Source organism: Sedimenticola selenatireducens DSM 17993 (assembly GCF_000428045.1).
Lineage (GTDB): Bacteria > Pseudomonadota > Gammaproteobacteria > Chromatiales > Chromatiaceae > Sedimenticola > Sedimenticola selenatireducens.
The window spans coordinates 41,473-97,690 of the sequence record NZ_KE386615.1; the positions used below are offsets into that span (position 1 = coordinate 41,473).

Below are 56,218 nucleotides of genomic sequence, written 5' to 3' on the forward strand. Positions count from 1 at the left end.
GAGTTTCAATCCGCGCCCCCGCATGGGGGGCGACTCATGCCGGCCTGCCACAGCTCCAGCGGGCAGGCGTTTCAATCCGCGCCCCCGCATGGGGGGCGACCGCTCCAGTATAACTGGTTATTAGATAAGATAAAAAAACCGGATTACCGCGAACCTTACTCTCTCCATGCAATATCCTTGGGAAATATTCATGGGATTGTTCGGCGGAACCACCCGATTGTTTTGTTTTCAAGTTGTTAATGAGCTGCGCGAACCTGCCAAGGTTTATATGAGTACTTGGGGTTCGCGCACTAGGCTTCAGAGAATCAACGTACCTTGCGGGTCATAGCCTGGCTTGGCGCCGATATGTTCCAGTCGTCGTTTCCAGTTGGCACCGAGAAAATAGAATCTCAGGCTGTCCTCGGTTTTATCAATTTCATCAAGCAGCTCTTGTCGCATGACTGCCCACTGAGCCGGATCGACTAGGCACTCAAAGACGGAGTATTGCACTCGCTGTCCGTAGTCAAGACAGATTTTGGCAACACGTCTCAGCCTTCTGGCCCCACCCGGCGTGTCAGTACGTACATCATAGGTTACCAGTACCATCATCGGCTTAGACCTCTTCAGCGCCAGATGAAGGCGGGATATGCATCTAGGTCACCACGTATGTAACGCGCCATGAGTTGTGCCTGCAGGTGGGGCAAGAGACCCAGTTCTATCTCTTCTTCAAGAAACGGGTGACGCAGGGTATCCCGTTTGCGCTCTTGCCATGCTACCAGCACGGCTTTCCGGGTGGCGTCATCCATAGTGACAGCCCCGCTCTCGGTGGTGGTGAACCCATTGACGGCAACTTGCTTCCGGTTGATCAGACTGAGTACCAGGCGATCGGCCAGAAAGGGCCTGAGTTCTTCCATGAGATCCAGCGCGAGTCCGGGGCGTCCGGGCCGGTCCCGATGCAGAAATCCAACGCTTGGGTCCAACCCTACGCACTCCAAGGCAGCAACAACATCCTGCATGAGCAGTGTGTAGAGGAACGATAACAGCGCATTTACCGCATCCAGCGGGGGCCGCCGACTGCGGCCCGCGAAACGAAATGTTTCATTTTGATGGGTTATCAGGTAGTCGAAGACTTCAAAGTAGGCCTTGGCCGCTGCCCCCTCGCAACCACGTATGCTATCAACACCTTCATCACGGCCGAGCACGCCCCGTTGCAATGTGGCGAGGTGGTCCACGGCCGCCTTTATGCTTTGCGAACCATTGGCCTCGGGTCTGTCGCGTAACGCCCTTTGCAACACGGTCCGACTGTTGGCGATTTTCGCCGCCACCAGAATACGGACGATATGTGCTGTCTGATCCGGGTCATCCGCCCAGCGGTATTGCTGACGGCGCATCAGTACGTTGCCCGAAACCGGGCCATGAACTCGCGCCAGGAAACGTCCCCACTCTGTCAGGAAAGCGAGTGCGACGCCACGTTCAGCACAGAGTCCCATCAATGGAGCGCTGGCGGATATTTGCCCAAAGCAGACAATGGCACCCAGGGTATGGATGGGCAGTCGCAGACGGGTTTCCTTCTCGACGCGAACCAGCACATTCTCCCGTTCCCGGGCCAGCCAGGTGCCCTGGGTGGTAACGTATAAAGTGTTCAACAGCTGTTTCATGGTTCCAACATCCGTTTCAGGTAGTTGCTGGCTGTGGAGCTTGCAGAAAAGCAATGTTCCTTGAGGGAACAGCGATCACACTTTGGACCATAGTCGGCTGGGGGTGTACGCCGTTCAGACCATTGAGCATGCATCCGCATGGACAACTCCCTTGTCGTGTCGCGCAACGACTCATTAATCTCCACCGCTTCCCGTCTGCGGGGCTTGCCATAGAAAATGGCCCCTTCAGACACCTCGACGCCCAGCATCTCTTCAAGGCAGATCGCCTGGGCGCAGAGTTGAAGCCGATCCCAATCATCGGCCTTGGATCGCCCCCGCTTGTATTCCACTGGGAAGGGATGCCAGAGTCCGCTTCGTCCGGGTAGCTCCGTGCCTTGTGTATGACGATGAAACTCCACCACATCGGCGATACCGGTCAACCCCAAGGTATGGCTTACCAGCCTGAGACTGCGGGCGGTGTGGATATCACCACGCGTCTCGGTTTCGCCACTGTTGGCCCGTTCATGCAGTATCTGGCCTTCAGCGGTAAAGCGGTTCTCTTCCCAGATCTGCTCCAGATGGATCAGCGCAAACTGACGCGGACAATAGGCGAAGTGCTGCAAGGCCGAGAGCGGCAGAAGATCCTTTTCGTCTGACTCCATGAGCTCCCCGTTCCTCGGCAACGCCCGATTCAGGCCAGCATTTCCATCAAAACCGGATGCCAGATTTCCAGCTCGATATTGCCCATTTTTTCCCCCAGGCGCTGCCGGTCCACCGTGCGGATCTGGTCGAGCAGGATGCGGGCGCGTTTATTCTGGAATCGAATCTCGGGGCGACAACCTAACGGCTGTCCCTTGCTGGTGAGTGGTGCGATGATTACCCGGGGTAACACCTGGTTCATATCGTCGGGAGAGACCACCAGTGCGGGCCTGGTTTTTCTTATCTCGCTCCCCCGTGTCGGGTCCAGGTGCACCCAGTAGACCTCGCCGCGCTTTACCATTGCCAATCCTCGTTCTCATCCTCGGTTTCAATCAGGTCGGCCCAGACATCCTCGTCTGCTTCCGGACGATAGCCATCGAACCAGCCCGTGCGTGGGGCACGGACCGGTTCGATGACAATACGCTTGCCATCAAGACGCAGTTCAATGTCGTTATCGATCTCGCAAGCTGCGAGAAATGAGGCCGGGATCAGAACGCCACGGGAGTTGCCGATCTTTCGAAGGGTGCTTTTCATCGTCAGTGACTCTGCTGAATTAAGTAATAACAATGTTAGTACCTCGCCTTGTTTGGTGCAAGCCTGCTTTTGGTCAGAAACGACGCATCAGGGTGACACCATTTCCCAGATCCGTCTCTCCACCAGGCGAAACGATCTCGTCAACAGGAACACCATCGAACCGGACGCGATAGCCTGAAAAATTTCGCACCGGTTCACTGGGATCGACCCGATCAATGGTCACGCGATCAAACAAGGCATGGGCAGAGGTGTTGCCCAGCCGATCATTATGTTTGAACACCAGCAAGCCTCTGGCACTCATCTCCCCCCGGGCGGCTGATCGATCATGGTCAAACATCTGTTCCAGCGATTTCCAGAAGAGTTCCAGGTCATCGTCCGAAAAACCGGTCTGTTCAGCCAGTGGGGCGCTGATAAAGCCGTGGCTACAGTAGAGGCCATAGGGGATGGTGAATTTGCGGCCCATGGTGCGTTCTTTCTCAAGATCCTTTTCGTTTGTTACAGCCATGCGAGTCAGGGCATGCTCGGACGATATGACCGGATCAATCGATCTTCCAAAGGTCAACTGCACTGGACCACGCACCTGACCACAATTGATCTCCGTAGTCATCACCGCGCCAAAAGTACGTATATCGAAAAAATTGCTCAGCATGAATCCGGTTACCTTCTTGGCATCCTCCACTTTTTTCGGAAGCTTCTTCGATTCGGGCTTAAGATCAAATTGCTTGTAGGCTTCCTCATGCTTGCGGTTCAGGACTGCCTTCTCACGCACATAGATCTTATAGCCCTCGGCATTTTCTCCTTTAGCCAGTTCAACAAAGTTACGCACCTTGCGTTTCAGACAGACATCGGTAACCAGTCCGTGGCCGGTCTCGGCATCGACACGCGGCAGGTTGCCGGCATCCGGATCGCCATTGGGGTTGCCATCTTTTACATCAAACAGATAGATAAAGTCGTAGCGGTTTTGCATGGGCATTACTCCTGAACCTCGTTTGTGATTTCCTGATCATTGCTGGTTATTTTTGTTTCACCGTTCCCGTTGAACAACGCCTTTCGCTGGTGGTAATAGCCAATAGCGAAATTGGCCTGCGCCTCCAGATTGAGGTGTGGCGGCATGGTGTCCATGCCATCTACAATCTCCTGCACCAGCTTTTCCCGCTTGACTTTCTCTCCCGGGTGTAGCTTCGCCAGATGGTGTTGATAAGTGCGCAGCAGGCGCGGGAATACCATGGACGGGGTGGCGGAAGCGGCGCTGTAAAAGCGCTCCCGGATGGTGGCATTAATGCCGGGCTGCGCCCGCTCCTGGGTCTTTTCGAGCGCAGCGAACAGCCGACCCAACCGATAGGCTGGATCAGTTCTTTCTGTATCGAGACTCACGGGAATTCCTCCTTGTTGATTTGGCTTTCTGGTCAGCCACGCCTTGAGCATTGCGGCACGGCAGTAGTTGATGGTGTGGTCGGTACGGATGCGGCGAACCACCGCGCTGGCCAGTGCATCGGGGTAAGGTGTGCCCTGGAGGATGGCGCGCATCAGGGCGCCACCAAGCAGTGGTTGGATATCTTTGGGCTCGCGGGCAGTTTCGCGCAGCAGCATCCATGCGGGTGGAAATACCGGGTCGGGTCGCTTACTGCCCTCTTCGAACTGCCGCACTATATGCAGGGCGTCATAATGCGCCTTCAGGCTATCAAACAACCCAAGAAGTGAATCGGCATGCCAGAGGCGCACGGATAACCGGGCGGCATTGGGTGCGAGACCGAGGAGATAGATCGGCGTTGTCGGATCGTCGCCCAGTGAGGCCAATTCACCACCGCCGTTTCGTAGCGCCTTGAGGAGTACCTTTGTCTGTTGTAGCGCTGCTTCATCCTGTGTTGCATCAGCTTGCAGACCACCACTGAACAGGTCACCCAACAGCGCCTCGGTGACAGTAGGCTGGTCAGTCCAGAAAACGACGGTGGAATCACCAACCGTAATGCGATGCTGGTTACTGCGTGGCCCGCTGAGAACACCATTCAGTGCGGTGCAATAACGGAACGCGACGGCCTCGGAAACCGGCGCGTTGCGGCTTTGTTCCTTGCCGTAAGAGGTAAAGGCATCGCAATTGTAGGATACCAACAGCGCACCGGAGGATTGTGCTCCACCAACCCCTTTGATCTTGGGCTCATGGATCTTGGCGGGTACGGATTGTTCACCTGTAACCAGGCACATACTCCTTATACGGTCCGCTCCATCATCCGTCGCTTGCTGCTTATCCCACCAGTCACGGATAACTTGGTTCTCATGCACATAGCGAGTTTCACCAATGATCTGAAATATGCCAAAACCACTGATCAGCTCGTTGAGCAACTCGAACTCCTGGCACCGGTCCGGTTGCCACTGTTCGAGAAAACGGCAGACACTATTGAAGTCCGGGTCATCGATCATTCCCTCTTTCGCCAGATGCTGCTCACGCAAGGCCACAAATGACTTGGCTGTTCGCTCTTTGCGCTTTAGATATTCATCATCTGATTCTTTCGGCCCACGCGGGGTTACGTGGCCCAGCAGATAAGCGCTGTTGTCCCACAGAAAACAGGGGTTAAGTCCCGATCCGGTGGGCTTCGACTGACCGGGAACCAACAACTGCACCGGCTGCGGTTTCCTGCCACTGTTATCACGCAGGTCATGGATAGCGTGCAGCCGCCCATCGGGATGAATAACCACCGCAAAAGCGATCTTCTGCGTGCTATAACCGGGCGCCGCTATGCCATAAGCCGGGTCGTCGGCAAGCCTGTTGTAGAGGGTGTTCAGGGCCTGAAGGATCATGCCAGTGCCCCTCCCGTCTGATTCAGGCACCCGGCCACATCAATCACCCCGTCGACCATACGTGCCCGGAAGAAACGCGGCGTCATGTTGTCGGTAAAGTCGATATCGTGAAGCATGAAGCCAAGTTCGCGGACCCCGTGCAGCTCCTCGGGGCAGACCGGCCAATCACCTTCAACGGGGTGGAAATCAGCGGCAAATTCACGGGTGCCGAGATAGGGCCTGTGGAAGCATTGCCCCTTCTTCACCCGACGATTAAAAGTGTCCAGGTGCTTTGCTGCCGGGTCGGAGGTGATCGAGCCATCGCGTTCCCTGGAGTCTATAACCTCAAAATGGGCCTCGATACCGTAACGGACGTTGGTCAACAACAACGTAGCGCGTTGCTGGCGATCCTGATCTGCGTAAAGGGCGAGTACCTTGCCACCACCATTCATAGCGCTCTTGATATTTCCGACCGGGATCTTGCTTGCGACTTCGTTACGGCGAACATTGGTGAAGCGGATCGGGTTAAATACGTGAATCTTGTCGATGATCCAGCGAATCTGCGGTTTCCAGTAGATCGCCTCCAGGATGCCGCGTGCCCCGGATGGGGTCATTACATCGTAGGAGACCCGTTCGGCCTTCATCTCGGGGCGGGTCCAGCAGGCGTAGTCACCGCTGACGAGTAGCTTCACACCTTGTGCCATGTTATTGAGTTCTCCCTTGGTTATACACCGCAAAGGGTGTCTGTCCCGTACAGTTGGTTATCCAGTTGCAAACCCAGCTCTTCGCTGTAATGCAGTTCCACGGTCTTGAGCACCGCGAAACGGTCATAGAGCAGTTCCAGGTGGCCGGCCTGTCGAGCCGTGTCCCAGGCGTGCTTGCCAACACTCACGGTATGGCGCTGCAATTTTCTTGTGAGCTTTATCGGTGCCGGGTTACCCGACTGCTCAAAGCTGCGCAACTGCTCGACCAGCCGACGGCCCTTGTCATCCCAGGGGACGATTACCGGCAATTGCGCGTCCTTGATAAAGCGGAATTTTTCTGCCGCTGTAGCGAAGTTGAAGTAGAGCGGCAGTTCACGGTCACTCGGGGCAAATTTGAATTGATCGCAGATCCCTTCTTTGTCCCAATCCTGCTGGTGCTGCCAGTAGTGGAGCCGAAAATAGTGCTCGATCGCATCCAGTCCCAACAGGTCCTCGTATCTTGATAGCGCCACTACCTGTGAGGCCGCATCGGCGCTGGTACGCTGGAACCCGTAGAGTTTGGCATGTGCCTCCTCTGCTGGGCGGAAAATCCATGTGATTGCCTGTTCACGCCTGCCCTCGCGGTTGCAACGACCGGCAGCCTGGGCAATGGAGTCGAGCCCGGCCAGGGCTCGCCAGACCACGGGAAAATCGACATCGACACCGGCCTCGATAAGTTGGGTGGCGACCACGCGACAGGGTTGCCCGTCCTTCAGCTTCTGACGGATCTCATCCAGTTTACGGCTGCGGTGCTCCGGCGTCATGGCGGCGCTGAGATGGTAGCAGCCCTCGGTACCGGTCTTACCTTTTAGCTCGGCATACAGATTGGCGGCATGGCGGCGGGTGTTGACAATGACGAGCCCCTGCGCCTGCTCGGCCATACGCTCAGACAAGGCAATGCAATCGAGAACGCCGGCATCACGCACCTCGACACGTTTGAGACGTCGGTAGAGCGCCGGGGCGTCGTTGATGATCGGAATCGCCTTGGAGAGGCCGATCTTGAACTCGTCATGATATTCAATTGCCGGTTGGGTTGCAGTGCAGAGCACCACGGTGCAGCCAAACTGTTCCGTTAAGACTCGCAGCGCTTTGAGGCAGGGTTCGAGCAACGTCACCGGCAGGGTCTGCGCCTCGTCCAGGATAATGACCGAATTTGCAATTCGATGGAGTTTGCGACAGCGCGAGGTACGGTTGGCGAACAGTGATTCGAATAGTTGCACATTGGTGGTGACCACCAGCGGCGCGTCCCAGTTCTCGGAGGCAAGGCGGGAACGAGTGGTTTCCTCTTCGGGGTCAAAGTTGGAGTGGTGTTCCAGGATCAGTCCATCCAGGTCCTCGCTGTAATCTTTCAAAACATCACGGAATTCCTGGGCATTCTGCTCGATGATGCTGGTGAAGGGTATTGCGTAAATCACCCTGTTGAGCCCGTTGACTGCACAGTGGCGTAGCGCGAAGGCGAGAGATGCGAGGGTCTTGCCGCCGCCGGTCGGCACGGTGAGCGAATAGAGGCCGGGTTCACCCTCTGCCCTGATACGGCAAGCTGCCAGTACCTCTGCGCGTGCGCTGGCCACCGGGCCTCGCTCGCCCCCAAAACGCTCGTTCATGTACTGTGTAAGGTGCTGAGAGAGGGCAGCGAAATCGACATCACGAGATGGTCTTTCCAACGCCTGTTCCGGGTTCATGAAAGACTCGGTTGCGAGAAAGTCCGCATCGACCAGGCAGGAGAAGAGCATGCGTACGGCGAAGGCCACGGCAAAGGGATCCTGCGGTAACTGGCGCATGCCAAATCCGCATGATGGTAACAGATCGTCAAGGACATTTTTCCGCCATTCAGGCACTTCCTTTTTCAGCCGTTTCTTCATCGAGGCACCACTTTCGTGGAGGGCATCCAAAAGTCCGGCATGGTGGCCTGCGATGGGGTAGGCCAACATCGCACCCAATCCGGGAGAGAGGGTGTTCATCGCGTGTTGTGCCCCAGCCGACGCGTGATCGACCTTACCCTGCACCTCTCCCGAATGGGAATCGCCACCCACACTTCGTAAGTACGTCTGAAAGGCGTCCGAGAATTTGCCCAGGTCATGCCATCTGGCGACCAGGGTGCCCGATTGCCGCCACGCGTCGCTATCTGCCGCCATGTGTCGGAAGGCAGTGCCGACAAACCCTCGAATACGGGTTTCGACGGCCTCCAGATGACCTTCCGGTCCCAGCAGTGGCTCCCATTGGGAAAAGTCGTCGGGTGTCCGGGGGTTACTGTGTGCGTAATAGTCCATGCCACTTTCCTGTGCCTGCTTCTCCGGCATGTTACTGGGGCAGGGGCTCAAACCATGAGCCTCATGTGGAAAAGAAGGACAATCCTACGCCGTAATTGTCATCGGATGCAAATCGACCACGGGTTGTCCGCCTGAATTCGTTCAGGACTTCGACAGCTCTCGTTAACGGGTCCCTCCACGATGGGCTTGCCGTAGAGACAGCTGTTCAAAACAGGCAGTTGGGGTCGCAGTGGCATGGGAATGTCACCCTTTCTTACAGTGCGGTGGTGCTGGAAATACCCTTACCTAAGCACGGCTTTGGTAATTCCGGGGAGGCCAATTGGTGAAAACCACTATCTCTTGGCAGCGGATCAGCGGATATACTGCGGCCATGTCCTCACGATTGCTGGGTGTTTTGCATTCCAGCGGGCGAGGGGTGACGGATAACTAGAAAAGTGTGACAGCGGTTAAGGAGGAGGTGTGACGATGCGACCTGTGCAACGGTTCGGTCTGGGCCTGGTGCTCTCCCTGGTAATGCTGGTGGTCCAGGGTGGTGTACCGCGCGATCCCGGCAATTTCTTCGATCAGACGCTGGGTGATTTCCGCGAGGAGCTGGAGACGGCCCGACAGAGCGGCAAGAAGGCCGTCCTGATCATGTTCGAGATGGATGAGTGTCCCTTCTGCCACCGCATGAAGCAGACAGTGCTGAATCAACCGGAGATCCAGGATTACTTCAAACAGCACTTTCTGGTGTTGAGCGTCGACATCGAGGGTGACGTGGAAATCACCGACTTCAAGGGCGATGTCACCACCGAGAAGGATTTCGCCTTCAAGGGCAACCGGGTGCGGGCAACCCCGGTGTTCGCTTTTTTTGATCTTAATGGCGACCCGATCAAGGGAGCCCGCTACACCGGTGCCACCAAGGGGCCGGAGGAGTTCCGCTGGTTTGGCGAATACGTGGTGGATGAGGTGTTCCGGGAGATGAGTTTCACCCGCTACAAGCGTGCTCGATTGCAAACCCAATGAACGGCGGAAATCGATAATGAAGAGACGGATACGCAGCCGGCTGTGGCCGCTGGCGTTGTTGCTGGCGCCGGTGCTGAATGCCGAGGAGGCGCGGCTGCCGGAGCCATTGACTCTGGAGTACGCCCTGGCGCTGGCTGATGAGGCGCATCCTGCGCTGGCACTGCAGCAGGCGAGGGTGGATGAGAGTCTTGCGCTGCAAGAGTTGAGCGAGTCTGAGGATGGCTGGAATGTCGGTCTTACTGGTTCATTACGCGCGGTACATCCCTCCCATCGTGCCCTCGAGAGTAGTAGTAACGACAGCAGCCTGCGCCTGAAAATGCGTAAGCGGCTGTACGACTTTGGCCACAGCGAAGCGACCCGGGAGGCATCTGATGCCGCGCTGGCTGGCAGCCGCTGGTCCTATCTGGAGGTACGCCAGCAGCGTCGCCTGGAGATCATGCGTGACTATTTCGACGTGTTGCTGTCGGACCTGGAGTACAACCGCGATAACGAAGCAATGACCATGGGTTATCTGCACTGGGACAAGGCCCGGCAGCGCAATGAGCAGGGACAGCTTTCCGATATCGAGGTGCTGGAGCTGGAGAGTATTTTCCAGCAGCGGCGCACCGAATGGCAGCGCAGCAGGAACCGGCAGCGCGCCAGCCGACTGAAGCTGGCCATCAGCCTGAACCATCCGCAACAACTCTCCGGTACCCTGGTCCGTCCACCCCTGCAGCTGGAACGCGAGCTGCCCGAGGTGGCTACCCTGACCGAAGAGGTGCTGAACAACAACCCGCGTCTGCGCGCCCTGCGCCGTCAGGTGGCCGCGGCCCAGGCCGGCGTGCGTGCGGCGAAAACCGATCATGGGCCGACCATACATGGTGAGCTGGAGGCAGCAGCCTATAACCGGGTCACCAGCACCCGTGACCCGCTGGCCGCAGCCCTGGTGATCGAGGTGCCGCTGTTCAGCAGCGGGTATGATGCCGCGCTGGCCGGGCAGATTGCCCGCCTGCATCAACGGCAGGCGTTGCTGGCCAGCGGCGAGCTGGAGCTGCGCCAGGCGGTACTCGATCTGTGGCTGGAGATCCAGGTGCTGCAGAACCGGCAGAAGGAGCTGGCGGTCCTGGGCGCTTACCGCGATCTCTACATCGACCGCAGCCGGGCCCTGTACGAGTTGGAGGTGAAATCGGACCTGGGTGATGCACAGGCGCAGATATCCGACTACCAGTTGCAGCAGGCGCAGGCCGATTACGCGCTGGCCATGGCCTGGGCCAATCTTGATGCCCTGCGCGGTCAGCTGATCAAACCCGAGGCAATGATCGAAGAGGAAAAACCACAATGAAGCGGATACTGCTAGTGCTGGTGATGTTGTCGTTTCACTCCGCTGCGGTAGCGGAAACCCTGCGCGCCAGCCTGGACTGGAGCCAGCGGGTCACCCTGGGGCTGAGCGTTTCGGGGGTGATCGCCCGTGTCGCCGTGCAACCCGGTCAACGGGTCGAGAAAGGCCAGCTTCTGGTGGCGCTGGATGACCAGCACCTGCGTGCACGCATTGCCCGTGCCGAGGCCGAATTGGAGGAGGCGCGGCAGAGCCGGGAGGAGGGCGTGCGGGAGCTGCAACGGGCCACCGAACTGTATGACCGCACGGTGCTGTCGGACCATGACCTGCAACTGGCCCAGATCGGCGAGGCGCGGGCCAGGGCTGCCTGGCACAGGGCGCAGGCCGATCTGGCCGAGGCGCGCGTGCTGTTGCAGCAGAGCCGTATCCCGGCACCCTTTGCCGGGTTGGTGGTCGCGGTGACCGCTCAGCCAGGGCAGGCGGTGATAAGTGGGTTGCGCGCCGAGCCCCTGGTCGAGCTGGCACAGGACAGTCCGCTGCTGGCCCGGGCTGCGGTCAGCGCCGAACAGGCGGCTCGTTTGACACAAGACAGCGTTGTTCAGGTTGAAATCGGTGGTCGGCAGCTGGATGCCAGGTTACGCCATATCGGACTGGAGCCACTGAAGGTTGACCAGGCTGGGCCGCTGTATGAACTGCAGGTGCTGTTTGATCGCCCCGATGCCTTCAGCGCCAGGGCTGGCCTGCCGGCACTGATCCATGTGTCGGAATAACGCTATCGATTGACACACTTTTTCCGGGTAATTGGCGTCCGTTTCCCCGTCTATTATCAATCTGTGTATCCCACATCTGCATTGCCGGCCTCGCCGTGCAATGCAATGTCTAGTGTGTGGCATTCAAGGAGCGATTATGAACAGGCATCACCTCTCACTGCTGCTGTTACTGTTGTTGATCACCACCCCCGTGCTTGCGGAGATGGCACGCACGCCCTCGCCGGAGGACGCTTCGGTCTATATCATTTCACCGGCTGACGGTGACACGGTACCGAGTACATTCACCGTGCATTTCGGCCTGAAAGGGATGGGCGTCGCACCTGCGGGCATCGACAAGGAGAACACCGGTCATCATCACCTGCTGGTGGACGGCAAGGCGATGCCAATGATGGACCAGCCGCTGGGTACGGATATCAAGCACTTTGGCGGTGGACAGACCCAGACGGAACTGACCCTCACCCCCGGCCAGCACACGCTGCAACTGATCCTCGGGGACAAGGCGCATGTCCCGCATGATCCGCCAGTGGCGTCGGAAGTGATCACCATCACCGTGCAGTAGCACCGCCATCGGCCGGTTGGCCGCACTGGATGCAGAACCGGTTGCCGGCAACCAGTTCGGTGCCGCAGTGGATGCAGAATCTGAGCCGAGCGCCCTGTGGTAGCGGTGTGTCCGGTGAAATGTTCTTGTTGAGAGCCTCAATCAGCAGATCAACGCCATTATGAAAAAAGGGCTCGCCGGGTATGGGGATGGCGTTGAGATAGGCCAGCAGCTGCAGGCTCTCCGGCAACTCGTCCGCATCGGGCATGGTGCTGTTTTTTACCAGTACCGGGATGATCGGGATCGCTTTGTTCAGGGCGGTTTCGATCTCCATCCGAAGCGGATCCGTGGCCAGTTCCAGGCGGCGTTCGCCCTTGGGATTTTTTGCGTTCAGCCACTGGTTGCCGATAATCGCCACCAGCACGTGGCAGTGGTCGATGGTGTTGCTGATATGTTCGCGGAAATCGACCCCGGCCGGTATGGAGTCGACATCCCGAAAGATGGTCTCCTTGCCAAACTCACTGATCAGACGGTCACAGATTCTGCCGGTGATTTCCCGACTGTCTTCGCGCCGATAGGAGACGAAAATACTACCTGAGCACTTTTTCCGTGCCACACCGGCTGGCGGAGGGGTGACGGGCGCCGCCGCCCGTGGGGGTGGCGATGGCGGTTGGTCCGCGGTTGCTTCCACATAGAGATACTGGCCAGGCTTGATCACTGAGTTGATGGATTTTTCAATTCCTTTCAGACTGAAAATCTCTTTCAGATTTTCCGGTGAGCGGTCCCCACAAACCAGTTCAAGGGTCTGATTCGGCGCCAGGTGGATCTGCAGCGGCTGACATTTATAGAGGTCCAGCTTGATGCCGATAAGATGGGGACCGGCAGGCACCTTGAACTGTTTGGTCTGGCCCGACTTGATCTTGCCGACCGGCTGGTTGTCCAGGGTGATGGTGAACTGCCGGAGCTGGTTGGAGCTGGTTTTGTTACGACGCAGGGTGATGAAGGCTGGCGGATTGTTCATCGGTTTACCTTTCCCGCCCGGTTACATTTCACCGCTGATGATGAGATAGAAAACCATGACCGCGATACTGCCGTAAAGCCAGAGCTTGCCCACATCCTTTTTGGCCTCCGATTCACCCTGCACCAGGTAGATGATGCCCATGATCAGTCCGATGAACGGAATGAACAGGGTAGCGAACAGTATCCCGTATTTCATACCATCCGAGACGGTCGCCGGGTCTGCGCCGATCTCGATAACCGGGTCGGTCTGGTGGCTGCCGGTGGTGCCTGATGCGCTTGCCAGCGGATGCCGGCAGTTGCCGCAGAATCGGGCATTGTCTGGGTTTTCTGTTCCACACTCCGGACAAAACATGCCGCTCCCTCCCTGTTTTTGATGCCGTGATTCACAAGGCCAGTCCGCCTGAATGGGGATTTCACCACTTGATCGGGCCATTGCGGATCACAACTGAAATTGTAGACCACTGATCTCGCAACGGCAGATCGAATCGGATTGTGGGCAATTCAGGCTCTCCGGGCCTGACAAGGGTGACGCATGGTGCGGAAAGCGGTCGACTATACTCAGCCTATGACCGTGCACAGGTACCGGTTTGGGGTCGGGGCTGTTTCCCGGCAAAGGGAGATTGCAGCATCGTGGAAAAGCGTAAGGAGATCAGTTCAGCACTGATTGGCAAGGCGCAGGCGGTACTGCGTGGTCGGGCCATGGCGGTCGATGATGTGGACCGGTTGTCCAGGGAGCTGATTGAGGTCGATCTCCACTACTGGGCCCGGCGCCTGTTGCTCAAGGTGCTGGCGCGTAGCGATATCCAGCGCGCCCAGCGTATTCGCCTGGTGCAGGGACTGGCCCTGGCGACCTATAAGGATTGCACGCTGTTGCAGCTGACGGCATTTGACCAGGCGCTGGAGCTGCTGGCGTCGGAGTTTGATCTTGAGACAACGCGGGACCAGGAGACTCTCGGCCTGGTCGGCGCGCTGTACAAAAGACGCTGGCGTATTGATAACCGGCGCCAGTGGCTGGAACAGTCGCTGCACTATTATCGGCGGGGATTTGAGTGCGGGGTTGCCGGGGACGCCGGTTACACGGCCATCAATGCCGCCTATATCCAGGATGTGCTGGCCTGGCTGGAGAGCCGCTCCTACCCGGTGAACAACGCCATCGAGAGCGCGCAGGCACGACGCAGCGATGCCTTGATGATGCGACGCAGTGTTATCGAAGCACTCGACCCACGCCTGCCGCCCGCCGACCAGACCGGCAGCCAGGACTACTGGCTGCTGGCAACCCTGGCGGAGGCCTGCCTGGGCGTGGGGGAGACCGGGCGTGCCGACAGCCTGCTGACGCGGGCGGCACAACTGGACGGGGTGCCGGACTGGTGGCGCAAAAGCACGGTTGAGCAGCTTGTTCATCTGGTGCAAGTGCAATCCCCGCTAGAGGATTCGGAAAAGATTCACAGCTCCGACTCGTGGCGGGCTATCGTCTCACTGATGGGCGAATCGGCCAGCCGGGCAATGCAGACCCTCGCCTCGGGCAAGGTCGGACTGGCCCTCTCCGGTGGCGGTTTCCGTGCCTCGTTTTATCATCTGGGGGTGTTGGCCAGACTGGCCGAGCTGGACATGCTGCGTCATCTGGAGGTGCTCTCCTGTGTCTCCGGCGGCTCCATTGTGGGTGCCCACTATTATCTGGAGCTGCGCCGCCTGATGCAGTTCACCCGGCGCCCGGCCGAGCCGACAGAATCTGGCCTGCGGGATGACGAAATCAGCCAGCAGGATTATCTCGACCTGGTGGACAAGCTGATTAACGATTTTCTCGACGGGGTGCAGAAGAATCTGCGTATGCGCGTGCTGGCCAATCCCTGGGCCAATCTCAAGATGCTGTTTCTGCCCACCTACTCACGCACCGAATACCTGGGCGAGCTGTATGAAAAACACCTCTATAGCCGGGTTGATGACGCCGGGCAGCAGCGACGCTCCCTGGATGAGTTGTTCATTCAACCGCCGGACGAGGCTGACGACTTTCGCCCCGGCAATGTCAACTGGCGGCGCTGTCACAAGATTCCCCAGCTGGTACTCAATGCCACCACCCTGAATACCGGTCACTTGTGGCAGTTCACCGTCAGCTGGATGGGTGAGTCACCCAATATTGTCAACCGTGAATTCGACAAGAACCCGCGTCTGCGCCGGCTCTATTATCAGGAGGCGCCGGAACCGCGCTATCGGCATTTCCGGCTTGGCCATGCGGTGGCGGCCTCCTCCTGTGTGCCCGGCCTGTTTGAGCCGATTGAACTGCCGCGGTTGTATGAACAGAACAATATCCGGCTGGTTGACGGCGGGGTTTATGACAACCTGGGTGTGGCCGCGCTGACTGAGCAGGACTGCGCCGTGATGATCGTCAGCGATGCCAGTGGTCAGTTGAACCCCAACGACGATCCGGCCGGCGGTATTCTGGGTCCGGTATTGCGCAGTATGTCGGTAATGATGGGGCGCATACGCGGCAGTGAATACGAAGACCTGCACGCACGAAAATCCAGTGTGCAGTTGAAGGGCATGACCTATGTGCACCTGACCCAGGGCCTGGACGGGAAAGAGGTCGACTGGAAGGGGAGCGGGGTGCCTGCCGAACCGGCGACGGCGGCACCGGTCACCGGTTACGGCGTACGCAGGGACGTGCAACAGCGCCTGGCCATGATGCGCACCGACCTGGATTCGTTTACCGATGTGGAGGCCTTTGCACTGATGAACAGTGGTTACCACGCCATGTCGCGTGCGGCCGGCTCACTGAAATCATTCCCGTTGATACGGGATGTGACCCGCCCCTGGTCCTTCCGTCAACTGGATGGGGCGATGCAGTCCACCGCCACGACCGGGAACGGTCTCAGCGCGGCGGCCCTGGACCGCCACCTCGGTGTCTCGCATATGAAGTTTTTCAAGGTGTGGCACCTCCATGGTGCGCTGGCGGCGCTGGCGGTTACGCTGGCCGTGCTGCTGCTCGGCGGAGTTGGCTACTGGGTCATCAGCGGGCTGCTCAACAATCCCCAGATGAGCCTGATGGAGACCGCGTCGGTACAGGCCCTGCTGGGTTGGCTGCACCGCTCGTTGACCCTGGGCAACCTGGCCGGTGGCGTGATGATGTTGCTGGCCGGCTACCTGGTATTGGCCCTGTTTGGCCAGCGTTTCGGCAAGCGCATTATGCAGTTTTTCAAGTTGCGCTCGATTCTGCGCAGGGCGGCCATCGGCGTGGGAATCGGCCTGATCGGATGGATTATCCCCACACTGCATCTGCTGCTGTTCGATCGCCTGTTCCTGCGCCTGGGACGACTGCGCTCACCCGACCGCCGGGCAGGCGTCATGACATCAGCAGACGGAACTCCCTGAACCAGCGGGCCAACCGTTCGTGGTAGTGGTGGGCGGCGTATTTCGGACCATTGTAGAATCGCGCGACCCGGTGAAAATCGGCCTCGGCGGGGTTTTGCTTTTGGATCTCTGTGCGGCGCGGCTTCAGGAAACGCGCCACATAGGCCACCTGCTCATCGACCGGGGCGGTAAACAGCGTGCGCGCATCCGGCGCGCCAACCGCGCGGTAATTGCACCCCATGATCTGGCCCAGCCCTAGGCTCATCGACTGCATGCGCAGCTCCTCCAGATCGCTGTCGGGATGGAGAGAGTTGAGGCGCGACAGATAGTGCTGTTCGAAGCGTGGACGGATAATCCCCGCTGTCTCCTGGCGGATAATGGACAGCACCCACTCGGGCCGGATGTCGATCCCCTCCTGTTGTTGGGCCCGTGAAGCGGCCACGGCGGCATCGCCATAGCGATCCAGAATCGCGCGGCAATCGAGGAAGCGGTTTTCATGCAGGGCGTTGAGGTGGAAGATCGCCAGGTCGATGTCGCCTGACATCACCTGATTGTGTTCACAGCGCTGGTAGGCCGCCAGCAGCATTGCCTGCAGTGTCGCCTGGTCCAGGGTGGTCTCAGGGATAGTATCGATCAGACGACCGGCGCTGTTCCATTGACAGGGATAACAGAGCGCTGCGCGGGATATTTTTCCACCGAGCTGGTAGTCGTATTTGAACTGGGCGACCCCCCGGTTGGTCCCGCGGCCGAAGTCGCCGTCGATCAGAAAGGCGCCGCTGGCGGCGGTGGAGTAACCGAGAAAAATCATCAGCCGTTGCAACGCCTTGATGGCGGATTCGCCGGCCGATTTCCGGGTCAACCGAATGTCGGAGGCGAGTAGCCTTTTCAGTGCGCTGCGCCAGATGCCGTCCTCGTCGGCAGGGTGCGTAAGAATCTGCTGAATACGCGGATCGTTGACGAGCGAGACGATGTCCATTTTGATGCCCCCATCCTCTGCCTGACTGTTAAGATGATAGCAGTGTGCGGCCGCCGAACCAGGGGTAGGTCTGCTCAGCCGAAAGCGTAACCCGACGGGTCGGGTGCGCCACCGTTTCACAACCTCGCAACATCTTCGTCGGATGACGCTGCGCTAATCCGACCTGTGTCGCGAATAACGTAGGTTGGGTTTCCGGCTAACCCGACAGGCGGAACCGGTTATTCGCTGTTATCCGGCTCGTACATGGCGTGAAACCGCTCCGCTGCCATGCAGTAGCCATCGGTTTCGTCCGGCTGGTTGAACACCAGATAATCACCTGCGGCGAAGTGCGACTCGCCTTCGCGGGTTTTCAGCGTGCCCGCATGCTCGGTCCGACGCGCCCACACCGGTGTCGACTTGATAAAACGACCGGGGGAGACCTGTCGGTAAGTGCGGGCAAACACATCGGCGGCGACGGTGTAGATGTCACCCGCGTTGTCGACCAGCCAGTCACCGGGCTGGCCATGTTGATTGCCCCCCCATTTGCGATAACGGAGGCCCTCGGTGTCCAGCGCCAGTTTGATAGCGGTAACCGCCTGGTCAGGACGTTTGCGGAAGCGGCGAAGGGTGGCCATAGGCTGAATTTAGCACGCCTTGCAGAATCTGCCGAATGGGGGGAGTCTATGGCGTTGAAGCGTGCCATTCTGCGCCTGGAATGGAGCCCGGCAAATAATCTTCCGAGGTGTCCCGTGTCCTACCGATTCCATCTGACGACTGTCCCATTGATCCTTCTCCTGGCCACACCGGCCGCTGCCGAACCGGATCCCAGAATCCTGGTTGAGTTACCGGCTCCCATGCAGGCGCATATGCTGCAGAATATGCGCGGCCATCTGGAGGTGCTCGATCGATTGTTACTGCTGCTCGCGGAAGGGCGGCTGGATGCGGCCGCTGACCTGGCCGAATCGGAACTGGGCATGAGCTCCCTGGAAAAGCATGGCGCCAGCCATATGGCCCCGTTCTATCCTCAGGGGATGCAGCAGGCCGGTACCCGGATGCACCGTTCCGCCAGCCGTTTTTCCCGCATCGCCCAGGAGGGTGATGTGCTGGCGGCTTACAAATCACTGCGCGAGATCACCGCGGCCTGTACCGCCTGCCATGCGGGCTACCGGGTGCGTTGAGCACGCTGCCGGATGGTGACCCGTTTGAAGCTAACGCTGCCCCACATTGAAGCAATGCCTTTTGATTCTTTCGCTGCGCTGCACAAATCGAGTGCGGCCTGTCTGCGTTCACGGCCAAGCTGGAATACTAACTGTTTGTAATATAAAAATTATTTTGATTTGGCACAGGCCGTGCTGAGTGAAAGTGAGTCGACCATGTCTGCGTGGTTTTTTACTTGATACATCACTCTGCAATGAAGGTAAATTCAACATGAAACTGAAAAAACTAGCTATCGCCGGCGCGCTGCTGGCGGGTACATACAATGGGCTGGCGCTGGCTGAGGGGCCGATCAGCGCCAATGTGGCGTTAACCTCCGACTACGTCTGGCGTGGTACTTCCCAGACCGATAACGGGCCGGCCATTCAGGGCGGCTTTGACTATGCCCACGCCAGCGGTTTCTATATCGGGGTGTGGGGGTCCAATGTCGATTTCAAAAGCGATGCCAATGTGGAGCTGGATCTGTACGGTGGCTACAGTACCGAATTTTCCAGTGGCCTCGGGTTGGATGTGGGCGTGATTCATTATGACTATCCCAGCGAGTCGGATCTCAATTTTGAAGAGGTCTATGTGGGCCTGAGTTACGACTTCATTAGCGCCAAGGTCTCCCATGATCCGGACAATGACAACACCTACTGGGAGGCGGGTGCAGAGTTTGCCTTGCCGCAGGGTTTCGGTCTGGGGCTGCATATCGGCTATAACGATCCCGATGCCGGTGAGGAGGTGACGGACTGGAAATTGGGTGTCACCAAATCTGCTCTTGGTGTCGATTTTGAACTGGCCTATACAGATACCGACAGTAGCAGTAACTCACTGGCGGATGGCCGTGGCATTCTGACCATTTCAAAAAGCTTCTGAATACATCCTGCCGGGGCGGCTTTTGTCCGCCCCGCATTGCCCATCGGATCGGAATTGCGTGGCAGCCTCGCTTTTGGGGGCGGCCTGTCATCATAGTGATATATCTCCAGGGCATGCAGTTTGGGGCTGTGTCATGGATAGACAGGCTGTGTGCGGTTGACATAAATCAAAGCGAACGCACAGGAATGTCAGTTCATAATCAAGTTATTTCTCCCCGGGCCGCTCTATGTCAGTACATGAATAAACAGCGCCGATGTCGTACCCATGAATTTTCACCAGTGTGCAGAGAATAATAACGTATGAAGATTAATCATCCGGTAACCGATGTGGAAAAGCAGTTCAACATCGATGCAAACATACTTTCCACCACAGATCTGAAGGGGGCCATTACCTATATCAACCCCGACTTTGTCGACATCAGTGGCTTTGCGGAAAATGAGTTGCTGAACAAGAACCACAACGTCGTCCGCCATCCGGATATGCCGCCTGCCGCGTTTCAGAATCTCTGGGATACGGTTAAATCCGGAAAAGCCTGGATGGGCCTGGTGAAGAACCGCTGCAAGAACGGTGATTACTACTGGGTCGATGCCCTGGTCACGCCTATCGAGCTCAACGGACAGGCATTTGAGTACCAGTCTGTTCGCTATAAACCGGAAAAAGCGTGTGTCACACGGGCAAGCCACTTATACAAAAGGCTGCAGGAAGGGAAAAACTATAAACCGAGTCTGCGTGCCCGGCTGGGCGTGCGCAATCTGCTGATTCTGTCAAACCTGGTGGCGCTGCTGCCGGCAGCACTGACCAGCCTGACGGAGTCGCTGCAGGCCTACAGTGTGGTGGGATGGCTGCTGAGTGCCGGACTGATCGTCATCGCCAATACCCTGGTGATGTTGCCGCTGGCAGCCCTGGTCAAGCGCGCCAGGTCCATATTCGATAATCCGTTGATGTGCAAAATTTATACTGATCGGGATGATGAATTCGGTCAGATACAGGTGGCGATGCGCATGCGCCGTTCCAAACTTAATGCCGTTATCGGCCGGCTTTCAGATACCACCCGAATCTTGCGCGAGACTGCGGATGTCACATCGGAGGCGGCCAATCGCACCAGCCAGGGTGTAAGCACCCAGCAGTGCGAGATTACCCAGGTGGCCACGGCGATGACGGAGATGTCAGCCACGGTTCAGGAGGTGGCGAGAAACGCGGCCATGACCGCTGAGCACACTGCCGCCAGTCAGCGGGAGAGTCAGGCCGGACAGGGGGTCGTGGAAGAGGCGATTAGTGCCATCCATCATCTCAGTGAAGAGATCCAGCAATCCTCGGGGGTGATCCAGCAGCTTTCCGGCTACAGCGAAAATATCGGCAGTATTCTTGCCGTGATCAAGGGCATTGCCGAGCAGACCAACCTGCTGGCGCTCAATGCCGCCATTGAGGCGGCGCGTGCCGGTGAACAGGGGCGCGGATTTGCCGTGGTGGCCGATGAAGTGAGGACCCTGGCCAGTCGCACCCAGGAGTCGACCCAGGAGATTGAGAAGATGATTGACCATCTGCAGGGTGGCGCCAGGGAGGCGGTGCAGGTCATGGACCGGAGCCAGGCGAGTGCCGGTAACTGCGTCGATATTGCCGCGCGCGCGGGTGAGGCGTTGCGAACCTTGACGAAAACCATCAATACCATCAGCGACATGAACTTCCAGATAGCCACGGCTTCCGAAGAGCAGAGCGCGGTGGCGGATGATATTCAGAAAAGCATTGTCAATATCAGCCAGGTTTCCGAAGAGACATCACTGGGTGCCAGGCAGAGTGCCGCCGCCACGGAACAGATAGTTCAATCCATTATCCGGCTGGATGGACTGGTGGATCAATTCATGGACAAGCGTGGCTGATTCACCGGGCCCGGCGTGCCATCCCGTGAGTGATTTCCGCTATGCTTAGCCCCATAGCCGCACCAATGGAGGGCAGATGAAACCGCGAATCAGCATGATCACCCTGGGTGTCGGGGATCTGGAAAAGTCGGTCCGATTTTATGAGGATGGACTGGGCTTTCCGCGCATGGAATCGCCGCCCACGGTGGCATTTTTTACCCTGAATGGCAGCTGGCTGGGACTCTACGGCCGTGAAGCCCTGGCGGAGGATGCCCAGGTTTCGGCGCAGGGCAGCGGCTTTAACAGCTTCACCCTGGCGCACAATGTGGAGAGTGAGGCGGAAGTGGATGCGTTGCTGGCGCAGGCGGTCTCCGCCGGCGCGACCCTGGTGAAACCGGGGCAAAAGGTTTTCTGGGGTGGCTATTCGGGTTACTTTAAGGACCCCGATGGTCATCTCTGGGAGATTGCCCACAATCCGTTCTGCTGGATCGGGCCCAGGGATTGACCGGTTTTCAGGCGGATGAAAGGCCGCCACCCCTCCAGAAACAGGTAAGTCTATGCATGAAAATGAGCCCGCGGTGGCCGGTGTTTTCCCGGATATGCTCTGGTTTGAGGACTTCACGGTCGGCCAGGTGTTTGAATATGGTGACTGGGAGATGCGCCGTGAGGAGATGATCGCCTTTGCCAAACTGTATGATCCGGAGCCGTTTCACCTGGACGAGGCGGCCGCCGTTGCCCAGGGCTGGGGCGGACTGATCGCCTCAGGCCCGCAGGTGGCGGCCATCTGGCGTCGCCTCAGCAAGGAGGCGTTTCCCAACGCCAGCACGGTGATCTCTCCCGGCTGGGACAACATCCGCTGGCTGAAACCGGTGTTTGCCGGCGACCGGCTGTCGGCCCGGACTGAAATCGCCGAGATGCGTGAACTGGGCAGCCGTCCCGGCGAGGGCATGATCAAACTTCAGAACGAGATGCGGCGCCAGGGGGATGAGGTGGTGTCGACCCTCAATTCCACCTGGTTTGTCAGGCGAAATCCCGAGTAGGGAGCTCAGGATCGATTCTTGGGTAGCGATCGCTCCGCCGCGAAAACTGCTGGCGCCTATACTTTTCCTTACGGTAACAATTTCTATACTGGGCGCTGTGCAGTTGGGTAGGGTGGATACGTGAGAGTGCATCCACCAGAAAAGTAAACCGGCGGGCCTGTCATCTGGGAGTGGCTATGAAAAAACGGACTATGGTAGTTCTCGGGCTGTGCCTGCTGGTGCTGGCGGGTTGCGCGTCTGTCCAAGAGCGGCGTGATCGGCGTATTGCGGAAAACCGGGAGCTGTTCGACTCGTTCCCGGAAGAGATCCAAGCCCAGGTGAGGCAGGGCAGCGTCGAGGTCGGATTTACCAAGGAAATGGTGCGCCTCGCCTGGGGGCCGCCGGACCATGTCTTTACCCGCGTGACCAAGGAGCGGCGTGCCACGATTTGGGGCTATACCCGGACCAGATACTATCCCTACCGGGACCGTATGAGCATTCCGGTCTATTTTATCGACGGCAACGGCCGGCGGCGCATCCGGTATCACAGTGTCTGGATCAACTCGGAGACCCAGGAAGAGTACACGGTGGCACGGGTGGAGTTTGTCAGGGGTGAGGTCATCGGTGTCGAGCAACTGCTTACCGATGGCGCGGCGGACGCACTCTAACCGGCGGGTTACAGGCCATGTTGCAACTTCAGCCGTAGCTGGAGTTTCTTAGCCTGCTTGAACGCCTCCTTGAGCATCAGCCGGTGCAGTTCGTTCAGGGTATCGGGATCGATGCGATTGGTATCGTCCGGGTCCTCCGCCAGCAGTTGCTGGCGGAAGCGGAAGCGCTGGATCAGATAGAAAGATTCCACCTCGCCAGCCACCTGTTCGGCTGACAGATTGAGGGGTTCCGCCACAGCCCGCAGGCGGTCGCCTGTGCTGGTTGCCCAGACCCCGTACATCAGGCTCCAGATCCGCGCCGCGTCGACAAACGGCCGCGCCCCGAACCGTTTCAGGTCGATGCTGTGGGGGTGCTCCACGCCACCGTCATAGACAAAACCGCCGGTCCAGCCCAGCGGTGGGGCACAGGTCAGGGCCTCCTCCGCCAGGGCGCGCAGGAAGCGGGGGTGTTCCGGAGGTTGCGGCAGCAGCCAGTTGCGCAGCTCGTCCACCAGTTCATAGCGCCCGTACAACGGCCGGAAATCGAAAAAGATGGTGCTGTTCAACAGTGCCTTCGGGTCGGGCGTGCGCATCCAGGCGCTGAAGCGTGACTGCCACTCTTCCAGACTCAGGCACCAGGCCGGATTACCCGCCATGATGCCGCCCCGGCAGAGGGTGAAGCCACAGGCATCCAGACCCTTGTTGACGGTACGGGCAAAGGGCAGAAACGCCTCCCGCAGTTCTACGGCGGCGTCGGCGTCATCCGCCTGGAACACCAGACCGTTGTCCTGGTCGGTGGCGAAGGTCTGCTCCAGCCGTCCCTCGGAACCCATCACCATCCAGCACCAGGGTACGGCGGGCAGGTCGAACTCATCCTCGATCAGTTCGATTACCCGCATCACTACCAGATCATTCAGGGCGGACATCCAGTGGCAGATGGCCTCGGCACTCATGCCGCCGGTGAACAGTTCACTGCCTCGTTGACGGATGGCGCTGGCGGCCTGCGCCATTTGCCCCACGTCCATGGCGGCGGTGACCGATTCGGCCAGCAGATCGGCCCCGCCGCCGCGCAGGCCAAACAGGTCGGCACGGGAGATCACGTTGTAGAGGCGGCCGCCGGGCTCCAGCAACACGATATGCCGGATGCCCCGTTTCGCCATCAATACGGTGGCCCGGTGTGCCGGGGCGTCGGCCGGCAGGCTCAGGGGTGCGGCCGTCATCATGCCGGCGACCGGTTCATCCAGGCCGCCACCATCCAGGGTAATGGCATACACCAAGTCATTCAGGGTGACGATGCCGAGCGGCAGTTGCTCCTGGTCATCCACCACCACCAGGGTGTCGGCCTGTCGCTGGTTCATGCCGGCCAGGGCTTCCCGTACCGTGGCGGAGGGGGGCAGGGTCAGCGGTGGGTGCGGGGCCAGTTGGCGCAGTGGACCTTCGACAAAGCCGGGTCCGGATGCCTGGCTGTAGGCGCCGCTCATTCCGAGACTTGCTTCTTTGTCATTATCCATAGCGGGAAGGCCTCATTATTTTGCCTGTGGTTCCAGTAACGCCTTTACCCGGCTGACCAGCTCCCGGGTCGAGAAGGGTTTGGTGATGTAGGCATCGGCACCCAGCGCCAATCCCTTCTCTTTCTCTGCGTCACGCCCCTTGGCGGTCAGCATGACGATGCGGACATCCGCCAGTGCCGGGTCCTGCCTGACCGCTTCACATACCTGAAAACCGTTTAGTTTCGGCATCATGATGTCAAGCAACACCAGGTCCGGCGGGCTGTTTTGGATCTGTCGTAGCCCCTCTTCGCCGTCATGGGCTACCGATACCTTGTAGCCTTCCCTCCGTAATAGGTAATCAACAGAGATGGCGATGTTTTTTTCATCATCCACGATCAGTATATGTTGGCTCATCATTTGGTCCTGTGTCGCCTGCTGGCAGCCCATTGCCGCTTTTTGGCATAGTGAAATAGAAGATAGCACCCTTTCCTGAGCGGCTTTCGACCCACAGGCGGCCGCCGAAGTGTTCGATGATCTGGCGACTGATCGGCAGACCCAATCCGGTGCCCGTGGGATTGGTCAGGCCATCGTCGTCACCACGATGGAATTTATCAAATATGATCTCCTGGTGCCCCGGTGTGATGTCGGGTCCGTTATCCGCCACACTGACCTGATAGTGCTCCTTACTACTCTCCAGGGTGACAGAGACCTTGCCGCTACCGGCGGGAACAAATTTGACTGCGTTGGAGAGCAGGTTGAGCATCACTTGCAACAGTCGGTCACGATCTGCCCAGACCTGGAAATCGCCCTTCGGGATGTTTATTTCAATCACTGCGCCCTTGTCGCGGAATAGCTGTTCAGTGGCCGCGATAGAGTGCTGAATCAATTCTGCGAGATCCACCTCACCCGGGGTCCATTCGCCACACCCGGCTTCGATCTTTGCCAGGTCCAATACCTGATTGACCAACCGGGTCAGACGCTCGGTTTCACTGACGATGATACCGAGAAAACGCTTCCGGTCATCCAGTTGAATGTCGGGGTCATCAAACAGCATCTCTGAAAACGCCCGGATAGAGGTCAGCGGGGTACGCAGTTCGTGACTGACCGAGGACATGAAGTCATCTTTCATCTGGTCCAGTTCCTGTAGCCGGGTATTGGCTTCGCGCAGTTCGGCGGTGGCGGTTTCAAGCTCCCGGGACTTTCTCTCGAGCTCCTTGCTGTAGGCGCGGATACGCGAGGCCTCATCCAGAATACCCATCACCTCGTCGAGGCCCAGGGGCTCCTCCTGTGCGACCGAGGCGACCATGACCCGGGCAGAGGCGCTACCGATGGCGCCGGTGAGCAGGGTTTCGGCGAAATGCACCGTCTCGGCATCCGCCGGCTGTCCCGGTTCAAGGGATTTGCCCCGGTTACGGGAGAATTCGGCAAACGCCGTATCCACGTTGTGGGGCCCCAGGAAGCGACTGGCCAGCCGCTTTAATTCCGCGATATCGGCATTGCCGCGCCACAGGCCGATGGCCGGTTGATCATATTTCATGGCATCCACAAACAGGCTGGCCTGGGCGGTCTCCTCGGCATTTGGTGGTTTCACCAGGGAGACCGTCAGGTAGGCGCCGATATTCGCAGTGAGGCTCCAGAACAGGCAGTGGCTGATCTCGTTCATTCCCTCCAGGCCAAACAGGGCCTGGGGTTTCAGCAGTTCGATACCGAACGGACCGTATTCAAGAAATGCCGAGGGCAGCCAGCCGGACTTGGCAAAGGACGGTATCAGCAGGGTATAGAGCCAGATACTGAAACCGGCGCCCAAGCCGGCCAGGGCGCCCGCCTGGGTGCCGCCTCGCCAGTATAGGCCGCCGAGCATGGTGGGGGCGAACTGGGCCACCGCGGCAAAGCTGATCAGGCCGATGGAGACCAGTGCATAGGCCTCCCCGGCGACATGGAAATAGGTGTAACCGAGCAGCAGGATGCCGAAGATTGCCCCGCGTCGAACGCGCAGTAAAACCTTGGTGAGATCCGCGGGCGCCTTTCGGGTACGCCAGTAACGCAACAGTGCCGGCATCACCAGGTCGTTGCAGACCATGGTGGAGAGTGCAATGGTCTCCACGATCACCATGCCGGTGGCCGCCGACAGCCCGCCCAGATAAGAGAACATGGCGAGCCACTCCTGGCCGTGGGCGATCGGCAGGGTCAGCACGAAGGTGTCGGCATCAACACCGCCGCCAGGAAACGCCAGCTTACCTGCCAGGGCGATGGGCAGAACAAAGAAATTGATCAGTAACAGATAGAGCGGAAACAGCCAGACAGCACGTGACAAATGTTGCTCACTGCTGTTTTCAACCACCGCAACCTGGAATTGTCGTGGCAGCAGTATCACCGCCATGGCGGCGAGAAATGAGAACGAGAGCCAGTTCTGGTCGGAAACGGTTGAAGACCTCAGCATGGGCTGTAGCAGGCCTGCTCCCTGCGCCTGCCGCATAATATCGGCAAACCCGTGGTAAACACCATAAGTGACGAAGATGCCGACCGCGGTCAGGGCGACAAGTTTGACAATCGCCTCAAAGGCGATGGCCGCCACCATCCCTTCGTGCCGTTCACTGGCATCGAGGTGGCGGGTACCGAACAGGATGGTGAACAGTGCCAGTGTCAGGGCCACGTAAAGTGCGGTGTCCTGCCATATAGGCAAGGCCTCTGCATGTGCCGGCATGGTGATATCGGGATAGTGCATCAGGATGGTGAAACTGTTGGAAATTGCCTTCAGCTGTAGCGCGATATAGGGCACCACGCCGACCACGGCGATCACCGTAACCAGTCCCCCCAGCAGGTGGCTTTTGCCGTGGCGCGATGAGATAAAGTCGGCAATTGAGGTGATGCGCTGGGACTTGCTTACCCGAATCATCTTCAGCAGCAGAAATACCCAGAACGCCGCCCCCAGGGTGGGCCCCAGGTAGATCGGCAGGAAGCCAATGCCGCTCTGCACGGCACGACCGACACTGCCGTAGTAGGTCCAGGCGGTGCAGTAAACCGCCAGCGACAGGGCGTATACCGTGGGGTGGGCGATCACCGAGCGGCCCTGATCGGCGCGCCGGTCGGCCCAGTAGGCGATGGCAAACAGCAGACCGAGATAGACAAACGAAATGAGAATGACCAGCGGGCCGCCGAGCATCATTTCTGACTGCCGATAATCAGGGACATGGCGATGATCAGCAGGGCCCAGACGGTGAACAGGTAGAGATAAATGAGGGGGATACCGAACCAGAACTCCGGCCGGTCGAACAGGGATACGATGGGTGAAAACAGCAGCAGCATGCCGGCCAGAAACACCGCCAGCAGTCGTTGACTGGTCAGAATCGCCCGCCGCATCCGAGCCCCCTCGTTAGTGACTTTTATTCACTTGAGTATAGGATAAAGAAACGGACTGGAGTTGCAATACAGGCGGACCGAATTGATCAAGCCGCCGTGCCAGCTTTGTAGGTTGGGGTGAGCGGAGCGAACCCCAACATCATGGCGTACACGCATGAATTTCCGTTGGGGTTCGCTCCGCTCACCCCAACCTACGTGCTGATGAGGTCGCCGTACCGGGGAATGCGGATTGATTGTCGGATTACGCTGCTGCTAATTCGACCTACGGTCTAGCGGTTTCGGGTGCGGTGAACGTGGATTGATTGTCGGATTACGCTGGTACTAACCCGACCTACGGCCGTAACCATGGTAGGTCGATGAGATGGCCTCCTCCCCCCCGTACCGGCGTCGATGCGCCATGATGGAAGAGAACCAACCATCAAAGGTGGAGGAGAAGGCCATGAAACAGCTTATGACAATCGGTTTGGATTTGGCAAAGCATACCTTTTTCATGATAGCACTGAATAGTGCAGGTCAGCGGCAATGGCGTAAGAAGCTCCGTCGCAAGCAGCTGCTGAGCCACTTTGTCCAGCACCCCCCATGCCGTGTGGCGATGGAGGCCTGCGCCGGCGCCCACTACTGGGCCAGAGGGTTACAGCAACTCGGTCACACGGTGGTGCTACTACCCCCGCAGCACGTGAAGGCCTACCTGCGCGGGCAGAAGAACGATTACAACGATGCTGAAGCCATCGCGGAGGCGTGTCTGCAGGGACGGATTCGACCAGTGCCCCCCAAAACGCTGGAGGAACAGGACCGGCAGAGTTTCCACCGGATACGCCGGCAGCTGATCATTGAGCAGACCCGGCTGATCAATCAGGCGCGGGGCCTGTTGAGCGAGTACGGGGTGGTGCTCCCGCCAGGACGCGAGCACTTCGCCCGCGCGGTGACAGGGGTGCTGGAAGATGCGCAAAATGGCCTGACTGCCCGGATACGCGAGTTGATGGCCCGCGGCATGGCCCGTTATCGCGCCCTGCGCGAGGAGTTGGCTTGGTATGACGGGCAGCTCAAGCAGCAGGTGAAGGAGGATGAGGTGTGTCAGCGGCTGATGAGTATTCCGGGATTCGGGCCGGTGGTGAGTAGCGTATTTCGCAACTGGCTGGGGGATGGCCGGCAGTTTCGTCGGGGCCGTGACGTATCGGCCGCCCTGGGGATTGTCCCGCGCCAATACAGTACGGGGGGTAAGCCGCTGTTGCTGGGGATCACCAAAAAGGGGGACAAAATGTTGCGATCATTATTGATTCATGGGGCACGCTCAGTGGTCATGCATGCCGACAAGAAGACGGATGCCTTGAGCCGCTGGATACAGCGTCTGGTGCAACGGCGCGGTTTCAACAAGGCCGTGGTNGCCCTGGCCAACAAGCAGGCACGCATTGGCTGGGTAGTGGTCACGCGTGGCGAAGTTTATCAGACACGGCCTGCATGAGGCGGACGCAGTAGCGGGGATGCCTCCCCGGATAGGGATATCGCGTAGCAGGCACCTTTCCACGGGTTGCGAGGGCGATTTGGAGTCGATGACACAACAGGTCAAACCGGCGTACTGAAAACCTGGCTAACGCGACGGCATCGCATGCCGATAGGTCGATAAGGACGGTACGCACGTATGCTCATCAAGGCCAGAGGCGCCAAGGCCTCATCAACAGGCCGGATATACGGCAGCTAACCTGTCCCTGCCATCAACGAGAAAAAGCCTTGCAAAGGGGGAGGAGACCATATACGGGCTAGCCGACAAAACTGGCTAGCGCGCCCCGATCAGTTCGATCGGATAGCCGTCCGGGTCCTCCACAAAGGCAATGATGGTGCTGCCGGCATTCATCGGCCCGGCATCGCGCAGGATTTTGCCGCCCTGGGCCTTGATCTGCTTGGTGGCCTGATAGACATCATCCACTTCGATGGCGATATGCCCATAACCGTTGCCCAGGTCATAGCTGTCGACGCCCCAGTTATAGGTCAATTCGATCACGCTCTGTTCCGACTCGTCGGCGTAACCGAGGAAGGCGAGGGTGAATTCGCCCTCCGGATAATCCTGCTGACGCAGTAACCGCATCCCCAGGATCTGGGTATAGAAGTCGATCGACTGCTGCAGATCGCCGGTACGCAGCATGGTGTGGAGTATTCTCATCGGTCTCACCTCTGGGTTGTAGTGGTTGGTTTGATTATCGCGCCCGATCCTGCCGGGGCAAGGGATTTTCCAGCTCTTCCCGCAATCGGATCGGGGTGTGGTTTTCCGGGCTGGCGCCGCTGACGTCGGCATAGAAGTCGCGAATCCGCTCCATGTCAGCCGGGATATTACCCGTCGGCATAAAGCAGAGACCGACACGGGCGGTCTTGCTGGAAAAATCCAGGGAACCGCACAGTAGCGGTACACCCGCCGCCCGGGCAATACGGTAGAAACCGGATTTCCAGTATTCGCGCCGGCCTCGGGTGCCGTCCGGGGTGATGGCCAACACCATACGGTCGGCCGCCTGGAGCTGTTGCGCCAGTTGCTCGGCGACGCCGGCCGGGTTGGAGCGATCCACGCCGACCCCACCCAGCCAGCGCATGATGCCGCCATGGGGCCATTGGAACAGCGTATGCTTGCCGACCCAGGTGATCCGTACCCGTAGCAGATAGGTGACGGCGATGCCGACAGGAAAATCCCAGTTGCTGGTATGGGGTGCCCCGATCAGCAGGAATTTTCCACCCGGGGGAATTTCGCCTTCCACCTTCCATCCCAGCAGGGTCAGCACCAGCCGTCCGATCCAGTAGCTGATCAGGCTGGTGGGCTGGCAATCATGGGTGATACGGGAACTGCGCACGGGCTACTCTACAGGATCCTGGAAATGTCCAGTTGGTCGGCGTTTATCCAGGGACCCGGACATAGGGGTGGGGGCTGATGCACGGGTCACTCGTCGATAGAGCCCAGATCAAACCGGACCCCCTGACTGGTGACTCCGAGATGGCTGTGGCCATCCTGCCTGAACAGTTCGCCAATATCCACCAGTGTCATGTAGACGTTGCGGCTGATCAGTGCGTCCAGGTTGTCGCGGAAATGAATATAGGGGCGCGGTTCGCCGTTTGTGGGGTCAAACTCCACCCGGATCGGGTGCTCCGCATCGGCCACCACCTGTTCGCCCAGGTTGGTGGTGAACAGCAGGCTGGGCTGTGGCTCTGTGATCTGCTCCACCTGCACTGCCACGAAGGGGGCGTCATCCACCCGAATACGCATCTTCTCGGCCGGGGTGAGCAGATAGTATTCACCGTCCGCTTCGCGCCGCAACACCGAGGCGAACAGTTTTACCAGCTGCTCGCGCCGGAGTGGACTGCCCTCGTGATACCAGATTCCATCGCTGGCGATGCGGATATCGATATCGCCGCACAGGGACGGATTCCACGGTTGTCGGGCGGCGCTGTTGGCTTCCCGGGTTTTGATCTGATCAAGGATGTCGTCGAGTCTGGGCATGGTTGTCTGTGGTTGCCGATATCGAATGGATTATCTCAAAGAATAGCCGAGACCGGGAGCCGGAACTGATCCCATCAACAGCGGTCGGAGTCTGGCCACCTCCATATCAAGGGAAAAGTTCACAGGACTTGCCGGTTTGTCTCCGGCCCTGATGGAACCCCAGTGATACCGCTCAAAGTTTGCGGCACAGCAGGGTGGCATTATCGGGACAGAGGTGTGTGAACTCGCGGGTGCGGCGAATGCTGTCCGGTGCCGCATCCCGGGCGATGGCAAAAAAGCCCAATCGCTTGAAATACTCAGCGGCGTCGGTGGTCAGCAGATAGAGTGCCATGGCGCCCTGCGCGGCCGCGGCTTGCTGGATATGACTTACCAGTTGCGCCGCCAGTCCCCGGCCCCGGTATTCGGGTCGCACCATCAGGGAGCGCAGCAAGGCATCGGTTGCGTGCAGCTCGACCCCGGCCACGCCAGCCGTCTTGCCATCCATTTCGATCAGGTAGAAGCGGGCCAGCGGGTTGTCACCGATATCCTCAATCGGCAACCCGGCGGGTTGCAGCAGTTGCCTGACGATATTGAGATCGGGTGCGGGTATGATGTGCATCGGTTGTACCTGTTTCTTTTGTCATGAGTGTAGATGGCCCGTTCCCGGGTCGGAAGGCCTGTTTGCAACGGGCGCCGCTCCTGCCGATATTTGCGCCCTGAACGGCCCTTATGGTTTGGCCAAATTGTTTTATATCTTGAGATTTTGTTATGCCGCAATGGTTGAATCTATGGCGACGGGAAGCCGTTCCCACCCTGTTGCTGGCTGCTCCCCTCGTGGTGGCGCAGTTGCTGCAGGTGGGGATGGGCTTTATCGACACAGTAATGGCGGGGCGGATCAATGCATCGGTGCTGGCGGCGGTCGGTCTGGGCTCTTCGCTCTGGGGGCTGATGCTGCTCGCCTGTATTGGCTCGACGCTGGCTATTTCGCCCCTGGTGGCGCATCTGAACGGAGCCGGCAATGACCGGGCGATTGCCGCCGAGTTCCAACAGGGACTCTGGGTAGCGGTCCTGGTCGGGGTGGTTGCGGTGCCCCTGACCTATGGCATGGCGGCAGTCCTGCCGCTGCTGGCGATCGATCCCGAGATCGCTCCCCTGGCCGGTGACTATCTCCGGGTCAGTGCCTGGGGCATGCCGGGACTCTGTCTCTATCTGGCTCCCCGCTATCTGAATGAGGGGTTGAGCAACACCACGCCGGTGATGCTGATCCAGTTCCTGCTGCTGCCGCTGAATATTCTGGGCAACTACCTGTTCATGTTCGGCGCTTTCGGCTTCCCGGCCATGGGCGCCGCCGGGGCCGCGCTGTCGACTGCCATCGGCCTCTGGTTGGGGGCGGTGATGATGTTCCTCTATCTTGTCCGCAGCCGGCGCGTGCGGCACCTGTCGCTGTTTGTGGCATTCTCCGGTCCGCGCCTGAAAGAGATCTGGCGCATACTCAAGCTGGGTTTGCCGATCGCCGTCTCCATCATCATGGAAGTGGGTATGTTCAGCGCCGTGGCGATCCTTATGGGCAGCCTGGGCAAGGTGGAGATGGCGGCTCATCAGATCGCCCTCAACTATGCCGCCATGATGTTCATGCTGCCGCTCAGCATTTCCCAGGCCATCACCATCCGGGTTGGTCATGCCGCCGGTGCCGGGGATCTCCCGCTGGCGATTATCCGTGGCCGGCTGGGCGTGGTCATGGCGGGCGGCATCATGGCGCTGTCGGCCACCCTGCTGCTGCTGTTTCCGCAACTGATCGTGGCCCTCTACACCAGCGACGTCGCCGTGGCCGAGATGGCCATGACCCTGCTGTTCGCGGCGGCCCTGTTCCAGTTTTCCGATGGACTGCAGGTCTCCGCCTCCGGTGCACTGCGCGGACTGAAAGACACCGCCGTGCCCATGTTCATCACCATGTTCGCCTACTGGGTGATCGGCTTCCCCGCCGCCTGGATCATCGGTATTGAGTGGGGTGTCGGTCCGCAGGGTCTGTGGGGAGGGCTGGCGGTGGGCCTGACCACCGCCGCGTTATTGCTGAACCTGCGCTTTTATCTGTTGGGTAGGAAGAAGTGTTACAGCGCTGCCGCACAGCGCTAGTTGTCTGCAAACAGCCAGGCCCGACAGACTCCTAGGAGTTTGTCGGGCTTGACCGATCGTAGCGAGGGAAAGCCGATTTGAGACAGATTTTTTGATCTTTCGAGGCGAATAGTGGACCTATTCAACGAGGAAGATCGGAAAATATGGCCAAATCCGGCTTTTCCGCAGTAGATCAGTGTTAAGTCCGGCAGACTCCTAGAGGCTCTTGCCGTCAAACACCTTGCTCTCCAGGCTAAAGGGATCGACTCCGTCGATACATCCCAGGTTGACCCGGAAATGGCCGGGCATGCGCAGGGTTTCGTTGAACGGGTAGATACCGCACTGTTTGCAGAAGTAGTGCTTGGCCACGCCGCTGCCGAACTTGTAGAGGGTCAGCGCACCCGGCTTGGCGTCTATCTGCAGATCCCTGGCCGGGATGGTGAAGTCGGACATCAGTGCCCCTTTGCGGATGCAGATGGAGCAGTTGCAGTGCAGGCCGCCGGTGATCTCGTCGTGCTCGAAGGAAAAACGGATATCACCACAGTGACAGCTGCCGTTATAGGTGGTCATTCACGGGCTCCCCTGGATTATGTTTGTTCTGGTGGAATCGGACGCTAATTGTATTGGATCAATCATCTGTTTTAGTGCATGTGCTAGGATTCACTACGGGAGTGCCGGTTTCGGCACTGACTGAAGTATAGCCGGCAAGTCGTGATGGTCCACTGAGTGATCAACCAGGTCGTGTTGGGCGGGCCTCGACTGAACGGCTTTTGGAGTATGGCACGATGTCAGAGTCTGTTTTGGAGAAGCGCGATCAGATTATCGCGGCACTGGATTATCCCCGGCTGCTGATGGAGCGGGAGATCAAGCGGCGGGCCTGTCCCGAGCACTATCGGTTCAATGAGCAGGTGGCGGAGTGTAACGAGTGCCTCTATATCCTCGAGTGTCAAAGTTACAGCAAGCAGCTGGCGGCGCCGACGCTCAAGCGGGCATCATCCAGCGAACTGCTGCGGATGCTGCGGTTTGGTTTTGAGTATGTCAGTTATCAGTTGAACCGCCAGGATCATGATACAGCGCAGTGTGAATGTGACCAGTGCGTCTGGATCAGGTCGGTAGCACCGCTGCTTGATGCAGCCGCCGCTTGAACACAGCACTGATCGGCTGACCGCACAGTGTCAACGGGGTTGGTGTTTGACTGCCTGACCCCGCCCGCAGTCTCCTCTGGTCCTCCCCGTGTTGGTACCGATGCCCCGCTGTCATTGCCGATTGAACAGCCGTCTCGACCAGTGCTCCGGCTGGCCGCTTTCCAGACGGTTGGCGGCATGCCGTTTCCAGCCCGTCGAGAGAGTCTTGTGTTCGGCCAGCAGTTCCAGGTCCTCGCGGCAGAAAGGCCGGTTGTAAAGGATGTCCAGGCAGGTGTGCACCGACAGATTGGAGCTGGAAAGTTCATGCAGTTTCAGGCTGTCATCGGGATCGACCAGGCCTTGCTGCAGTACCCGAAACAGCCAGCCGGTGCGTCCCGAGGTCTGCATGATGAGCGACATCTGGGGATAACCGAAACGGATATTCAGCTTGTGACAGGGTGAACGGGGCTGGCTGACCTGCAGCACCGCCTCTCCCAGGGTAAAGATATCGCCGATATTGATCTGTTCTTCGTTCAGACCGGTGTCGGAGAGATTCTCGCCAAAGGCTCCGGCAACGAGCGGAGTGGCCGCAGGTGGCAGTTCCATGGCCTGCCAGAACTCGTCCCAGTAGGCGTAGTGTTCCCTGGGATAGTAGTGCAGGGCACGTTCCAGTCCGCCGTGATGGCGCTGGTCCTGTTGCTGGTCGCCCGCCAGACCCTCCAGGCCACAGTGCAATGGACCGTTGATTGGCTGTTTGTCAATGGCGCTCTCGGTGCTGCTGTCCAGCGGCGCCGTGGTTCCGATGAATATCAATGTGCTCATAACGCCTGTAACCGTGGGTTTATGGTAATCGAATGTACACCAGCCATAGCGTCGTAACCGGCGACGGATCAGGGGCAGTCTCGGCGGCTGTTACAGGACCCGCCTGGATTTCCAGTACGCGGATTGCCAATACGGGCTGTCCAGCGGCGAGATCATGACGCCACTGCTTTTCGAGGCATGTAGAAAGCGGTTTTGTTCCAGGTAGATTCCGACATGCCGTGTCTTGCCGTCGATCCTGAAAAATACCAGATCTCCGGTCGCCAGCTCCGACTGCTGGACCGGCTGGCCCACAGTCGCCTGCTGCCCGGTCGTGCGCGGCAGCGCCACGCCCAGCCGGGACCGGTAGGTGAGCTGGACGAAGCCGGAACAGTCGATGCCCTGACGGCTCTGGCCACCGATGCGATAAGGCGTTCCCCGCCACTCCTGATGTTGTCTGTAAAGCCGGTCCAGAAGCGTCTGATCAACGTCCGCGGCGCTGCTGGGTGAGGTTATCGGTGACGCGGGATCATGCCTGGTGACGGGCGCCACACCGCTGCAGGCTGTTAGCAGCATCAGCAGGGGAATCAAGGTCAATCGGCGCATCGGCTGTCCGTCGTTGTCTGTCTCCGCCGAACAGGTCTCCTGCCGCCGGGCTTGTCACTGTATCTTGAAATAATAGCAGTGATTGCCGTTGATCTGGCTCCGTTGTCGTCAGCGCTTACCAACTTGGGTCGCTGCAACAGGCAGTGGATCAATCAGCTGCGGCAGCATCATCTTCCGTGGCGACCGCTTTATCCACCCGCCCCTTGATCGCCCAGGCCCGTGCACGGAGTTTGATGGAGCCGTCACTGGTGGTGGGAAGACGCGCTTTCAACAGGTCACGCAGGGCCGCTTGATCCGCTTTCGGCTGTGACAACAGATAGGTTGGGGCGGTGCCCTGTCCGGCCAGGAAGGGCGCCCAAAACTGCTCAAAGTCCGGAAACTCCTGGGTAATTTCAAATGAGGTAACGGTAATGTCGGTAAGCCCGGCATCGCTGAACAGCTGCCGCAGTGCCGGCTTGTTGCAGTCGGCAAAGCGCTTGCCTTCATGCATCACATCGGCCATCAGATTGAGCTCGACCGCCGCCTCCCAGAAATGGTGCAGCATCTCCATGCTGCCGGCATAGTCCCAGACATAAGCGGCCACCGTGCCGCCGGTGCGGGTGACCCGTACCATCTCCTGCAGCGCCTCATCAGGGGCTGGCGGAATGTTCAGCAGCAGGCCGGAGACGGTGATATCCACCGCATTGTCATCCACCGGCAGCGCCATGGCGTTGCCGACCCGCAGCTGTATGCCCTGTCGCAGGCGCATCTGTGCACTCTTGATGAAGCTTTCCGACTGGTCCACGGCATACAGTGCAGCCGGTTTGTAATGGTTGAGGATAATGTCGCTCAACGGGCCGGTACCGCAGCCCACGTCCAGCCAGCGCAGTTCCGGTTCCGGGTCCAGCCATTCGAGGAACGGTTTGGCGACCATCCGGCTCCAGCGACCCATGTACAGCTCATAGGCATCGCCCGATTCCCAGGTTACTTTCATATCAGCCAGCTCCAGATTGATTCGATATTTGTTTCAAGTTTGTACCAATCCGTGGATTAATAAAAGGCATGAAATGATTGTGCGATGGCCGGACCGGAATGCGGATCATGCCGAATCGCCCTCCATGGTTGCCAGCTCTTTGGCGGTGGTGGAGATGCCCAGATCATGCAGTATGCTGAACAGGGCGGGTACCACCAGCAGTACCAGCAGAGTAGTGGTCATCAGTCCGAAGACGATACTGGTGGCCAGTGGCACCAGTACCTGGGCCTGCATGCTCTTTTCCAGCAGCAGCGGTATCAGCCCGGCAATGGTGGTGATGGAGGTGAGCAGTACCGCCCGGAAGCGGTCGCGGCTGGCCATCTTGGCCGCCTCCACGATATGGTGTCCCTCCCGCACCCGCAGCTTGAGAAACTCCACCAGCAGGATCGAGTCGTTGACCACGATGCCGGCCAGTGAGGTAAAACCGATAACACCGGGCATGGTGAAGCTGAGTCCCATCAACAGATGACCCCAGATCACGCCGATCAGCGCCAGTGGAATGATCGACATCACCACCAGGGGCTCCACGTAGCTGCGAAACTGGAAGCTGAGCAGGATGAAAATGCCCACCAGGCCGATTGCGAAGCTGCGCAGCATGGAGCCGCCGGTCTTGGCGGTGTCCTTGGATTCCCCTTCGATCAGGGCTTCAACCCCTGGATAACGATTGAGCAGATCGGGTATGAAGTTGGCCAGCGTGTGGTTGATGATCTCCCTGGCGTTGGTAACCCGGGTGTCGAGATCGCCGCTGACAGTAACGGTACGGGCCCCGTCGACCCGCAGAATGCGTGAAAAACCACGCGACGTCTCGATCTTTGCCACTGCGTTCAGGGGGACCGGATCGCCCGACGCGGTGACAATGTGAAATCCTTCCATATCGGTCAGGTTGGCGCGGTCATCTCCGGCCAGCCGCACGTCAATCTCGTAGGCCTCGGGGCCGACCTGGATCTCACTGGCAGTGGTGCCGTAGAAGGCGGCCCGCAGCTGGGTGGCGATGGTGGAGGCGTCCAGCCCCAGTGCCAGGGCCCCGTCCCGCAGGCGCAGTTGCAGTTCCGGTTTGCCGGGGCGCAGGTTGTCCGACAGGTCGAAAGTACCCCGATAGCTGGCGAGCCACCCCTGCAACTCCAGTGAAGCCTGCTTGAGCTGGTCGAGGTCGGGGCCGGTGAGGCGGATCTCCAGTGGAATACCGCCCGGACCGATGGTCGGCTCCTTGAAGTTCATCGCCACCAGGTCCGGGATCTCACCGGTGCGTTCACGCCACAGGTTGATATAGTCGTCCAGATGGCCGTTGCGCGCTTCGGCGGTGAGCAGGTCCACCGTCACCGTGGCCAGATGGGGGCCGCTTTCATTGGCATCCAGGTTGTGGTTGAAGCGGACCTGAACATTGCGCACCAGCGGCTGTTGATCGGGCTGCAGGGGAGTGAAATGATCATCCACCGCCCGAATGGCATCGGTCACCTGACGGACCACTGCCTCGGTCCGTGACAGCGGGGTGCCCTGGGGCAGCAGGATGCGCGCCTCGATGATGTCGCCTTCGATATCAGGGAAGGATTGGAATTTGAGCTTGCCGCCCACCAGCATGCCGATACTGAGCAGGAACAGGGCGATGATGATACCGATAAACCAGTAGCGCTGATGGATGGCCCAGTCCACCAGATGGCCCACCGTGTGGTCGCGGAAGTGGATCAGGCGACTGTCGAATGCCTGACGGAAGCGGCTCGCCTCCTGCTCATGGTGTTTGAGCGCATGGGCCAGGTGGTGGGGCAGAATCAGGAACGCTTCGGCCAGGCTGACCATCAGCACCAGCAGCAGCACCATGGGGATAAACTGCAACACCTTGCCCATGTGGCCGGAGAGGAAGGCCAGCGGGCCGAACACTGAAACGGTGGTGAGAAACGAGGCGATGACGCCCGGTGAGACCTGGCGGGTACCCTCGATGGCCGCCTGCATGGCGCTCTTGCCCCGGCGCAATTGGGTCGCGATGTTCTCGGCGATGACGATGGCGTCATCCATCAGCAGGCCGATGGCGATCAGTAACGCCACCATGGTGATCATGTTGATGGTCAGGCCGAGGACACTCATGAAAAACAGGGCGCCCAGGAAGGAGACGGGCAGGCCCATGGCGACCCAGAAGGCGAAGCGTCCCTGAAAGAACAGCCACATCACCAGGAATACCAGCACCAGTCCCTGGCCACCATTTTTCAGCAGCAGGCTGAGGCGGTCCTTGACGATGGAGGAGCGGTCCTGGGTGATATGAAATTGCACACCCTGCGGGGCGCCGGGACGCAGGTCCAGTTCCAGGAAACGGCTCACCGCATCCATCACCCTGATGGTGTCCTGCTGCTTGGTTTTGATCACCTGGAGCAGGGCGGCGCGTTGGCCATTGAACAGCACCTTCTCTTCGTCCAGCTCAAAGCGATCGCTGATGGCGGCGATGTCACCCAGCCGGATCTCGGCACCCGAGTTGGCGCTTACTATGGTCAGATCGGCCAGCTCCTGGGGGTTGCGCCGCAGATCCGTGAAGCGGATCAGCAGGTCGCGATCAGCCGTTTCCAGGGAGCCGGAGGGCAGGTCGATACCCTGACGCCGGACACTGTTGGCCACATCCGACATGCTGATGCCGTATTGCAACAGTGCCCTGGCCGGCACCTCAATACGCAGCTGGTGGTCGGAAAAGCCGTTGATTTCGACCTGCGAGATCTCTGGCAGGCGCTGCATGCGTTCCTTGATCTGTTCCGCATAGGCCTTCAGGTCACTGCTGGACATGGGGCCGGTAATGGCGATGGCCACTACGTTATCGGTGCGCCCAAGTTCCTTGATCACCGGCAGCTCGGTCTCTTCGGGGAAGTTGCTGATGGCGTCGACCTCACTCTTGATGTCGTCCATGAAGCGGGCAAGATCACCCCCTTCCACCATCTCCGCGACCGCTATGGCGACCCCCTCCCGTGCCTCGCAGCTAAGCTCCTCCACTTCGCTGACGCCGTCGACGGCATCCTCCAGGCGCTGGCAGATCGCCTCTTCCACATCTTCTGCGCTGGCCCCGGGGTAGGCGACGGTAATCTGTAGTTGCTGCGCGGCGAAATCGGGAAAGGTCTCCCGTTGCAGGCCGGGCAGGGTGGAGAGTCCGAGTACGGCCAGGAACAGCATCAGCAGATTACCGGCCGTGGGGTGACGGGCGAAGAAGGTGATCATGGCGTCATCTCTCCACGCGCCGAACGTACCAGTTGCTGTTCAGTCGCCTGGTCCTGAACCGGGTTGAGCAGCATGCCCTGAATGGCGGGAACCAGGTCGGAGATCACTACCCGCTCCGCCGGTTTGAGTCCGGATTCAATGGTGGCGAAGCCGGGCTGCAGCATGCCGACTTTTACTTCTCGGATATCCAGGCGCTGCTGTTCATCCACCACGTAGAGCCGGTCGGCATGCAGGGCGGAGCGCGGCACCACCAGGCTGTCGGGGCGGGGCTTGCCGGCCAGCGTGACCTGGACAAACAGCCCCTTTACCAGTGGCGGGCGACTGCCGGGCAGTACATTGGCATAGGGCTTGTCCACCTCGACAATGACGCCGACGGTGCGGGTCTTGGGATCCAGGGTATCGCTCAGTCTGGCAAGGCGGGCCTGCCAGGAGGCGCTTAGCCCCGTCTCCTGCAGCGTGGCGGTGGCGCTCAGCCCGATCTGCTGCATCGCCTCGGCGGGATTCAGGTTAAGTACGTCGATGGCGCGGCTGGCGTGCATCAGGTGGCTCATCTGGTTGATGGGGATCTGGATCTCGATCTCGGCCTTGTCTAGGTCGTCGGCGGCAACCAGCATCTCGCCTTCCCGGACATACTGGCCCTGCTCCGCGTTGACCTCGGCGATCCGGCTGGTGAAGGGGAGGCGGATTTCGGTGTTGGCCAGACTTCTGCGCGCCGTGGCCAGGCTGGCCCTGTGGCGTTCCAGTTGCGCCTCCAGCAGCGCCTTCTGGCTGGGGAACAGATTCAACGTGTTGATCTGTGTCTGGACGCTCTGTTGCTGGGCCAACAGGCTGCGCTCCTGGCTCTCCAGGTCGGAGCGGCTGATGCCGCCCTTGCCGACCAGTTGGCGCTTGCGCTCCAGCTCTTTACGGTTCAACGCCAGGGCGGCCTGTTCAATCTTCAGTGAGGCCTCGGTATTGGTCGCCTTGGCATCCAGTTCGTCAAGCTGGGCCCGGGTGGCCTGGATGTCCGCCTCGGCCTGGGCGATGGCGAGTTCATAGTCGGTCGGATCGATACGCAGAATCAGGCTGCCGGCGTCCAGAATGGCCCCTTTTTGCAGAGCCGGATGTTTCTCGACGATTTTACCCTTGACCTGGGCTACCGCCTCCCAGGTCCGGCTGGGTCTGACGGTGCCGTGGCCCTTGGCGGTCGGTATAACGGTGATGCGGGGGGCGCTGATCACGCGGACCAGTCGCGCCTGTTCCAGCCGCGCTTCCTGCACCGGTGGATTACTGCTCTTCTTCAGTGCCATCAGGGCGGCGATGCCGGCAATGACTGGGATCAGAATGACCCATTTTCTGCTGATGGGCATGATGTTAAAACTCCGGGGGGTAGACAGTTTTTGTTGAGCGATTTTATGACGGGCAACTTCAGGGTATTTCCAGATAGTCTAGAGTGATAATAGAAGTTGCGTTGATTCTACTCGATGCGAAAGATCAAGCCAGATGGTTTTTAGTCGATTCGAGTAAAAAGAGCAGAAATGATTGATATTTGTCATCGCTGCGGGTTGTAAAAAGTCACATATCTAAGTGCCTCTTCGGTAGAGAAAAAACGCTTGGGGAAAGCGTACCGCCATCTGCTGAATTCAGTTGACCCTGCAGCGGGTTTAGGCTTTAGAGTCAACCTTGTATTCACTTGAAATATAGAGTGATGAAAGGAGATTTATGGATGATGTATTGACCATAGGGCAGCTTGCTCAGCGGGCAGGTATAGGCGTTTCAGCGATACGCTTTTATGAGCAAAAGGGGCTGATAGACGGGCCGCCCCGAAACAAATCCGGTTACCGTCTCTACTCCCAGAAGATGGTAGAACGGGTACGTTTCATAAAGAATTGCCGGGATCTGGGGTTTCCGCTACGCAGTGTGGCAGAATTGCTGAAACTCTGTTATCCGGATAACAACGAGATCGAGTGCCCGGTCGTACAGGATCGAATCCAGAAACAACACGAACTGGTATTAAAACAGTTTGAGGAGTTAAACCGGCAGCGGGCAAAGCTCGAACGACTGCTGGATGCCTGCCCCAACGGGAATAACGGACAGGGGTGTGACTTCATCCAGATCATGCTCGACTAAACGAGAGACTCTCTTCGGGATGGATGTGAGGCCAGGGAGTGTCGGCTTCTTCCCGGGATAGGGACAGTCAGGGGACGCTAGGTACATGGAACCAGAGGCTCAATACTCCTTATCCCGGCCATGGCCCGGGTTGCTTGCCCTGAGTCACGGACGCGGATTTGTCCCGGTGGTGATACTGCTTCTGTCTGGTCTTGCGTATTACCTGCTGGGATTGGTCGGATTGCACTTCAGCCATGAGTTCCAGGGATTTTCAGCCGTCTGGATTCCATCAGGGGCGGCTTTTTTCATGGTGCTGTTGGGTGGTTACCGCTGGGCGGTCGCCCCCCTGATCGGCATGTCTCTGGTGGCGACTCATCTACAACTCCCGTTGGCCATGGGTGCCGGGGCGACGCTGGGTGCCACTCTCGAGGCGCTGTTGCCGGTCCTGTTGCTGCGCGCGCTGGGCTTCGATCCGAGGCTGGAGCGAATTCGTGATGTGATGCTGTTTATCGCTATGGCGGTGGTGCTGGGGCCGGTATTTACCGCCACCCTGGGTACCCTTGGGCTCAGCTACTCCGGTATGACCCTCCCGGCCGGGCTGGCGGATATCTGGCTGCTCTGGTGGCTGGGCAACAGCGTGGGATGCCTGGTTATTGCCGGTGTGCTGCTGGTCCTGGCCACATCTGTTGAGAGTACGGCGACACCCAGGTGCCGCCTGTTTCTGTTGTCGCTACTGGGCGGGGTGGCGCTGACCAGCATGCTGAGTGTCATGCAGCTGTCAGTGGGCCAACCGACGCTGCTGCTGTTTGCCCTGGTTCCATTGATCGTCTTTGCCGCCACCTACTGTGGCCGCCAGGGCGCCACGCTGCTCGCGTTCGGTGCCACCGTGGCTTCGCTGATGACCAGGCATTACGTTCCACCGGATGTCTATGCCTCCCACATGGTGGGGCTGTTCAGCCTTGATGTGGCGTTGATCTGGGTGGCGTCCTTTACCGGTCTGGTGGTGGCCTCGGCCTATTCCGAGCATGGCGTGAGTGCCATGTATGCCCGTCTGGCGGAGCGTGATGGCCTGACCAGCCTGATAAATCGGGCAACCTTTGAGCAACGGCTGACACGTGCTATCGATAGCGCCCGACGGGACGGCAGAACCCAGGTGCATGCCCTGATGTTTATCGATCTGGACGATTTCAAGCAGATCAACGACCGGTTTGGCCATGCGGTAGGCGATCGGGTGCTGCGCCGGATCGCCCGGTTACTCATGTCCCAGGTACGCGGCCGGGACACGGTTGCCCGGCTCGGGGGAGACGAGTTTGTGATTCTGCTGGAGAATTGTACGGCTGGGGGTGCCCGCCAGATGGCGGAACGGATCGCTGTCGGTGTCAGGGGGGTCGTGGTCGCTGCCGGGGAAGGGGTCTGCCAGGTGACCTCCAGCATTGGCGTGGTGCCGATCGGTGCCGGGACCGGCTCCATGGAGGAGGTCCTGGCGGCGGCGGACAGTGCGCACTACCGGGCCAAGGACGGTGGAAAAAACCGGGTGCATGACCTCACCATGGAAGCGTTGCCGGATGAAGGCTGAAGAGTAGCGCCAGTCCCGGGTTGATCAGGACTCCTCGACCGGCTCCGAATAGGAGCACTCCTTCTGTGGGCAGACCTTCTCGGTGCCCTTTCGCTTGGTGGTCTTGATGGTGAGAACCGGCCAGCCACAACTGGGGCAGGGTTCCGCGATCGGCTCATTCTAGGTGGCGTAATCACACTCCGGGTAGGTGGAGCAGGAGTAAAATATCTTGCCGCGGCGTGATTTGCGCTTCATCAGCGTGCCCTTGCCGCATTTGGGGCAGTCGACGCCGGTATCCTCGGGTTTTTCCAGCGGTTCGATGTGCCGGCAGCTGGGGTAGTTGCTGCAACCGATAAACTTGCCGTATTTACCCCGCTTGATCACCAGATCGGACTGACACTCGGGACACTTTCTCCCCTCGACGATGGTCGGCTCCTCCTGCTCCTTCTTGTCACCATTCAGGTCGCGGGTGTAGTCGCATTCGGGATAGTTGGTGCAACCGATAAAGCGGCCGTGACGCCCCAGCCGGATGGAGAGCGGCTTGCCGCAAGTGGGGCACGCCTCTTCCAGCGCCTCATGGGTTACGTCACTGCGTTTGACATTCTCCTGGGTGTGGTCGATGCGCTCCTTGAACGGTGCCCAGAACTGACGCAGCAGCGGTATCCACTCCTGTTCGCCGCGCGAAATGGCGTCCAGTTCATCCTCCAGCCGGGCGGTAAAATCATAGTCCACATAACGGGTGAAATACTGGGTCAGAAACTTGTTGACCACCCGACCCACGTCGGTGGGATGGAAGCGCTTCTTCTCCAGCTGCACATATTCGCGGTCCTGCAGGGTGGAGATGATCGAGGCGTAAGTGGAGGGGCGGCCGATGCCGTGTTCCTCCAGCGCCTTGACCAGGCTCGCCTCGCCGTAACGGGGCGGTGGTTCGGTAAAGTGCTGTTCCGGGCGGATCTTATTCAGGGTGATCTGTTCGCCTTCCTTGAGGGGCGGCAGCAGCTTTTCGTCGCCGTCTCCCTTCTTGGCGTCATCGACGCTCTCCATGTAGACCGCCATGAATCCCGGGTTGGCCACGGTCGAACCGTTGGCGCGGAAGTTGTTGCCCTCGCCACAGGAGAGATCCGCCGATACGGTGTCGATGGTGGCGTGGATCATCTGGCAGGCGACGGTGCGCTTCCAGATCAGTTCATAAAGCCGGTGCTGGTCCTTGGTCAGGTGATTGAGCAACGTTTCAGGCGTGCGCTGTACCGAGGTGGTGCGTATCGCTTCGTGCGCCTCCTGGGCGTTTTTCGACTTGGTCTTGAAACTGCGCGGCTGCTTGGGCAGTTGATCGGCCCCATACTGGCCGATGATGAATTCGCGCAACTCGGCGATGGCGTCATCGGACAGGTTGACCGAATCGGTACGCATGTAGGTGATGAGGCCGGTGGCGCCGCTTCCGGTGTCGATGCCCTCATACAGCTGCTGCGCGGTACGCATGGTGCGCTGCGCGGTGAAACCGAGCTTGCGGGCCGCCTCCTGCTGCAGGGTTGAGGTGGTAAAGGGGGCCGCCGGATTGCGTTTGCGCTGTTTCTTCTGGACCTTTTCAACCGTTAGCTTGCCGCCGGCTGCCGTCAGCAACTGCTGTTCCGCCGCTGCCGCCGCATCCCCGTTGTTGATATCGAACTGATCCAGCTTGGCGCCCTGGTAATGGGTCAGTTTGGCGCTGAACGGCTGCTCCTGCTTGGTCAGGTCCGCCTCGATGGTCCAGTACTCCCGGGCGACGAAGGCCTCGATCTCCTCCTCTCGCTCGACAATCATGCGCAGGGCCGGGCTCTGCACGCGTCCGGCCGAGAGTCCACGGCGAATCTTCTTCCACAGCAGCGGTGACAGATTGAAGCCCACCAGGTAATCCAGGGCGCGCCGAGCCTGCTGGGCATTGACCAGATCCATGGACAGGTCGCGGGGTTTGGCCACCGCCTCCTGCAGCGCTTTCTGGGTGATCTCATTGAAGACCACACGCTGCACTTCCTTGTCCTTCAGCAACTTGCGGTTTTTCAGCAATTCATAGAGATGCCAGGAGATCGCCTCGCCTTCGCGGTCCGGGTCAGTCGCCAGCAGCAGAGCGTCCGACTTCTTCAGTGCCTTGGCGATGGCCTGTACATGCCGGTCGTTGCGTTCGATGACCTGGTATTTCATGCTGAAATCGTTGGCGGGGTCCACCGCGCCCTCTTTCGGCACCAGATCCCGGACATGGCCATAGGAGGCCAGCACCTCGTACTCCGGGCCCAGGTACTTCTTGATGGTTTTACACTTGGCGGGTGATTCTACAATTACCAGCTTCATCGGATCGGTTCAGTTGTCCATTATGTTGTCAGCTAAATTAAACAATGCAGGCAGATGATGGTCTGTCCGCAATCGTTATTAACCGGTACAAAAATATTGTTGTTTCGATAGGAGCCCGGCAGGCCCTGACTCCTGGTTTGGGTGATCAGTGCAGATAGGCAGGAATATCGTTGTACACTAACTCTTCCATCTGCGCAAAGGCGCTCTCCTGGCCTGGCTGGTTGATCAGCACCATCAGTACGACCCATTTGATCTCGTCAACCCCGATGGTATGGGTGCCCAGGGCGATGGCCCGGTCGATCACCAGTTCACGACCGGTCGAGTCAAGAATGCCGTTCTGTTCCAGAAACATCAGCAGTCCGCGCGAATCGGTATCGATGCGGCGTTGCTCTTCGGGGGTGTAGATGCGCATGGCCCCCTGGGGCTGATGGTGGAAATTTTCCGGTGCCTGCCGCTCGGCAAGCTCATCCATCCACTGGAAGGCCTTGTTGACCTCCTGTTCCGGGAAACCGGCCTGGATCAGTTCATCATGGATCTGCCCCTGGTCAGAAATAGAGTCCTGATCGCTGTCCATGTAGTTCTCATAGAGGTAGATCAGGATATCGACTACGTTTTCGTTCATGCTGCGTCCTTCATTGGGGGCCTGTTGGTCAAGCCAGACGGCTCCTGGCAATGTCGATAAATGCCGGTAAAAACCGGGAAAAACTGCAAACTATAGTGGTTCAGTGCCCATCTTTCCGGTTCGACAATAACGTCCGCCGGGCGCAGCTGAGACAAAACCTTCAAGCTCAAGTAACAGAAGCATGGAGGAAACCGCGTCCGCGGTCAATCCGCTGCGCTGAATCAGCAGATCTACCGGTGTCGGATCAAAATCCAGGGCGGCCATCAGCAATTGGTACTCCCCGTCCCATCGTCTCGGCGTGGACTCCACCTCGGCGGCGGGCTTCTCAAGGGGCTCTTTCAGGAGGGTGCCGAGCAGCGGGCTTAGCTCCTCCAGGATGTCTTCTGCTGTCTCCACCAGCTTGGCACCCTGGCGGATCAACGCATGACAGCCCCGGGCCAGGGGGTTGTGGATGGAACCGGGTACGGCAAATACCTCGCGCCCCTGTTCCGTAGCCAGCCGGGCGGTAATCAGGGAACCGCTCTTCTGCGCCGCCTCCACCACCAGGGTGCCGACACTGAGGCCGCTGATGATGCGGTTGCGGCGGGGGAAGTTGGCCGGGAGCGGGGGTGTGCCAGGGGGGAGTTCGGAGATCAACGCGCCCTGTTCGGCAATCCGGTGGGCGAGATCGCGATGGCGGGCGGGATAGACCCGGTCAAGACCGGTGCCGGTAACCGCCAGTGTGGGGGTCATGGTCTCCAGGGCGCCGCGATGCGCAGCGCCATCGATACCGGCAGCCAGTCCACTGGTGATGGCCAATCCGGCATTGGCCAGAAAACGGGCAAAATCCAGCGCGGTTTGCTGCCCGCTCGGCGTGGGGTTTCGCGAGCCGACAATGGCCAGTTGCGCCATTTCCAGGGTCGCTGCGTTACCTTGTACAAACAGCAGGGGTGGTGGGTCCGCTATCTCCCTGAGCAGTGGGGGGTAGCGCGCATCACGCAGCGTGAGGAGTGTTCGGTTGTCGCCCTCCAGCCAGCGCAGATCCTGTTCCACCTGATCCCAGTCGGGGCCACGCAACCAGGCGATGCTCTCCTTCCGGAGTCCGCTATGTGCCGGGTGTTGGGCGCCGAACAGGGGACGCGGGTCGCCCCCGCTAAAGCCCAGCAGCCGGTTGATGCCTCGGCTGCCAAGCCCCGGGGTGTGCAGTAGTGCCAGCCAGTAGCGGAGGTCGGCCGTCTGATGTTCGCAGCCTCCTTCCCTGGTCTGCCGAGTGGTTTCGTCACTCCTCTCCTGAATGGACATCGGGTCGCGGCTTTCCTCCGTCAGCGGCTATGGATTGCGTACCCGGTCAAGCACATGAATGGCACGTGAGGCCTTCATGACCAGGGCGAAGCTGACGCGGTCGAAGGTGCGGAAAACCATCAGGGTGCCGGCCGGTTCGTCCGGCAGCGTAACGGTATCGCCGCGGGTCTTGGAGACGATATCCCGGATGGTCTCACCACGGTGGTCAATAGTCAGTACATTGCCGGCTTCAAGGCCGTCGCCGGCGCCACGGTCCAACACTACCACGTTAAACTGGCCGATCTGGCTGACGCCGTTAAGCACCCCGATGATGCTGCCTTTGACATCCTGCTTCGGTGCCGCGGGGAAGAAGGTGTTCAACGGAGTGTCTTCCGACACCGGCAGCAGCCGGTCGCCCTTGACAGTCTCCAGCTCCATGTCGTTGAGCATCAGGGTTGCCGGGTCGCCGGGCTGCAGCAACTCGCTGCTGCTGATGTAGAGTGCCTCGTAGCCGAGAATTTCACCGGTCTCCGCATCCTTATACGCATCTCCCGGCCGAACCACATCGAATTTTCTGTTGTCAGTTGTATCGATGGACCGGACGTAGGCCTTGATGTCATTGCTGCCGAGGATATGCTCATCGGCGAAGGCGACCACATAGGGGGCGCTGTCCAGTTCCTCCTGCTCCATGACATAGGGGCGGGTCAGGAACTGGTGAATGGCATCAATTGGAATGGCGGGGATGGCTCCGTCCAGCGGTGTGGAACGAACCTGGGGTGACAGATGCACCATGGAGCCGCGCTGCAGGCTGAGGCGCGGCTGGCCGTTTACATAGGTCATTGTGATAATATCGCCCGGGTAGATCAGGTGCGGGTTGGCGATCTGTGGATTGACATGCCAGACGTCGGGCCAGAGCCAGGGATCCCGGAGGAATCGTCCGGCGATATCCCATAGGGTGTCCCCCTTGACCACTACATAGTGATCGGGATGGTTGGGATTGACGGCGACCGTATCGGCAGCCAGTGCGCCCCATGAGATGAGCAGGCCGAATACCAGGCAGGCGAGCTTGTTGCTAGACGTAAACATGGCGATCCCTTTGCGTTGACTGTTTGTTCCAGTGACCAGGAAATCGGGCCGGATGGATGGGCCAGAATCCTGTATCATCATAATGTTAGAGAATTATTCTATCTTTGTACTATAGATTGACGGAAAACCCAATGGCAATTCTGAACATACTTCATTTTCCTGACCCAAGATTGCGTAATAAAGCACAGGTTGTGAAATCTTTTGACGATGATTTGCGCAAACTGGCCGCTGATATGCTGGAAACCATGTATCAGGCACCCGGTATCGGGCTGGCGTCAATTCAGGTGAATGATCCCCGCCGGCTGGTTGTGATCGATGTCTCGGAGAACCACGATGATCCGCTCTGCCTGGTCAATCCGGAGATCCTGGAGAAGCACGGTGAGCACAAAATGGACGAGGGGTGCCTGTCGGTGCCCGGGGTCTATGAGCCGGTCGTGCGGGCGACCGATATCAAGGTGCGGGCGCAAAACCTTGATGGAGAAATTATTGAATTTGAGGCGGATGACCTGCTGGCGGTCTGTATCCAGCATGAGCTGGATCACCTGGATGGCAAGCTGTTTATCGATAACCTGTCCAGTCTGAAGCGGCAACGCATCCGCAAGAAACTGGAGAAAGAGGACCGGCAGGCGCAGCAGGATGCCGTCGGCCAGGCGCTTTGAGTAGCGCTATAACGGTCTACGGACAGCTCCTGATTCCCAATCGGAATGGCCCGTGTGGCCGCGAGAACAACCAATAATGAGTAGTCAGCTGAAGATTATTTTTGCCGGAACCCCGGAGTTTTCGGTCGCCCCGTTACGTGAACTGATCCGTTCCCCGCACCAGTTGGTGGCCGTCTACACCCAGCCCGACCGGCCGGCCGGACGCGGCCGAAAGCTGACAGCCAGTCCGGTCAAGCGGTTGGCCCTGGATCATGCCATCCCGGTTTACCAGCCCAGGAACTTCCGCGAGGAAGCGGACCTGGCGGCACTGGAGGCGCTGCAGGCCGATCTGATGGTGGTGGTGGCGTACGGCCTGATCCTGCCCCAGCGGGTACTGGATGCCCCCCGGCTCGGCTGTATCAATATCCACGCCTCGTTGCTCCCGCGCTGGCGTGGGGCCGCGCCGATCCAGCGTGCGGTGCTGGCCGGTGATGAACGCAGTGGTATCACCATCATGCGGATGGAGGCCGGACTGGATACCGGGCCGATGCTGCTCAAACGGGAGATCGAAATCGGACCAGACGAGACCGCTGGCGCCCTGCATGACCGGCTCTCGGAGCTGGGTGCCGAGGCGCTGATGGCAGCGTTGCCGGGTATTATTGATGGCACACTGCAGGCCGAGCCACAGCAGGATGCGCTGGCCAACTACGCCCGCAAGCTGGAAAAGGCCGAGTCCACTCTGGACTGGCGCCGGGATGCGCTGGCGCTGGATCGTCAAGTGCGTGCCTTCAATCCCTGGCCGGTAGCGCAGACCTTGATGCAGGGAAAGGTGCTGCGTATTTGGGAGAGCGTACCCATTTCCGGATCGGCCGACGCACCACCCGGGACGGTCGTCGTGTGTGACCGTGCGGGTATTGATGTGGCCACCGGGGACGGGCTGTTGCGTATCCGCTCGCTGCAACTGCCGGGCAAGCGGGCCATGAGCGCCGCCGATTTTCTCAATGCCCATGACCCGCAAGGGATGGTGCTGGGTTGATCCGTTCAGCCCGGATTCCCCGATCCAGCCGCGAAGAACGCAAAGTGCGCAAAGCGATACAATGGCGTACCCCTGGTTCCGTGGCTTCCGGGATATGCGCAGGATTGACGGTCAAGTCACGGATTCAGGTTGCCTTCATTCCCGGTCTAACCCGGCAGGCGAAGGATCGGGAAAGTACAATTCGGTATTTTCCTTCGCGCTCTTTGCGTTCTTGGCGGTTAATATGAGGTTGTTAGGTTCATGAATGGCAGAACCCCAGACCCGGGCAATCCGCGGGTGGCGGCGGCACGACTGCTGCGCCAGTTGGCTGACGGCCGGTCGATATCCGACCTGCTGGAGCAGGGGCTGGATGCGGTCTCCCCACGGGACCGGGGGTTGGTGAAGGAGTTCTGTTTCGGGGTTGCCCGCTGGCGCCCGCGGCTGGAGCGGATTGCCGCTCAGCTGCTGAGTAAGCCGATCAAGCCGAAAGAGGGCGAAGTGCAGGCGCTGATCCTGCTCGGCCTGTATCAGTTGATCTATATGCGGGTGGCGCCCCACGCTGCGGTGGCCGAGACAGTGGAAGCGGCCCGGTTGTTGCGCAAGGCTTGGGCGGTGGGACTGGTCAATGCCCTTCTGCGTCGCTTCCAGCGGGAGCGCGAGACGCTGCTGACGCTGGCGGACGCCGATCCCCTGAGCCGCTATGCTGTGCCTGACTGGCTGTTCAGGCGCATCCGGACGGATTGGCCCGACCAGTGGGAAGCGATACTGCAGGCGGCAAACAGCCACCCCCCCATGAGCCTGCGGGTCAATCTGGCCACCAACAGCCGGGAGCAGTACCTGTCTCTGCTGGCGGCGTCGGGCATTGAGGCGGCGCCCATTCCCCATGTTCCTTCCGGTCTGGTACTCGGCACACCGATGGATGCGGAATCGCTGCCTGGATTTACCGAAGGCCGGGTCTCGATTCAGGATGGCGGGGCACAGCTGGCGGCGGTGTTGTTGGACCTGCAGGCCGGCCAGCAGGTGCTGGATGCCTGCGCCGCGCCGGGCGGCAAGTCAGGTCATATCATGGAAGCGGCCGCTGTGCGGCTCACGGCCATGGATCTCGATCAACGGCGACTTGAACGGGTGCGCCAGAATCTGCAGCGGTTGGGGGTGACGGCGGCGGTTGTACAGGGGGATGCGGCCAAGCCGCAAGGCGCCTGGGCCGACAGGCAATATGATCGCATCCTGCTGGATGTGCCCTGCTCGGCCACCGGCGTAATACGCCGGCATCCCGACATCAAACTGCTGCGCCGGGCACAGGATATCCCGGCCCTGGTGAAGATTCAGGGCGAAATTCTGCGTGCCGTCTGGCCGCTGTTGAAGCCGGGCGGCCTGTTGCTGTACGCCACCTGCTCACTGTTGTCGGATGAAAATGAGGTGCAGGTGCGGCGCTTTCTCGAACAGGCGCCGGATGCCCGGGAGCGGGTGATCATGGCCGACTGGGGACACTGCCGCCCCACCGGGCGGCAGACGCTCCCGGGCGAAGCGACCATGGACGGCTTTTACTATGCCTGTCTGGAGAAAATCTAGCCGCAAATGCGTACCTTCCAGCCAACAATTACTCGCCGGGGGTGGACCATGAGATGGGCGGGGTGGCTGTGTCTGCTTCTGATCGCGCTCACCGCCGGCAGCCCGGCCGTGGCCAAGGCGTTCGAAGTGGAGGGGTTGACGGCGCGCGAGGTTGAGGGTGTCTATCTGATGGATGCGACAATCCTTTATCAATTCAGCGATGAGGCGTTGGAGGCACTGGAGAGTGGAGTGCCCCTGACCCTGGAGGTGCATATTCAGTTGCGCCGGGAGGGTGCCTGGATCTGGGAGGCGGACCTGCTGGATGCCCGGCTGCGTTACCGGATACTGCATCAGGCGCTGCATGGCCTGTATCAGGTGACCGATCTGTCGAATGGCACGCAACAATACTTTGCCACCCGCAAGGCGGCCTTCACCGCCCTGGGGCGGATCCAGGATGTACAGCTGATACAGGCGGAAAAACTGCAATCGGGCGAGCGTTACAAACTGTCACTCAGATCCAGCCTGGACATCGAGGCGCTGCCGCTGCCGCTGCGCCCCCTGGCCTATCTGAGTCCGGCCTGGAATCTATCCAGTGAGTGGAGCATATGGCGCCTGCAACCCTGAAAAAACTCACCGGTGGCGCACTGCCGGTCACCGCCTTGCTGGCGTTGGTGCTGGTTTCACTGCACTTCATGAGCGGTGCCCTGCAGAACACCGAGGAACTGAGCCGGCTGTTTATCCCCCTGCTGGTAACCAGTGTGCTGGGCCTGTTCGCCATGGTGATCGTGGTCAGCTTCAATATCGTTCAGCTGGTGGCCCGTTATCGGCGCCAGGCGGCTGGTTCCAGGCTGGTGTTGCGGCTGGTGGTGGTATTTGTGGCGCTTTCGCTGGCGCCGGTGGCGGTGGTGTACTACTACTCGCAGCAGTTTCTTCTCAAGGGAATCGACAGCTGGTTTGATGTGCATATCGACCAGTCCATGGAAGATGCCCTCAGCCTGGGGCGGGTCTCGCTGGATCTGCACAAGCTGGAGCGTCTGAAGGTGGCCCAGCTGTTGCTGAATGAACTCTCCGGTTCCTCGGTGGCCGGACTGAGTCTGAGTCTGGAGGATCTGCGCGAGCAGTTTGGAGTCAGCGAACTGGTGTTGATGGATGCCGGCGGCCGGGTGATCGTCAGTGTTAACGCCGATCCCAGTATCCTGACTACCAGTAAGCCGGATGGGGCGATGCTGCAGCAGGTCCGTTCCGGAGAGGATTATGTTGGGGTGGAGCCGAATCTGAAAGTCGAGGGGCAGCTGGAAGTGCGGGCGGTGGTGGCGGACCGGATTCGCAACCGTCTGCTGCTGGCGCGTTTTCCAGTGTCCCGCTCCATTGCCGATCTCACCACCAAGGTGGAGGGGAGCTACAGCCGCTACAAGGAGCTGACCTTTCTGCGCAAGAGCCTGAAAAGCACCTTTACCCTGTCGCTGGCGATGGTGCTGCTGTTCAGCTTGCTGGCGGCAATCTGGGCCGCCTTCTTTACCGCAAGGCGTCTGGTGAAACCGGTGGCCGGTATTGCGGAGGGAACCCGGGAAGTGGCGGAAGGTAACTACGGTCTGCAGCTGCCCCTGCCCAAGGCGCGTGACGAACTCGGTTTTCTGGTTGATTCGTTCAACTCCATGTCCCGGCGTATAGCCCGCTCCCGTGATGAAACGGCGCGCACCCAGCGCCAGGTGGAGGCGCAGCGAACCTATCTGGAGACGGTACTCGGGCGCCTCTCGTCCGGGGTGATTTCACTCGATGCGGCGGGACATCTGCGCACCGCGAACCAGGCGGCGGGAGAGATCCTCAAGGTGGATCTGTCGCTGATGTTGGGGCAGGATGTCGATGCGCTGGCCCTGGCGTCCCCCCGCCTGCGACAGTTTATCGAGGCCGTACGCGACCCGGTGGAGCAGGAGCAGCGTGACTGGCGTGGCCAGATCACGCTGATCGGCGGTGAAGGGCGCCAGGTGCTGCTCTGCCGGGGTACCCCCCTGGCCCAGCCGGATGATGAGTCGATGGGCTATGGGCTGGTGTTTGATGATATTACCAATCTGCTCAAGGCCCAGCGCGACGCAGCCTGGGGTGAGGTGGCACGTCGTCTGGCCCACGAAATCAAGAACCCGCTCACTCCGATTCAGTTGTCGGCGGAACGGTTGCGGCATAAATACCTGAAGAAGATGGACGGCAAAGATGCGGATGTGCTGGATCGCGCCACCCACACCATCGTCTCCCAGGTCGAGGCGATGAAAGAGATGGTGAACGCCTTTTCGGATTATGCGCGCCCATCCCGGATCAACCCGCAGCCGGTGCATCTGGATGCGTTGGTCCAGGAGGTGCTGGACCTCTATCGCAGTGCCGGCCTGGTAGCCGGGCTGAAGGCCCGGCTGAATGCCGGTGAGACCCGGGTGGAGGCGGACCCGGTAAGGTTACGTCAGGTGGTGCACAATCTAATCAAGAATGCCCAGGAAGCGGTGAGCGTGGTGGATGACCCGAGAATAGAAGTGAGTACCGAGTTAAAGGCGGGAAGTGACTGCAGATTTGTTCAGTTGGAAGTGGTGGATAACGGACCCGGTTTCGAAACCGAGATTCTGGCTCATCTGTTTGAGCCTTATGTCACCACCAAGGCCAAGGGCACCGGGCTGGGACTGGCGGTGGTGAAGAAGATTGCCGAAGAGCACGGCGGTACCATCTGGGCCGAAAACCGCCCGGAAGGGGGGGCCAGCCTGATCCTGAGACTGCCCGCCATCGGTGCGGATGAACAATATGCAGGCTGTAGAGATCTGCCTGCCGGATCGAACACAAGGAGCAGAACCCAATGAGTGCATCGCATATCCTGGTGGTGGATGACGAGCCGGATATTCGCACCCTGGTGAAGGAGATCCTGGAGGATGAGGATTACACGGTCGCCATGGCGGAGGACGGCGCCAGCGCACGCAAGGCGTTGCGCGACCGGCGGCCGGATCTGGTGCTGCTGGATATCTGGATGCCGGATGTGGATGGTATCTCGCTGCTCAAGGAGTGGTCGGATGGGGAGGGCCTGCCCTGTCCGGTCATCATGATGTCCGGACATGGCACGGTTGAAACTGCCGTGGAAGCCACACGCCTGGGCGCTTACGATTTTCTGGAGAAACCGCTGTCGCTGGCCAAGCTATTGTTGACCGTGGAGCGGGCGCTGGAGGTGGATAAGCTGCAGCAGGAGAATATCGGGCTGCGCCGCCACACTCAACATGTGGTGGAGCCCACCGGGCGGAGCGCTGTGATCCAGCGCCTGCGGGAACAGGTCAAACGTATCGCCCAGCATGATACCTGGGTGCTGATCACCGGTGAGCCCGGCTCCGGTCGCGAGACCTTCGCCCGTTATCTGCACTCCCAGAGTGTGCGCCGGGACCGGCCGTTCATCGATGTCGGCGTCTCCTCTATATCCCGGGGCAATTCCGCACGGGAGCTGTTCGGCAGTGAACAGGGCGGACAGATCCACTACGGCGCCCTGGAACAGGCGCGCGGCGGTACGCTGTTTCTGGATGAGGTGGCGGATATGGATATCGAGGCCCAGTCCCAGCTACTGGGGGCGCTGGATGGCGGGGCTTTTCTGCGGGTCGGTGGGTCGGAGCCGGTACAGATAGATGTGCGCATTATCGCCGCCACCCAGAAGAACCTGCAGGATGAGGTGCAGGCTGGCACTTTCCGCGAGGACCTGTTCTACCATCTCAATGTAGTGCCCCTGCACATTCC

The 56,218-nt window shown here is 59.5% G+C and carries 52 protein-coding genes and 1 pseudogene (1 of these 53 cut by a window edge); 22 read left to right on the plus strand and 31 right to left on the minus strand.

Features of this window, described 5'->3' with window-relative positions; all coding sequences use genetic code 11:
- Window positions 1–297 precede the first annotated feature (297 nt).
- From cas2 to A3GO_RS0119645, 9 genes are all read right to left on the minus strand, one after another.
- A complete protein-coding gene (gene cas2 / locus A3GO_RS0119605) occupies window positions 298–588 on the minus strand; it encodes a CRISPR-associated endonuclease Cas2 (protein ID WP_029134840.1) in 291 nt (96 codons plus the stop codon).
- A 14-nt stretch (window positions 589–602) separates the two neighbouring features.
- Window positions 603–1,637: a type I-C CRISPR-associated endonuclease Cas1c gene (gene cas1c / locus A3GO_RS0119610; RefSeq protein ID WP_029134841.1), complete on the minus strand. Its 1,035-nt coding sequence runs from the start codon at window positions 1,635–1,637 to the stop codon at window positions 603–605.
- Window positions 1,634–2,278, minus strand: coding sequence for a CRISPR-associated protein Cas4 (gene cas4, locus A3GO_RS0119615; RefSeq protein ID WP_029134842.1), 645 nt, complete (start codon window positions 2,276–2,278; stop codon window positions 1,634–1,636). The genes cas1c and cas4 overlap by 4 nt, the downstream gene beginning before the upstream one ends.
- A gap of 29 nt (window positions 2,279–2,307) precedes the next feature.
- Window positions 2,308–2,616, minus strand: coding sequence for a type II toxin-antitoxin system PemK/MazF family toxin (locus A3GO_RS0119620; RefSeq protein WP_029134843.1), 309 nt, complete (start codon window positions 2,614–2,616; stop codon window positions 2,308–2,310).
- The gene (locus A3GO_RS0119625; protein ID WP_029134844.1) at window positions 2,610–2,849 is read right to left on the minus strand and encodes an AbrB/MazE/SpoVT family DNA-binding domain-containing protein; all 240 of its coding nucleotides are present in this window, start codon (window positions 2,847–2,849) and stop codon (window positions 2,610–2,612) included. The genes A3GO_RS0119620 and A3GO_RS0119625 overlap by 7 nt, the downstream gene beginning before the upstream one ends.
- Before the next feature lie 73 nt (window positions 2,850–2,922).
- Window positions 2,923–3,816 carry a type I-C CRISPR-associated protein Cas7/Csd2 gene (gene cas7c / locus A3GO_RS24710; RefSeq protein WP_245621799.1) on the minus strand — a complete coding sequence of 298 codons (894 nt, stop codon included), beginning with the start codon at window positions 3,814–3,816 and terminating at the stop codon, window positions 2,923–2,925.
- 5 nt (window positions 3,817–3,821) lie between these two features.
- Entirely contained in the window at window positions 3,822–5,645 is a 1,824-nt protein-coding gene (cas8c, locus tag A3GO_RS0119635) for a type I-C CRISPR-associated protein Cas8c/Csd1 (protein WP_029134845.1), read from the minus strand.
- The gene (gene cas5c / locus A3GO_RS0119640) at window positions 5,642–6,328 is read right to left on the minus strand and encodes a type I-C CRISPR-associated protein Cas5c (protein ID WP_029134846.1); all 687 of its coding nucleotides are present in this window, start codon (window positions 6,326–6,328) and stop codon (window positions 5,642–5,644) included. Before cas5c ends, cas8c begins: the two co-directional genes overlap by 4 nt.
- Before the next feature lie 20 nt (window positions 6,329–6,348).
- On the minus strand, window positions 6,349–8,637 hold the full coding sequence (locus A3GO_RS0119645) for a CRISPR-associated helicase/endonuclease Cas3 (protein WP_029134847.1): 2,289 nt from the start codon (window positions 8,635–8,637) through the stop codon (window positions 6,349–6,351).
- A 465-nt stretch (window positions 8,638–9,102) separates the two neighbouring features.
- Here A3GO_RS0119645 and A3GO_RS0119650 point away from each other — a divergent pair, with 465 nt between their 5' ends.
- The 4 genes from A3GO_RS0119650 to A3GO_RS0119665 all read left to right on the plus strand — a co-directional run bounded on the left by A3GO_RS0119650 (window position 9,103) and on the right by A3GO_RS0119665 (window position 12,286).
- The gene (locus tag A3GO_RS0119650) at window positions 9,103–9,642 is read left to right on the plus strand and encodes a thioredoxin family protein (RefSeq protein ID WP_084610272.1); all 540 of its coding nucleotides are present in this window, start codon (window positions 9,103–9,105) and stop codon (window positions 9,640–9,642) included.
- 16 nt (window positions 9,643–9,658) lie between these two features.
- Window positions 9,659–10,963 (plus strand): TolC family protein, encoded by a 1,305-nt coding sequence (locus A3GO_RS24715; RefSeq protein WP_051302683.1) that lies wholly within the window; start codon window positions 9,659–9,661, stop codon window positions 10,961–10,963.
- Window positions 10,960–11,727: an efflux RND transporter periplasmic adaptor subunit gene (locus tag A3GO_RS24720; RefSeq protein WP_037376133.1), complete on the plus strand. Its 768-nt coding sequence runs from the start codon at window positions 10,960–10,962 to the stop codon at window positions 11,725–11,727. Before A3GO_RS24715 ends, A3GO_RS24720 begins: the two co-directional genes overlap by 4 nt.
- Before the next feature lie 136 nt (window positions 11,728–11,863).
- Window positions 11,864–12,286, plus strand: a complete 423-nt coding sequence (locus A3GO_RS0119665; protein ID WP_029134849.1) for a DUF4399 domain-containing protein — start codon at window positions 11,864–11,866, stop codon at window positions 12,284–12,286.
- Here the strand turns inward: A3GO_RS0119665 and A3GO_RS25505 are convergent.
- Entirely contained in the window at window positions 12,273–13,286 is a 1,014-nt protein-coding gene (locus tag A3GO_RS25505; RefSeq protein WP_051302685.1) for a TIR domain-containing protein, read from the minus strand. The two genes, A3GO_RS0119665 and A3GO_RS25505, sit on opposite strands and share 14 nt — an antisense overlap.
- Window positions 13,287–13,307: 21 nt before the next feature.
- Complete coding sequence (locus A3GO_RS0119680) at window positions 13,308–13,718, minus strand: zinc ribbon domain-containing protein (RefSeq protein WP_084610273.1); 411 nt, start codon at window positions 13,716–13,718, stop codon at window positions 13,308–13,310.
- A gap of 197 nt (window positions 13,719–13,915) precedes the next feature.
- On the opposite strand from A3GO_RS0119680, the gene A3GO_RS24730 reads away from it, so the two are divergent.
- The gene (locus tag A3GO_RS24730; RefSeq protein ID WP_051302687.1) at window positions 13,916–16,651 is read left to right on the plus strand and encodes a patatin-like phospholipase family protein; all 2,736 of its coding nucleotides are present in this window, start codon (window positions 13,916–13,918) and stop codon (window positions 16,649–16,651) included.
- Here A3GO_RS24730 and A3GO_RS0119690 read toward each other — a convergent pair.
- Both A3GO_RS0119690 and A3GO_RS0119695 read right to left on the minus strand, forming a co-directional pair.
- On the minus strand, window positions 16,623–17,606 hold the full coding sequence (locus A3GO_RS0119690; RefSeq protein WP_084610275.1) for an N-acetylmuramidase domain-containing protein: 984 nt from the start codon (window positions 17,604–17,606) through the stop codon (window positions 16,623–16,625). The two genes, A3GO_RS24730 and A3GO_RS0119690, sit on opposite strands and share 29 nt — an antisense overlap.
- 218 nt (window positions 17,607–17,824) lie before the next feature.
- A complete protein-coding gene (locus A3GO_RS0119695; protein WP_029134852.1) occupies window positions 17,825–18,220 on the minus strand; it encodes a hypothetical protein in 396 nt (131 codons plus the stop codon).
- Window positions 18,221–18,334: 114 nt separating this feature from the next.
- Between A3GO_RS0119695 and A3GO_RS0119700 the strand changes: the two genes are divergently transcribed.
- The 6 genes from A3GO_RS0119700 (at window position 18,335) to A3GO_RS25510 (ending at window position 23,201) form a co-directional block, all read left to right on the plus strand.
- Window positions 18,335–18,763, plus strand: a complete 429-nt coding sequence (locus A3GO_RS0119700; protein ID WP_245621800.1) for a hypothetical protein — start codon at window positions 18,335–18,337, stop codon at window positions 18,761–18,763.
- A gap of 250 nt (window positions 18,764–19,013) precedes the next feature.
- Window positions 19,014–19,658, plus strand: a complete 645-nt coding sequence (locus A3GO_RS0119705; protein ID WP_029134854.1) for a TorF family putative porin — start codon at window positions 19,014–19,016, stop codon at window positions 19,656–19,658.
- A gap of 299 nt (window positions 19,659–19,957) precedes the next feature.
- Window positions 19,958–21,535, plus strand: a complete 1,578-nt coding sequence (locus tag A3GO_RS0119710; protein ID WP_029134855.1) for a methyl-accepting chemotaxis protein — start codon at window positions 19,958–19,960, stop codon at window positions 21,533–21,535.
- Between the two features lie 76 nt (window positions 21,536–21,611).
- Entirely contained in the window at window positions 21,612–22,019 is a 408-nt protein-coding gene (locus A3GO_RS0119715) for a VOC family protein (protein ID WP_029134856.1), read from the plus strand.
- 52 nt (window positions 22,020–22,071) lie between these two features.
- Entirely contained in the window at window positions 22,072–22,554 is a 483-nt protein-coding gene (locus A3GO_RS0119720; protein ID WP_084610277.1) for a MaoC/PaaZ C-terminal domain-containing protein, read from the plus strand.
- A 176-nt stretch (window positions 22,555–22,730) separates the two neighbouring features.
- The gene (locus A3GO_RS25510) at window positions 22,731–23,201 is read left to right on the plus strand and encodes a hypothetical protein (protein WP_051302690.1); all 471 of its coding nucleotides are present in this window, start codon (window positions 22,731–22,733) and stop codon (window positions 23,199–23,201) included.
- An 8-nt stretch (window positions 23,202–23,209) separates the two neighbouring features.
- Here the strand turns inward: A3GO_RS25510 and A3GO_RS0119730 are convergent, their stop codons facing one another.
- From A3GO_RS0119730 to A3GO_RS0119745, 4 genes are read right to left on the minus strand one after another with little or no spacing between them, the layout of a single operon-like run.
- Window positions 23,210–24,691, minus strand: a complete 1,482-nt coding sequence (locus tag A3GO_RS0119730; protein WP_245621801.1) for a DUF294 nucleotidyltransferase-like domain-containing protein — start codon at window positions 24,689–24,691, stop codon at window positions 23,210–23,212.
- Window positions 24,692–24,706: 15 nt separating this feature from the next.
- Complete coding sequence (locus tag A3GO_RS0119735; RefSeq protein WP_029134859.1) at window positions 24,707–25,084, minus strand: response regulator transcription factor; 378 nt, start codon at window positions 25,082–25,084, stop codon at window positions 24,707–24,709.
- On the minus strand, window positions 25,056–27,836 hold the full coding sequence (locus A3GO_RS0119740; RefSeq protein WP_335340065.1) for a sensor histidine kinase: 2,781 nt from the start codon (window positions 27,834–27,836) through the stop codon (window positions 25,056–25,058). The genes A3GO_RS0119735 and A3GO_RS0119740 overlap by 29 nt, the downstream gene beginning before the upstream one ends.
- Window positions 27,833–28,030 carry a hypothetical protein gene (locus tag A3GO_RS0119745; protein WP_029134861.1) on the minus strand — a complete coding sequence of 66 codons (198 nt, stop codon included), beginning with the start codon at window positions 28,028–28,030 and terminating at the stop codon, window positions 27,833–27,835. The genes A3GO_RS0119740 and A3GO_RS0119745 overlap by 4 nt, the downstream gene beginning before the upstream one ends.
- 451 nt (window positions 28,031–28,481) lie before the next feature.
- On the opposite strand from A3GO_RS0119745, the gene A3GO_RS0119750 reads away from it, so the two are divergent.
- Window positions 28,482–29,492, plus strand: coding sequence for an IS110 family RNA-guided transposase (locus A3GO_RS0119750; protein ID WP_470406616.1), 1,011 nt, complete (start codon window positions 28,482–28,484; stop codon window positions 29,490–29,492).
- Window positions 29,493–29,804: 312 nt separating this feature from the next.
- Here A3GO_RS0119750 and gloA read toward each other — a convergent pair whose 3' ends face one another.
- The 4 genes from gloA to arsN2 form a co-directional block, all read right to left on the minus strand.
- Complete coding sequence (gloA, locus tag A3GO_RS0119755; RefSeq protein ID WP_029134863.1) at window positions 29,805–30,188, minus strand: lactoylglutathione lyase; 384 nt, start codon at window positions 30,186–30,188, stop codon at window positions 29,805–29,807.
- A gap of 34 nt (window positions 30,189–30,222) precedes the next feature.
- Window positions 30,223–30,864 carry a lysophospholipid acyltransferase family protein gene (locus A3GO_RS0119760; RefSeq protein WP_245621802.1) on the minus strand — a complete coding sequence of 214 codons (642 nt, stop codon included), beginning with the start codon at window positions 30,862–30,864 and terminating at the stop codon, window positions 30,223–30,225.
- A gap of 86 nt (window positions 30,865–30,950) precedes the next feature.
- The gene (locus A3GO_RS0119765; protein ID WP_029134865.1) at window positions 30,951–31,508 is read right to left on the minus strand and encodes a DUF1285 domain-containing protein; all 558 of its coding nucleotides are present in this window, start codon (window positions 31,506–31,508) and stop codon (window positions 30,951–30,953) included.
- A 172-nt stretch (window positions 31,509–31,680) separates the two neighbouring features.
- Window positions 31,681–32,106 (minus strand): arsenic resistance N-acetyltransferase ArsN2, encoded by a 426-nt coding sequence (gene arsN2 / locus A3GO_RS0119770; protein WP_037376136.1) that lies wholly within the window; start codon window positions 32,104–32,106, stop codon window positions 31,681–31,683.
- A gap of 149 nt (window positions 32,107–32,255) precedes the next feature.
- Between arsN2 and A3GO_RS24740 the strand changes: the two genes are divergently transcribed.
- Window positions 32,256–33,620 carry an MATE family efflux transporter gene (locus A3GO_RS24740; protein WP_051302692.1) on the plus strand — a complete coding sequence of 455 codons (1,365 nt, stop codon included), beginning with the start codon at window positions 32,256–32,258 and terminating at the stop codon, window positions 33,618–33,620.
- A gap of 195 nt (window positions 33,621–33,815) precedes the next feature.
- Here the strand turns inward: A3GO_RS24740 and A3GO_RS0119780 are convergent, their stop codons facing one another.
- Entirely contained in the window at window positions 33,816–34,169 is a 354-nt protein-coding gene (locus A3GO_RS0119780) for a GFA family protein (RefSeq protein WP_029134867.1), read from the minus strand.
- A gap of 215 nt (window positions 34,170–34,384) precedes the next feature.
- Here A3GO_RS0119780 and A3GO_RS0119785 point away from each other — a divergent pair, with 215 nt between their 5' ends.
- The gene (locus tag A3GO_RS0119785) at window positions 34,385–34,744 is read left to right on the plus strand and encodes a hypothetical protein (protein ID WP_029134868.1); all 360 of its coding nucleotides are present in this window, start codon (window positions 34,385–34,387) and stop codon (window positions 34,742–34,744) included.
- A gap of 111 nt (window positions 34,745–34,855) precedes the next feature.
- Here the strand turns inward: A3GO_RS0119785 and A3GO_RS0119790 are convergent, their stop codons facing one another.
- The 5 genes from A3GO_RS0119790 to A3GO_RS0119810 all read right to left on the minus strand — a co-directional run bounded on the left by A3GO_RS0119790 (window position 34,856) and on the right by A3GO_RS0119810 (window position 41,677).
- The gene (locus tag A3GO_RS0119790) at window positions 34,856–35,545 is read right to left on the minus strand and encodes an MOSC domain-containing protein (RefSeq protein WP_029134869.1); all 690 of its coding nucleotides are present in this window, start codon (window positions 35,543–35,545) and stop codon (window positions 34,856–34,858) included.
- Between the two features lie 90 nt (window positions 35,546–35,635).
- Window positions 35,636–36,127 (minus strand): NlpC/P60 family protein, encoded by a 492-nt coding sequence (locus A3GO_RS0119795; RefSeq protein WP_029134870.1) that lies wholly within the window; start codon window positions 36,125–36,127, stop codon window positions 35,636–35,638.
- A 148-nt stretch (window positions 36,128–36,275) separates the two neighbouring features.
- Window positions 36,276–37,100: a class I SAM-dependent methyltransferase gene (locus A3GO_RS0119800; RefSeq protein ID WP_029134871.1), complete on the minus strand. Its 825-nt coding sequence runs from the start codon at window positions 37,098–37,100 to the stop codon at window positions 36,276–36,278.
- Between the two features lie 105 nt (window positions 37,101–37,205).
- The gene (locus tag A3GO_RS24745; RefSeq protein ID WP_051302694.1) at window positions 37,206–40,328 is read right to left on the minus strand and encodes an efflux RND transporter permease subunit; all 3,123 of its coding nucleotides are present in this window, start codon (window positions 40,326–40,328) and stop codon (window positions 37,206–37,208) included.
- Entirely contained in the window at window positions 40,325–41,677 is a 1,353-nt protein-coding gene (locus A3GO_RS0119810) for an efflux RND transporter periplasmic adaptor subunit (protein ID WP_029134872.1), read from the minus strand. The genes A3GO_RS24745 and A3GO_RS0119810 overlap by 4 nt, the downstream gene beginning before the upstream one ends.
- A 352-nt stretch (window positions 41,678–42,029) precedes the next feature.
- Here A3GO_RS0119810 and A3GO_RS24750 point away from each other — a divergent pair, with 352 nt between their 5' ends.
- Both A3GO_RS24750 and A3GO_RS0119820 read left to right on the plus strand, forming a co-directional pair.
- A complete protein-coding gene (locus A3GO_RS24750) occupies window positions 42,030–42,437 on the plus strand; it encodes a MerR family transcriptional regulator (protein ID WP_051302696.1) in 408 nt (135 codons plus the stop codon).
- Window positions 42,438–42,603: 166 nt separating this feature from the next.
- Window positions 42,604–43,992 (plus strand): GGDEF domain-containing protein, encoded by a 1,389-nt coding sequence (locus tag A3GO_RS0119820; RefSeq protein ID WP_029134873.1) that lies wholly within the window; start codon window positions 42,604–42,606, stop codon window positions 43,990–43,992.
- Between the two features lie 24 nt (window positions 43,993–44,016).
- On the opposite strand, the pseudogene topA reads toward A3GO_RS0119820, so the two are convergent.
- From topA to A3GO_RS0119840, 4 genes and pseudogenes are all read right to left on the minus strand, one after another.
- A pseudogene (topA, locus tag A3GO_RS24755) lies at window positions 44,017–46,296 on the minus strand (type I DNA topoisomerase).
- 145 nt (window positions 46,297–46,441) lie between these two features.
- Window positions 46,442–46,918 carry a Smg family protein gene (locus tag A3GO_RS0119830; RefSeq protein ID WP_029134874.1) on the minus strand — a complete coding sequence of 159 codons (477 nt, stop codon included), beginning with the start codon at window positions 46,916–46,918 and terminating at the stop codon, window positions 46,442–46,444.
- A gap of 90 nt (window positions 46,919–47,008) precedes the next feature.
- Window positions 47,009–48,199 (minus strand): DNA-processing protein DprA, encoded by a 1,191-nt coding sequence (gene dprA / locus A3GO_RS0119835; RefSeq protein WP_084610281.1) that lies wholly within the window; start codon window positions 48,197–48,199, stop codon window positions 47,009–47,011.
- 27 nt (window positions 48,200–48,226) lie between these two features.
- Window positions 48,227–49,264, minus strand: coding sequence for a LysM peptidoglycan-binding domain-containing protein (locus tag A3GO_RS0119840; RefSeq protein ID WP_029134876.1), 1,038 nt, complete (start codon window positions 49,262–49,264; stop codon window positions 48,227–48,229).
- A gap of 131 nt (window positions 49,265–49,395) precedes the next feature.
- On the opposite strand from A3GO_RS0119840, the gene def reads away from it, so the two are divergent.
- The 6 genes from def to A3GO_RS0119870 all read left to right on the plus strand — a co-directional run.
- Window positions 49,396–49,923 carry a peptide deformylase gene (gene def, locus A3GO_RS0119845; protein ID WP_029134877.1) on the plus strand — a complete coding sequence of 176 codons (528 nt, stop codon included), beginning with the start codon at window positions 49,396–49,398 and terminating at the stop codon, window positions 49,921–49,923.
- 76 nt (window positions 49,924–49,999) lie between these two features.
- Window positions 50,000–50,938 carry a methionyl-tRNA formyltransferase gene (gene fmt, locus A3GO_RS0119850; protein WP_037376140.1) on the plus strand — a complete coding sequence of 313 codons (939 nt, stop codon included), beginning with the start codon at window positions 50,000–50,002 and terminating at the stop codon, window positions 50,936–50,938.
- Window positions 50,939–51,178: 240 nt separating this feature from the next.
- Entirely contained in the window at window positions 51,179–52,489 is a 1,311-nt protein-coding gene (gene rsmB, locus A3GO_RS0119855) for a 16S rRNA (cytosine(967)-C(5))-methyltransferase RsmB (RefSeq protein WP_029134879.1), read from the plus strand.
- Window positions 52,490–52,537: 48 nt separating this feature from the next.
- Window positions 52,538–53,092 carry a DUF4390 domain-containing protein gene (locus A3GO_RS0119860; protein WP_029134880.1) on the plus strand — a complete coding sequence of 185 codons (555 nt, stop codon included), beginning with the start codon at window positions 52,538–52,540 and terminating at the stop codon, window positions 53,090–53,092.
- A complete protein-coding gene (locus A3GO_RS24760) occupies window positions 53,074–55,305 on the plus strand; it encodes a sensor histidine kinase (protein WP_051302698.1) in 2,232 nt (743 codons plus the stop codon). Before A3GO_RS0119860 ends, A3GO_RS24760 begins: the two co-directional genes overlap by 19 nt.
- On the plus strand, window positions 55,302–56,218 hold the 5' portion of the coding sequence (locus A3GO_RS0119870) for a sigma-54-dependent transcriptional regulator (protein ID WP_029134881.1). Its footprint extends 451 nt past the window's final position; 917 of the gene's 1,368 nt are visible here — the first part of the coding sequence; the start codon lies at window positions 55,302–55,304; the stop codon falls past the right edge of the window. The genes A3GO_RS24760 and A3GO_RS0119870 overlap by 4 nt, the downstream gene beginning before the upstream one ends.

What these genes read in the sequence shown, in the direction of transcription:
- A3GO_RS0119800 (WP_029134871.1), bottom strand. Translation starts at nt 37,100, where the DNA reads ATGAAAGTAACCTGGGAATCGGGCGATGCCTATGAGCTGTACATGGGT.
- A3GO_RS24745 (WP_051302694.1), bottom strand. Translation starts at nt 40,328, where the DNA reads ATGATCACCTTCTTCGCCCGTCACCCCACGGCCGGTAATCTGCTGATG.
- cas7c (WP_245621799.1), bottom strand. Translation starts at nt 3,816, where the DNA reads ATGCAAAACCGCTACGACTTTATCTATCTGTTTGATGTAAAAGATGGC.
- cas5c (WP_029134846.1), bottom strand. Translation starts at nt 6,328, where the DNA reads ATGGCACAAGGTGTGAAGCTACTCGTCAGCGGTGACTACGCCTGCTGG.
- A3GO_RS0119710 (WP_029134855.1), top strand. Translation starts at nt 19,958, where the DNA reads ATGAAGATTAATCATCCGGTAACCGATGTGGAAAAGCAGTTCAACATC.
- A3GO_RS24760 (WP_051302698.1), top strand. Translation starts at nt 53,074, where the DNA reads ATGGCGCCTGCAACCCTGAAAAAACTCACCGGTGGCGCACTGCCGGTC.
- A3GO_RS0119705 (WP_029134854.1), top strand. Translation starts at nt 19,014, where the DNA reads ATGAAACTGAAAAAACTAGCTATCGCCGGCGCGCTGCTGGCGGGTACA.
- A3GO_RS0119625 (WP_029134844.1), bottom strand. Translation starts at nt 2,849, where the DNA reads ATGAAAAGCACCCTTCGAAAGATCGGCAACTCCCGTGGCGTTCTGATC.
- A3GO_RS0119765 (WP_029134865.1), bottom strand. Translation starts at nt 31,508, where the DNA reads ATGCCCAGACTCGACGACATCCTTGATCAGATCAAAACCCGGGAAGCC.
- A3GO_RS0119735 (WP_029134859.1), bottom strand. Translation starts at nt 25,084, where the DNA reads ATGAGCCAACATATACTGATCGTGGATGATGAAAAAAACATCGCCATC.
- rsmB (WP_029134879.1), top strand. Translation starts at nt 51,179, where the DNA reads ATGAATGGCAGAACCCCAGACCCGGGCAATCCGCGGGTGGCGGCGGCA.
- cas4 (WP_029134842.1), bottom strand. Translation starts at nt 2,278, where the DNA reads ATGGAGTCAGACGAAAAGGATCTTCTGCCGCTCTCGGCCTTGCAGCAC.
- A3GO_RS0119665 (WP_029134849.1), top strand. Translation starts at nt 11,864, where the DNA reads ATGAACAGGCATCACCTCTCACTGCTGCTGTTACTGTTGTTGATCACC.
- A3GO_RS0119695 (WP_029134852.1), bottom strand. Translation starts at nt 18,220, where the DNA reads ATGGCCACCCTTCGCCGCTTCCGCAAACGTCCTGACCAGGCGGTTACC.
- A3GO_RS24750 (WP_051302696.1), top strand. Translation starts at nt 42,030, where the DNA reads ATGGATGATGTATTGACCATAGGGCAGCTTGCTCAGCGGGCAGGTATA.
- A3GO_RS0119650 (WP_084610272.1), top strand. Translation starts at nt 9,103, where the DNA reads ATGCGACCTGTGCAACGGTTCGGTCTGGGCCTGGTGCTCTCCCTGGTA.
- A3GO_RS0119720 (WP_084610277.1), top strand. Translation starts at nt 22,072, where the DNA reads ATGCATGAAAATGAGCCCGCGGTGGCCGGTGTTTTCCCGGATATGCTC.
- cas8c (WP_029134845.1), bottom strand. Translation starts at nt 5,645, where the DNA reads ATGATCCTTCAGGCCCTGAACACCCTCTACAACAGGCTTGCCGACGAC.
- A3GO_RS0119690 (WP_084610275.1), bottom strand. Translation starts at nt 17,606, where the DNA reads ATGGACATCGTCTCGCTCGTCAACGATCCGCGTATTCAGCAGATTCTT.
- A3GO_RS0119620 (WP_029134843.1), bottom strand. Translation starts at nt 2,616, where the DNA reads ATGGTAAAGCGCGGCGAGGTCTACTGGGTGCACCTGGACCCGACACGG.
- A3GO_RS0119860 (WP_029134880.1), top strand. Translation starts at nt 52,538, where the DNA reads ATGAGATGGGCGGGGTGGCTGTGTCTGCTTCTGATCGCGCTCACCGCC.
- A3GO_RS0119745 (WP_029134861.1), bottom strand. Translation starts at nt 28,030, where the DNA reads ATGCGGCGGGCGATTCTGACCAGTCAACGACTGCTGGCGGTGTTTCTG.
- A3GO_RS0119790 (WP_029134869.1), bottom strand. Translation starts at nt 35,545, where the DNA reads ATGAGCACATTGATATTCATCGGAACCACGGCGCCGCTGGACAGCAGC.
- def (WP_029134877.1), top strand. Translation starts at nt 49,396, where the DNA reads ATGGCAATTCTGAACATACTTCATTTTCCTGACCCAAGATTGCGTAAT.
- A3GO_RS25505 (WP_051302685.1), bottom strand. Translation starts at nt 13,286, where the DNA reads ATGAACAATCCGCCAGCCTTCATCACCCTGCGTCGTAACAAAACCAGC.
- arsN2 (WP_037376136.1), bottom strand. Translation starts at nt 32,106, where the DNA reads ATGCACATCATACCCGCACCCGATCTCAATATCGTCAGGCAACTGCTG.
- A3GO_RS24740 (WP_051302692.1), top strand. Translation starts at nt 32,256, where the DNA reads ATGCCGCAATGGTTGAATCTATGGCGACGGGAAGCCGTTCCCACCCTG.
- gloA (WP_029134863.1), bottom strand. Translation starts at nt 30,188, where the DNA reads ATGAGAATACTCCACACCATGCTGCGTACCGGCGATCTGCAGCAGTCG.
- A3GO_RS25510 (WP_051302690.1), top strand. Translation starts at nt 22,731, where the DNA reads ATGAAAAAACGGACTATGGTAGTTCTCGGGCTGTGCCTGCTGGTGCTG.
- A3GO_RS0119810 (WP_029134872.1), bottom strand. Translation starts at nt 41,677, where the DNA reads ATGCCCATCAGCAGAAAATGGGTCATTCTGATCCCAGTCATTGCCGGC.
- fmt (WP_037376140.1), top strand. Translation starts at nt 50,000, where the DNA reads ATGAGTAGTCAGCTGAAGATTATTTTTGCCGGAACCCCGGAGTTTTCG.
- A3GO_RS0119730 (WP_245621801.1), bottom strand. Translation starts at nt 24,691, where the DNA reads ATGGATAATGACAAAGAAGCAAGTCTCGGAATGAGCGGCGCCTACAGC.
- A3GO_RS24715 (WP_051302683.1), top strand. Translation starts at nt 9,659, where the DNA reads ATGAAGAGACGGATACGCAGCCGGCTGTGGCCGCTGGCGTTGTTGCTG.
- A3GO_RS0119795 (WP_029134870.1), bottom strand. Translation starts at nt 36,127, where the DNA reads ATGCGCCGATTGACCTTGATTCCCCTGCTGATGCTGCTAACAGCCTGC.
- A3GO_RS0119780 (WP_029134867.1), bottom strand. Translation starts at nt 34,169, where the DNA reads ATGACCACCTATAACGGCAGCTGTCACTGTGGTGATATCCGTTTTTCC.
- A3GO_RS24720 (WP_037376133.1), top strand. Translation starts at nt 10,960, where the DNA reads ATGAAGCGGATACTGCTAGTGCTGGTGATGTTGTCGTTTCACTCCGCT.
- A3GO_RS0119830 (WP_029134874.1), bottom strand. Translation starts at nt 46,918, where the DNA reads ATGAACGAAAACGTAGTCGATATCCTGATCTACCTCTATGAGAACTAC.
- A3GO_RS0119740 (WP_335340065.1), bottom strand. Translation starts at nt 27,836, where the DNA reads ATGATGCTCGGCGGCCCGCTGGTCATTCTCATTTCGTTTGTCTATCTC.
- A3GO_RS0119840 (WP_029134876.1), bottom strand. Translation starts at nt 49,264, where the DNA reads ATGTTTACGTCTAGCAACAAGCTCGCCTGCCTGGTATTCGGCCTGCTC.
- dprA (WP_084610281.1), bottom strand. Translation starts at nt 48,199, where the DNA reads ATGTCCATTCAGGAGAGGAGTGACGAAACCACTCGGCAGACCAGGGAA.
- cas2 (WP_029134840.1), bottom strand. Translation starts at nt 588, where the DNA reads ATGATGGTACTGGTAACCTATGATGTACGTACTGACACGCCGGGTGGG.
- A3GO_RS0119680 (WP_084610273.1), bottom strand. Translation starts at nt 13,718, where the DNA reads ATGGCCCGATCAAGTGGTGAAATCCCCATTCAGGCGGACTGGCCTTGT.
- A3GO_RS0119785 (WP_029134868.1), top strand. Translation starts at nt 34,385, where the DNA reads ATGTCAGAGTCTGTTTTGGAGAAGCGCGATCAGATTATCGCGGCACTG.
- A3GO_RS0119715 (WP_029134856.1), top strand. Translation starts at nt 21,612, where the DNA reads ATGAAACCGCGAATCAGCATGATCACCCTGGGTGTCGGGGATCTGGAA.
- cas1c (WP_029134841.1), bottom strand. Translation starts at nt 1,637, where the DNA reads ATGAAACAGCTGTTGAACACTTTATACGTTACCACCCAGGGCACCTGG.
- A3GO_RS0119645 (WP_029134847.1), bottom strand. Translation starts at nt 8,637, where the DNA reads ATGGACTATTACGCACACAGTAACCCCCGGACACCCGACGACTTTTCC.